Genomic DNA, 55,357 nt, shown 5'->3' with positions numbered 1-55,357 from the left:
TGGTCGACGTCGCGGAATGCCTGCGGATCGTCTTCTGCGGCGGTGACGTACTGGGCCGCGTCGGCTCACAGCGCGCGGCGGCGCTCGTCGGCCGCGAGCCGAACCTGCCGGAGCAGGTCGCGACGGTACGAGCCCTGATCACCCAGTGGCGTCTGGACACCGAAGTACCCCAGCTGGCCCGGATCTGGATCGAGGGCCTGCCGGGTAGCGACGCGATGGCCGGGAGGTTGCTCGACGAGCTGGCCAGACCCTGAGACCTGCGTCCGGACGCCTACAGGGGGGCGGCCGGGCGCATCAATCCGGCGGCGGATCGCCTGACACGGGGTGGGCGATCCGCCGCCTCATGCCGTCAGCAACCGTTCGACGAGCTCGTCGTAGGTGATCCCCGCGCCCGCGGCGGCGACCGGGACCAGGCTGCCCCGGGTGAGCCCGGGCAGCGCGTTGACCTCGAGGCAGTACGGCGTACCGGCGTCGTCGCAGCGGAAGTCGGCCCGGGAGTACGTCGTCCCGAACCCGAGGGCCTGATGCGCGCGGACCGCGAGGTCCTGCAGCCGCTCGGCCAGGTGACCGGGGATGTCGGCGGGACAGATCTCCCGCACCGCGCCCGGCTGGTACTTCGCCGCATAGTCGAACACCGCCGTGGTCAGCTCGATCTCCACCACCGGCAGCGTCGTCGCGCCGATCACCGCGACGGTGAATTCGCGCCCGCCGAGGAACGGCTCGACGAGCAGCTCGCCCTCGCTCGGCAGTGCGTCCGCCGAGTCGACCTTGCGGACGGCGACACTCGATCCGTCGGCCACCGGCTTCACCACCACCGGTCCGCCCGCCAGCAGTTGCTTGACGCCGACCGGCGGCTCACGATGCTCCGCCGGGTTGTACAGCACCCGCGCCGGCACCGGGATCCCGGCGGCCTCGAGGACCGCCTGGCAACGACCCTTGTGCCAGGCAACGGCGCAGACGTCGTGGCCCGCACCGGTGAACGGGATGCCCGCCAGTTCGAGCAGCGCCTGGACATGCCCGTCCTCGCCCCACCCGCCGTGCAGCGCGATGAAGACACGGTCGGCCCGTCGCAGCTGCTCGAGAACAGGTCCACCGGTCAGAGCGGCGTACATCCGCTGCCGCAGCATCCCGCGATCTGCAGCGGCCGGAGGCTCCGTCGGCACCGGTACGACGGCATCGCCCGCCGGCACGTGATCGGCCAGCACCGGCTGCTCCGCGGCAGGGTCGATCAGCGCCACGTCATGACCGCGCCCGGCGAGCGCCCGGGCGACCGCCCAGCCGGACGAGCGGGAGACGTCCCGCTCCGAACTCTCGCCGCCGCACAGCACCGCGACTCGCACGTTGCCTCCTCCTCTACTGCTGGTAGCTGTCCAGGAACCGGCCGATGCGGCGGATCGCCACCTCCAGGTCGCCCGCCTCGGGGAGCGTGACGATCCGGACGTGGTCGGGCCGGGGCCAGTTGAAGCCGGTGCCCTGGACGATGTGGATCTTCTCCCGCAGTAACAGGTCGAGCACGAACTTCTCGTCGTCGTGGATCGGGTGCACCTTCGGGTCGATCCGCGGGAAGGCGTACAGCCCGCCCTTCGGTTTGACGCAGGACACTCCGGGAAGTTCGTTCAGCGTCTGCCAGGCCGTGGTGCGCTGGGCCTCGAGCCGGCCGCCCGGGCGGATCAGTTCGTCCAGGGTGTGATCGGTCAGCGCGGCCTCGATGACGTGCTGGGCGAGCGCGTTCGGGCACAGCCGCATCCCGGCCAGCATGGTCAGGCCCTCGAGGTAGTTGCGGGCCTTCGCGCGCGGGCCCGAGACGACCAGCCAGCCGGCCCGGAACCCGGCGATCCGGTGACTCTTCGACAGCCCGCCGAAGGTCAGGGTCAGGACGTCGGGCGCGAGCGCGCCGAAGTGGTGGTGGGTGGCCCCGTCGTACACGATCCGGTCGTAGATCTCGTCGCTGAACACCATCAGCGCGTGCCGCCGGGCCAGTTCGGCGATCCCTTCGAGAACCTGCGGGGAGTAGACCGCGCCGGTCGGGTTGTTCGGGTTGATCACCACGATCGCCCTGGTCCGGTCGGTGATCTTCGCCTCCAGATCGGCGAGGTCGGGCTGCCACTCGGCGGACTCGTCGCAGAGGTAGTGCACCGGCGTACCCCCGGCGAAGCGGGTCACGGCGGTCCAGAGCGGGTAGTCCGGGCTGGGGATGAGCACCTCGTCGCCGGTGTCCACCAGCGCCTGGATCGCCATCCCGGCCAGCTCGGAGACGCCGTTGCCGAGGTAGACCGCCTGCTCGTCGACGCCTTGGTAGCCGCGCCGGCCGTAGTACTCCGCCAGCGCCTGCCGGGCGGAAAGGATGCCGCGGGCATCGGTGTACCCGTGGGCGGTGGGGAGCCGGGCCACCAGATCGTCGAGCACGGCCTCGGGTGCGGCGAAGCCGAAGGGTGCCGGGTTGCCGATGTTCAGCCGCAGGATGCTGTGGCCGGCCGCCTCCAGGGCGTCGGCCTGCTCGACCACCGGTCCACGGATCTCGTAGCACACCCCGGTCAGCTTGCTGGACTGCCGAAACTCCATCGCCCACCCTTCGTCGTCTGCCGACGGCATGCTACTTGGTTCTTCCAAGTACATACTTGGTGGGTCCAAGCTAGGCTGTCCACATGCCCCGCCGAAGCTATGCGCAGTACGACGCCGCCGCCCGGTCCCTGGATGTGGTCGGCGAGCGGTGGACGTTGCTGATCGTCCGCGAGCTCGCCTTCGGTCCACGGCGGTACACCGATCTGCATGCCGACCTCCCGGGCATCAGCACCGACGTCCTCGCGGCGCGTCTGAAGGAGCTGGAGGCGGACGGGGTCGTCGAGCGGCGGACGTTCGCGCCGTCGGCGCCCGTCCGGGTCTACGACCTGACCGATCGGGGCCGGGAACTCGTCCCGGTGGTGATGGCGCTGGCCGCGTGGGGGAGTCCGCTGCTGGCCGAGCACCTCTCGACGGACGCGGTGCGCCACCACTGGTACCTGCTCCCGCTGGCCGAGCTCCTGCGCCAGACCGCCGGCGACGGCGTCGTGGAGCTCCGCGTCGAGGGGAGTAGTTGCCGGCTGCGGTTCGAGTCGTGGCGCGCGGCCGTCGTACCGGACGCGACGCCGGAGGCGGTCGTCACGGTGTCGCAGAAGGTCGCCGACGAGCTGCTCGCGGGCCGGCTCGCCTGGGGCGACGCGGTCGCCGACGGCCAGGTCGCCGTCGACGGGTCCTCCGCCGTGGCGGCCCGGCTTTCTGTCGGTGCCGCGGCCTAGGCTGGGGTCATGTGCGGTAGGTATGCGTCCAGCCGGGCCCCGTCGGACCTCGTCGAGGAGTTCGAGATCCAGGCGGGCAACGTCCGTGAGTCCGTCGAGGAGCTCGGCGAGAACTACAACGTCGCGCCGACCAACCAGGTGATCGCGGTGGTCGAGCGGAAGAACCGCGAGCAGCCCGACGAGACCGTGCGGAAGCTGACCACGGTCAAGTGGGGGCTGGTGCCGTCCTGGGCCAAGGACACCTCGATCGGCAACCGGCTGATCAACGCGCGGATGGAGACCGTCGCGGAGAAGCCGGCCTTCAAGAAGGCGTTCGCCACCCGCCGCTGCATCCTCCCCGCCGACGGCTACTACGAGTGGTACACCGCCGAGGAGAAGGTGAACGGCAAGCCCGTCAAGCAGCCGTACTTCATCCACCCGCCGGACGGCAGCATCCTCTCGATGGCCGGGCTGTACGAGATCTGGCGGGACAAGTCCGTCGAGGACCCGGACTCCGACGACGCCTGGCTGTGGACCTGCACGGTGCTCACCACGTCGTCCACCGACGACCTCGGCCGGATCCACGACCGGATGCCGCTCCTGGTCGAGCGCGAGCGGTACGACGCGTGGCTCGACCCGCTCTCCTCGGACACCGACGACCTGCTGAAGCTGCTCGTCCCGGCCGCGCCCGGCCGGCTGGAGGCGTACGCGGTGTCGAAGGCCGTCGGCTCGGTGAAGAACAACGGCCGCCACCTCCTCGACCCGCTGCCGCCCGACGGCGAGGACCCGCAGGACAGCCCGACCACGCTCTTCTGAGTTTCTCTTCCGGGTTTCGCGCCCCGCGGTTCCCCGGTCCGGGTGACAGGATGGGGCGGGTGACCGACGAACGGATTGTGGGGACGCCGCACGGTGAGGCCCGGATCGTGGCGCACCGCGCCCGGCGGCCGGTGGCGACGCTGGCTCTGGGTCACGGCGCCGGGGCCGGGATCGAGTCGGGTGACCTGGTCGCGCTGGCCGCCCGGCTGCCGAAACAGGACATCAACGTGTTCCTGATCGAGCAGCCCTGGCGCCGCGCGGGCCGCAAGCTGGCGCCGGCGCCGAAGATCCTCGACGAGGCCTGGATCGCGATCATCGGCCAGCTCCGGGTCCGGACGCCGCTGGTGATCGGCGGCCGCAGCGCGGGCGCCCGCGTCGCCTGCCGGACCGCGAGCAGCCTGGGGGCGTCCGGCGTACTCGCGCTGGCGTTCCCCCTGCACGCGCCGGGGAAGCCGGAGAAGTCGCGGGTCGGTGAGCTCCAGTCCGCCGGGCTGCCGACGCTCGTCGTCCAGGGGGAGCGGGACCCGTTCGGTACCCCGGAGGAGTTCCCGCCGCTGACCGAGATGGCGGTGGTCCCGGACGCCGACCACTCCTTCAAGGTGCCGAAACGGGCCGAGCTGGACCAGCAGGAGGCGTACGACCTGCTGGTCGAAGCCGTGTTCGAATGGGTCAGCCGCGAGGTGTCCGGCTGAGGCCCTTCCGGGCGCCGGGAATGCCCCCGCGCCCGGGCGTGTTGTGACGGACATGATGGCGACGAGAGAGGCTCCCGCGCGGAGTACTGGGAAGACCCCGGTATTCTCGATCCCGATGCCGACTCCCACCACGACCGAGACACCCGAGCAGCGCACCGCGCGGTTCGAGCGCGAAGCGCTGCCCTTCCTGGACCAGATGTACGCCGCGGCGATGCGGATGACCCGCAATCCGTCCGACGCCGAGGACCTCGTGCAGGACACCTTCGCGAAGGCGTACAGCTCGTTCCACCAGTTCACGCCGGGCACCAACCTGAAGGCGTGGCTGTACCGGATCCTGACGAACACGTTCATCAACGGCTACCGGAAGCGGCAGCGTCAGCCGACCCAGTCGCCGACCGAGGAGATCGAGGACTGGCAGCTCACCGCCGCCGAGTCGCACACTCCCGGCGGCCTGAAGTCGGCCGAGGCGGTCGCCCTCGAGCACCTGCCCGACTCCGACATCAAGTCCGCGCTGCAGGCCATCCCGGAGGACTTCCGGCTGGCCGTGTACCTGGCCGATGTCGAGGGCTTTGCGTACAAGGAGATCGCCGAGATCATGGGCACACCGGTCGGCACCGTGATGTCACGGCTGCACCGCGGCCGGCGCCAGCTGCGTGACCTGCTCGGCGACTACGCCCGGGACCGCGGTCTGATCCCGGCGGAAACCGGCACGGACGCGGCCGGCGCGAGCACCGACCGAGCTGCGGAGAAGGAGGAGTCGTGAGCTGCGGCGAGCCCCACGACGTCGACTGCGGAGAGATCCTGCAACGGGTGTACGTCTTCATCGACAACGAACTCGAGGACGCCAGTTCCGACGAGATCCGCCAGCACCTCGAAGAGTGCGCCCCCTGCCTCGACGAGTACGACCTGGAACGCTGCGTCAAGAAACTGGTCCACCGCTCCTGCGGCTCCGACCACGCCCCCGACGCCCTCCGCCAGAAAATCCTCCTCCGCCTCACCCAAATCCAGGTGGAAACCACCATCACCACCACGGATTGATTCGTTCGCCGCTCAGATGGAGTTGGCGTCGAAGTGGTAGCGGTAGCTTTCGCCGGCCTGCAGTTTCTCCAGTAGCTCGCGGGCGTCCGCGAGGTAAACGTCGGACACATTCCGGAGCAACGTCAATGCGGTGTTCAGTTGCCCGGCAGCCGCATCCCGGTCGCCGCGTGCCGCATTGATTTTCGCGAGTTCGACGTACAGCCGTCCTTCCCGGTCGGCGTCGCGGGCAGTTCGAGCCATCAGCAATCCCGTCTCGATGTGCGAAGCCGCCCGGTCGTATTCGCCTTGGGCGGCATAGGCGATCGCGAGGAGATGGTGGCTTTCGCCTTGGAAGGTCGCGTCACCGAGCTCCGCGACGAGGCGCAGACTGCGCAGCGCCATCTCCGCGGCGTCGCGGTGCCGGCCGACGTGCACATGTGCGAAGGCCGCGTTCTGGTATCGCTTGAAGACCGACCGGGTGTCTCCCGACCGCTCGGCCAGCGCGATGCCCTCGGCGAAGGCCTCGTCGGCCCGGTCGAAGTCGCCGGTGCGGTCGTAGAGACCACCGACCGCCGTCAGCGCCACGCCTTCCAGCGTCGTGTCCCGCAGTGTGCGACTCAGGTCGAGAGCGGTCCGGGCATACACCAACGCCTCGTCGATTCGTCCTTGCAGGCCGAGCAGGTAGGCGAGTGACGAGCAGCACCGTGCCTGGCCGAAGAGGCCGTCGATCGCCCGGAACATGTCCAGCGCGATCAGTATGTGGTTGATGGCCGTTGCGGTGGCGCCGACCTCCGCATCGGGGATGGCGACGTCGTGCTGAAGCCACGCAGCGGTTTCGGGCCGCCCGTGACACTGCGCGAGCTCGACCGTTCCCAGTCCGAGCTCACGCATCTCCGGCCAGCGCCGGCGGGACTCGTGGTAGCCGAACAGGGCCAGCGCCAACTCGGGGAACACCACGGAGTCGGCCAGGCTCGACTGCCGCGCCTGCCGGACGCGGTCCATCAGGTTCCGCTGCTCCGCGTCGAGCCAGCGCAGGACGTCGGTCCGGTCACGGAACGCGGGAACGGCGTCGCTGTGGACCGTTGCCAACGGCATCCGAGGGCTGGTCGGGTGGGTGTGCGCCTGGCTCGCCCAGCCGACGGCGACGTAGAAACGAAGGATCCGCTCGACAGCCCGGTCGCGCTCCTCCGGGGTGAAGGTCCGATCGGCGATCTCCCGGCCGTACGCCCGGATCAGGTCGTGGAAGCGATACCGCGAGGGGGCAACGGACTCCAGCAGGTTGAGGTCGACGAGGCGCTCGAGAATCAGATCTGCCTCGCGCAACGAGATCTCGAGGAGAGGGGCGGCGACCGCGGTCAGCAGGTCGGAGCCGTCCGGAACGCTCAACATCGGAAGGGCCTGTGCCGCCCTGCGGTCGAGGTCGCTGTCGCTGGTCTCGAGGAACCGCACCGAGCTCGCGATGCTCGCACGCACTCCGGTTTCGTCGGAACCCAGGCTGTCGAGCCGCCGCTCCTCGTCCTGCAACAGCTCGACGAAGTGCTCGAGAGGCCAGGTCGGCCGGGTCGCCAGCCGGCCGCCGATCAGACGGACCGCCAGTGGCAGGCGACCCGAATAGGCTGCCAGAACCTTGGCTGCCGCCGGCTCGGTGACCACGCGCTCCTGACCGACCACGCCGGCGAGCAGGTCCACGGACTCGGACTCGGACAGCGCGTCGAGACGGATCTGCCGGGCCCCCGGCAGATCCGCCAGCGAACCCCGGCTCGTGACGATCGCGGCGGATCCCGCGCTGCCGGGGAGCAACGGCAGGATCTGGCGGACGTCCGCGGCGTTGTCGAGCAGCATGAGCATGCGCCGCCCCGCCAGCTGGGAGCGCAGCAGAGCGGCGGCTTCCTCGATGTCGCCGGGAACCGATTGCGTCGTCAGGCCGAGAGATCGGAGCAGATGGCCCTGAGCGTCGGAGACGGTCATCGGCGTGCCCGGACCGTAACCGCGGAGATTCAGATAGAGGTGACCGTCCGGGTAGCTGTCGGTCAGCTTGTGTGCCACGTGCACGGCCAAGGTGGTCTTGCCGATCCCGCCCATCCCGGTGAGCGCGACCAGTCCCACCGCGGGGGCGCTGGTCCGGCCGGGGGCGCGCAGAATCGACAGGATGGCGTCGATCTGGGCGCTCCGGCCGGTGAAGTCGGGAGCGGACGGCGGGAGTTGCCACGGTGTCGGAGCCGGTTCGGCCGGCACCGGATCCTTCGGCGCGGCAGGCGCCGGCGACCTGCTCTTGCCGCGGGCAACGGCGAGGAACCGCTGTGCCTCGTCGGTGGTGAGGCCGAGGGCCGCGGTGAGGGAGCGGACGGTGTCGATCCGGGGCCGGCTGCGGGTGCCTCGCTCGAGGACGCTGATGGCCTGTTCGCTGAGGCCTGCTTTCTCGGCCAGGGCGGCCTGGGTGAGGCCGGCGCGGACACGGAAGGTGCGGAGGAGCTCGCTCAGCGTTGGCGCCGCCGACCCGCTCATCTCCCTACCCTCCTCGGATCCAGGCCCGATATCGGTCAGTACCGGAAACTTCCGGGGCCAACTCTAGAGGGATCCGCCGACAGCCGTCGGCCGTTGTCCACAGCCCAGGTGGCGGGGTACCGAATGTCCAACGATCGTTTGAAAGATAGCATTCGGTGCGCAGCTGAGGACTCTCCGAATACAGAACCTCTGTTATAGGTGGTCTGCTGTAAAGCTGTGACCAAATCGCAAAGACCCCGGATTTCTCCGAGGTCCTCGCTGTCTGTAGCCGCCTGAGTTCAGGCGTTCGGGCGCTTGCCGTGGTTCGCGCCCTTCTTCTTGCGTGCGCGACGCTTCCGGCCGGTCTTTCCCATTCCTAAGCCTCCTTGAAACAACTGCAAAGAGTCACAGTCTCTCATATCACGCCGGGTTCCTCACTTCGTCCGGCGGGTCACGTTTGGGCTTACAGTGTTTCGGCGCAGGCCTGATGAGCAAAATTCAGAAGAGTCAGCGAAGTGCTGTCTGCCCCCCTACGTCCGGTGATCACCGCGCGTAAGACTGCGACCGCTGATCGGAGGTGACGTGTCGTGTTCGGTAGTGACGCCTGGGAGTGGTGAAGGTTAGAGTTCACGCGTGAACAGCCGCTGGCCGCTCCGCTTGACGGTGACGTTCAGCGCCGGTATCGCGCTCGTGGCTCTAGTCGTCGCGCTGTTCCATACCAGGCCTGACGCCGCCACGCTGGCGTTGGGTCTGTTGTTGCTGATCGGTGTTCTCCTCCGATCGAAAGTCGGCCCGGTTCGGGCCTCCTTGGACTATGTGGTCGGTATTGCCCTGTTCATGCTGTCGGGTCCGGCCGCGGCGATCGTCGTGTCTGTCCTGCTACCGCTCACGCAGGATCGTCGCCTGCCGCTGATGCGGCGGGTGTTCAACGGGGCGATGGCTGTCCTGTGTGCCACCGCCGCCGGTCTTGTCTTCGTCAAGGTTGGTGGCGTTCGTGGAGCCGCTGTCTTGGACGCACCCGGTCGTGCGTTGGTTGCGGCCACCGCGGCGATTGTCACCTGGCTCGCGGTGAGCGCTGTCCTGATGTGCCTGGTCCTCTGGCTGGACCGTGGCAAGACCTCGCCGCTGGACTTCCTGCGCCACGTCGCCGCGCCGACGGTGCTCCCGATGATGGGGTACGGACTGCTCGGTGTGCTGCTCGCCGTCGTCTGGCTGAGCGGCCTCGGCATCATCGCGGTGTTCCTGGTCGTCGTGCCGCTCCTGGTCGCGCGCTGGACACTGACCCTCTACGAGGCCGAGCGCGATGCGCAGGCCGCGACCATGCGGGCCTTCATCCAGTTCATCGAGACCAAGGACCTCTACACCAGGGGCCACTCGGAGCGGGTCAGCGCGGGGGTCGGCCTGCTCGGACGGCAACTCAGACTCAGCGGCGACCGTCAGCAGGCGCTGGAACATGCCGGCCTGCTGCACGATGTCGGCAAGGTCGGCGTCCCGACCAGCATCATCCAGAAGCCAGGACGGCTGGACGACTCGGAGATGGACGCGATCCGGTTGCATCCGGCGCGTGGCGTCGAGCTGATCGGCAACATCCCGTTCCTCGAGGAAGTGAAGTCGGCGGTCCTGCACCACCACGAGAAGTACGACGGCACCGGCTACCCGGCCGGTCTGAGCGGTACGAACATCCCGTACTTCGCCCGGATCATCGGGATCGTCGACGCGTTCGACTCGCTGACGTCGACCCGGTCGTACCGTCCCGCGCGCGGGGTCGAGGAGACGCTCCAGATTCTCCTGCAGGACCGGTACACCCATTTCGACCCGCTGCTCGTGGACGAGTTCGTCGAGGTGATCCGCAAGGAGGGCTGGAAGGCCGCGGCGGCCGAGCAGCCTGCCCCCGACGGGAGCATCCGCGCCACGATCGATCACGACGACCTCAGCCTCGGCAGCGGCGGCGGCGCGTCCGGTTCGGCGGCTGCACCGGATGCCTAGATGATGACGGACATGCAAGACGGAGTGGAGATCCGCCGGCTGGGCAGCGGGGTCGTCATCGTCGTGGCCGGCTGCATCGTCGGTCTGATCGCCCTGGCGATGACCGTCCGCCGCGGGCTCACCGCGTGGCCGTACGCGCTGACGTTCGGTCTGCTCGTCGCCGTGGGCGAGATGATCCAGTTCCGTGTCGACCGGAGCCGCAACCGGGCTCCGATCGCGACCAGCGCGGCGTTGGGCTACGTGCTGCTGCGTCCGCCCGAGGTCGAGATCCCGCCTGGCGTCGCGCAGGTCATCGCCGTGACCGGAGTCGCGACCCTGGTCGGGGTTCTGCCCCGGATGATCGCGGGCCTGCGCTGGGACATGGTGGTGTCCTCGCGGCGTCTGCTCTCGGTGGCGGCGGCCGCGGCGGTGTTCTCGGCGATCGTTCCCTCCGACCTGTACTGGGACGGTTCACTGACCTCCGCGATCGCGTTGACCGGGGCGATGTTGCTCGCGGTGCTCTGTGCGGTGGTGATGGACGCGCTGGTCGGCGCGGGCCAGGCGACCGAGCAGTACAACCAGCCGTTTCCGGCGGCGTTGCGGGACGAGGCGATGGTGGCCGCGCGGATCGGGATGGCGATGGGCATCAGCGGCATCCTGCTGGCGATCGGGACGTCGCTGCTCGGGCTCTGGGGACCGCCGTTGGTCGTCGTGCCGCTGATCCTGACGCAGTTCGCGTTCCGGCGGTTCGCCTCGGCGCAGCGGACGTACCGGACGACCGTGCGCTCGATGGCCCGCAGTACCGAGATCGCGGGCTTCAGCAGTCCGGGGCAGAACGCGCGGACGGCGAAGCTGGCGGTGGCGCTCGGGTACGACCTGGGCCTGACGCCGCGGCGGATGGAGGCGTTGGAGTACGCGGCGCTGTTGTCGGGGGTGGGGCAGTTGGCGTTGGCGGATCCGAGTCCGGGTGGGGCTTCGTTGTTGCGGACGCGGGAGGAGCGGCAGCGGGCGGCGGAGATCGGGGCTTCGGTGATCGAGCGGTCCGGGGTGCTGGACCATGTCGCGGAGATCGTCCGGCACTCCAACGATCCGTACCGGCACGGGCGGGCGAACAACCCGGCGATCCCGGTCGAGAGCGGGATCGTGAATGTTGCGCTGGCCTACGAACAACTCGTGGGGGAGGGGTCGGGCCAGTCGCCGGACAAGGCGATGGAGTCGATCGGGCTGGGGATCGGCGCGGAGTACGACCCGGTGGTAGTGGATTCACTCCGAAGGATCGTCGGCCGCGGGTTCCGGTTCTGAGAGCTCCCGGCTCGCGTGAGGCGACAGCCGCAGCAACGCGGGTGTGCCGGCGCAGGGCTCCAAGGCGTCCCAGACCGGCGCGGTCGTGGCAGGGACGCGGCCCGCGGCGCCCATCCCGGCGTACAGCAGCAGGCCGGCGCCGGCCGCGATCAGCACGTCGCCGGGGCTGACCGCCTGTCCCAGACCGGGAAGAGCGACGGGTACGACGTCCCCGAGCCACGGCAGCCGGGTGGCGGCATCCGAGACCTCGTGCCGCGGATCGGTCAGCACCGCGTCGCCGACGCCGGCGCGCGCCAAGGCGTCCAGCGACACCGGCATCGCGCCGTTCAGCGCGACGACGACCGCGTTGCCGAAGAAACCCAGCGCCAGCAGGCCGACGCCGGGATGCCGCAGGTTCATCCGCAGGAAGACCGCGATACAGACCGCGGAGCCGAGCAGCCCGACCGGGTACGCCGTCCCGCCGAACAGGGATCCGAGGAGCTGGCCGATCGCGGCCGCGGCCAGCCAGTGCACGCCGGTCAGCGTGTTCGCGGCCAGCCGGCCGAACCGTCCGCCGGTCGCGAGCGCCGCCCCGGCGGCGAGCACCATGACGAGCAGGACCAGCAGCACGGTGTGATTCTGCCGAATCGGCGGCCCGAAACCGGGCAAGCTGATCCCGCAGCGTGTCGACTTAACTGCAAAAGGTGAGGGCGGCCCGGGATCCGGGCCGCCCGCACCCGGGACGTCAGGACTTCGCGGTGGCCGTTCCGCCCTCGTCGACGATCTCCGGCAGGTCGTGCACGCCCGGGTCGCCGCGGTCCGCGGTGAAGTCGCTCGGGTGCGTGCTGTCCTTGCCGTCCGGCACCTTCGCGGCCCGGAAGACGAACGTCAGCACGACCACGACGACCACGTTCAGCACGAACGCGATCAGCGCGATGTACGCCGGGGTGCTGGTGAACGGGATGTTCGCCAGCGAGCCGCCGAAGTGCTTCTTGGTCGCCGGGTTGACCACGTTGTACGCCGTGATCGTGCCGTACAGCATCGCGACCGCCCAGCCGGCCAGCAGCGCGTACCGGTGGAACCAGCGGGTGTACAGACCGACCACGATCGCCGGGAACGTCTGCAGGATCCAGATCCCGCCGAGCAGCTGCAGGTTCAGCGCGACGGTCTTGTCCATCCCGAGCACGAACACCAGCGCGCCGACCTTCACCAGCAGCGACGCCAGCTTGGAGACCTTGGCCTCCTGCGCCGGGGTCGCCGACGGCTTGATGAAGTCGCGGTAGATGTTGCGGGTGAACAGGTTGGCCGCCGCGATCGACATGATTGCCGCCGGCACCAACGCGCCGACCGCGATCGCCGCGAACGCGATCCCGGCGAACCAGGACGGGAACTCCTGGTCGAACAGCCGCGGGATCGCCAGCTGCGGGTTCGCCAGGCCGTCCAGGCCCTTGATGTTCACGTTCGCCTTGATCGCCATGAAGCCGAGCAGGGCGAGCAGACCCAGCAGCAGCGAGTACGCCGGGAGCAGCGTGGCGTTGCGGCGGACGACGTTGCGGGTCTTGGTCGACAGCACCGCCGTCACCGAGTGCGGGTACATGAACAGCGCCATCGCGGAGCCGAGCGCCAGCGTCCAGTACGACACGTAGCCGGCCTCGCCCGGGATGAAGGCCCCGGTGGGCTTGCCGGTCGCCGGGTTCGGCTTGGCCAGCTTCTCCTGCGCCGCACCGAAGATCGAGTCCCAGCCGCCGAGCACGTGCGGCAGGTAGAAGATCGCGACCAGGATCACCAGGTAGATCAGGATGTCCTTGACGAACGCGATCATCGCCGGCGCGCGCAGGCCGGAGGAGTACGTGTACGCCGCGAGGACCGCGAAGGCGATCAGCAGCGGCAGGTCCTTGGCCAGCAGGTTGTCGCCGCCGAGACCCATCGTCTCGAAGACCGCCTGCATACCGACGAGCTGCAGCGCGATGTACGGCATCGTGGCGAGGATGCCCGTCACCGCCACCGCCAGCGACAGCGCCTTGCTGCCGTAGCGTCCGCCGACGAAGTCGGCCGGCGTCACGTACCCGTGCCGGTGCGAGACCGACCACAGCCGGGACATGAAGACGAACACGATCGGGTACGCGACGATCGTGTACGGCACCGCGAAGAAGCCGCTGATCGCCCCGGTCGCGTACATGGCGGCGGGGACCGCGATGAACGTGTACGCCGTGTAGAGGTCGCCGCCGAGCAGGAACCAGGTGATGAACGTGCCGAAGCCGCGTCCGCCCAGGCCCCACTCGTCGAGGTTGTCGAGGTGACCCGCGCTCCGCCACCGGGCCGCCAGGAAGCCCATCGCGGTGACGCCGGCGAAGATCAGGACGACGATGGTCAGCTGGACCCAATCGATATCGGTGTTCACCGGTCGTCCTCCTTCGCGCCGGCGGCGTCGGTGGCGTCGGCGGCCTCAGGGTCACCAAGCCCCTGGGCGGCCCGCCGCTTGCGCTCCTCGGTGCGGATCAGCTTGTAGCTGATGCTGACCAGGATCGCGGACAGGAACACCCACATCAGCTGGTACCAGTAGAAGAAGGGGAAACCCCACAGGTGCGGGTCGACCTTGGCGTACGTCGGCACGAGCAGCGGTAGGACGACCGCTGCGACCAGAAGCACGCCGGAGATCCAGTACGCGGGCTTGACCGCGGACAATCGGGACACTGCAACCTCCTCGGGACACAAACAGGCGCAACGGAGCACGCTACCGTTCGACCGGACCGGCCACTAGACCCTCAGGTTGGTGCATGGATAACACTGCTGTACCTATTGATCGCTCGCTGCGCTCACGAAGGGCATGGTTCGTGCGGCGCGTCGTGCTGTCCGTGCTGTTCCTCGTCGTCGTTGCCGTGCCGCTGTATCCGGAGCTGTTCGGGCTGGACGAGGTGACGCCGTTCGCCCAGCTCGCCGCGTTCCGTCCGCAGGGCCTGGTCGTCGTCCTGGTGCTGTCGCTGCTGATGCTGGTACGCCGGGGCTGGCGGATCGCCGCCGCGCTGGTCGCCGTCCTGGCGCTGGTCGGTGCGGGGCTGACCGCGCCGCGCCGTCTCTCCGACGCGCGCCCGGCGCCGGCCGGGGCCCGGGTGCTGACGATGATGGTCGCCAACGTGCTGGGCGGTGGCGCCCGGGCCGCGGACGTGGCGCAGCTGATCCGGGACCACAAGCCCGACCTGGTGTCGTTGCCGGAGGCCCAGGTCGACGTGCGCGAGGAGATCCGGGCGCAGCTGCAGGACCAGCAGTACAAGGGGTTCACGGCCCAGCCGAGCACCGCCGTCGAGAGCGCGACGAGTGTGCTGGTCGCGTCGTCGCTCGGCGCGGTCACGTTCGGGTCGGAGGACGGGACCGCCTTCGGCAACATCGTCGTCACCGGCGGCACCCTCGGCCCGATCCGGCTGATCGCGTACCACGGGTACCCGCCGCTGCCGGACGCGGTGACGACCTGGAAGAAGGACCTGCAGACGGTCCGCCGGTGGTGCGCGCAGAACCCGCCGACGGTCGTCGCGGGCGATTTCAACGCGACCCTGGACCACGCGGACTTCCGGCAGGCGCTGGGCGGCTACTGCCGCAGCATCGGGCCGACCGTCGGCGGCGGGCTGCGCGGCACCTGGCCGGCCGACCAGCCGGCGCTGCTGCGCACACAGATCGACCATGTCGTGGTGTCGCGCCAGTTCCAGCCGGGCCGGTTCTCGACGTACCCGATCCAGGGGACCGACCACCGGGCCGTGGTTGCGACAGCCGCAATAGAGGGCTAGGACGGATTCGTGGCCGGCCGGTAGATGTACGGCTGGGATGCCTGCACCGCCTCGGTCAGCATCAGCAGCAGGTCGGCCCGGGCCTCGATCGGGCGGCCGAACAGCTCGTCGTCGCCCGGGATCGGGAAGCCCTTCACCCCGATCGCCAGCTGGCTGAGCAGGACGTGCAGGACACCGCGGGCGTTGAACACGTTCGGCGTCGGCCACTCCGGCAGCGTCTCGTGCATCAGCGGCTGCTGCGCCGCGGTCGCCGCGATCGGCTTCAGCCAGCGCTCGAGCTCGTCGCTGGTCAGCATGTTCCGGTGCAGGATCGTCATCACCGCGTGCGCGACCCGGTCGTGCTCCTCGTGCACCCAGCGGTACGGCGTGTCCTTGACGATCCGGTCCGCGAGGACGTCGAGCAGCGCCCGCAGGACGCCGGTGTCGCAGTGCCGGGACCGCGCCAGCGCACCGATCGCGTCGGCCCCGTGCGCGACGGCGTGCGCCCAGCCGCAGTCCTCGACGTACCCGCGCAGGTCGCGTTCGCGCAGCAGCCAGGTCGCCAGCCGGTCGCCCCAGCGCATCACCACCTCGTCGTGCACCAGGAACTCGGCGTTGTCGCGGTGGATCACCTCCGCCAGCGTCAGCGCGGTGAACGACCGCCGGAAGACCGTGTCGGTGCCGTCCTCACCGAGGCCGTAGTTCAGTCCGGCGCAGAGGCCGTCACCGAAGCCCGGCAACAGGTCGTCGTACACCCCACGCTCCAGCCAGGTGGCGAGCGTCGGGTAGGCGAGCGCGTCCCGGACCTGCGGGTTGGTGCTGGCCAGCCCGCGGACGAGCTCCTCGGTGAGTTCGGTCAGCGTACGGTCGTGCGGGACCGCGTAGTCCGCGGCCATCACGTCCTGCCAGTACGTCGACTCCACCCGAGCATCCTTTCATCTGTCGCTGATCAATCAACACCCGCACACGCCCACTTGTCGAGCTGACCCCGAGCGGACCACCCCGGAGGCTGGTATAAGCCCTCGGTAGCATCGGAGCGTGCCGTCTTTGACCGATGTGGCGCGCAACCACACCACGCTCGACCAGGCCGACCTGGACCGCCTGCAACTGCTCGTCTCGGACTGGCAGATGCTGGCCGACCTGTCGTTCGCCGACCTGGTGCTCTGGTTGCCCGACACCGAAGGGCTGGGGTTCTGGGCCGGGGCGCAGATGCGGCCGACGACCGGGCCCACGGCGTACCTCGACGACATCGTCGGCAGCTTCATCCCGCGCGGCCGCCGGCACCTGCTGGACCAGGCGTACGACGGCGGCCGGATCTGCCGCGAGGGCGACCCGGAGTGGCGCGACGACGTCCCGGTGCGGGTCGAGACGATCCCGGTCCGCCGCGGCTCCCGGGTGATCGCGGTGATCGCGCGCAACACCAACCTGCTCGGCGTCCGGACGCCGAGCCGGCTGGAGATCGCGTACCTGCAGAGCGCGACGGACCTGGCCCGGATGATCACCGACGGCATCTTCCCGTACGGCGGGGAGCGGCTGCTGTCCACCACGCCACGGGTCGGCGACGGCTGCATCCGGGTCGATCGGCACGGCATGGTGACGTTCGCGAGCCCGAACGCGTTGTCCGCGTACCGCCGGATGGGGCTCGTCACCGACCTGGTCGGCTCGCGGCTCAAGGACGTCACCGCCGAGCTGCTGCAGGCCGGGCACAAGGTCGACGACGTGCTGGCCTCGGTGGTCACCGGCCGCGCGGCCAAGGAGATCGAGATCGAGAACTCCGACGCCACGCTGTTCCTGCGCGCGATCCCGCTGCGGGCCGAGGGCCAGCACGTCGGGGCGCTGATCCTGCTCCGCGACGTCACGGAGCTGCGCAGCCGGGAGCGGGAGCTGGTCACCAAGGAGGCGACCATCCGGGAGATTCATCATCGCGTCAAGAACAACTTGCAGACGGTCGCCGCGTTACTCCGGATGCAGGCCCGGCGGATCACCGTCCCGGAAGGACAGGCCGCGCTGGCCGAGGCGGTCCGGCGGGTCGGGTCGATCGCGATCGTCCACGAGACGCTGTCGGAGTCGTTCGACGAGCACGTCGACTTCGACGACGTGGCGGACCGGGTCGGCGCGATGGTCGCGGACGTTTCGACGGTCGCGACCGCCGTGGAGACCCGGCGCAGCGGGTCGTTCGGCGTGCTCGACTCGGAGATCGCGACCCCGCTGGCGATGGTGCTGACCGAGCTCATGCAGAACTCGGTCGAGCACGCGTTCGGCGCCCGCGACGGGGCCGAAGCGAGCGGGACGATCGAGCTCACCGCCGAGCGCTCGGTCGGCCGGCTGCACATCGATGTGATCGACGACGGCAAGGGGCTGCCGACCAACTTCGACTCCGAACTGTCCGGCAATCTCGGTCTGTCCATCGTCCGCACGCTGGTGCTCGGCGAACTCGACGGCACGCTGGCGTTCGGGGACCGCCACGACGGCCGCCCCGGCACCCAGGTCACCCTGGACATCCCGGTCAAGGACTGATCCGGCCCGGCGTTGCGCCGGCCGCCGTGGCAGAGCGATCGCTTGATTGTCGCCGACTTGCTACACAGTGTGTCCACACGTCCGTGCGTACCCCTACGATGACCCCAAGACTCCCCGACCAAGAAGGCTTTGCCGATGGCGACCTCAGACGCTCCGGATGCCACTCCGAGCTTCGACACTTCCCAACCGACCATCGCTCGCGTCTACGACGCTCTGCTCGGTGGCAAGGACAACTTCGCCGCCGACCGCGAAGGGGCGGCGATGTACCTGAAGTACGTGCCGGATGCCGGCCGCTGCGCGATCGAGAACCGTGAGGCCCTGGTGAAGGGCGTCCACTATCTCGCCCGCGCCGCGGGGATCGACCAGTTCCTCGACATCGGCAGCGGTCTGCCGACCCAGAAGAACACCCACGAGGCGGCGCAGGAGATCAATCCGTCCGCCCGGGTGGTGTACGTCGACATCGACCCGATCGTGCTCGCGCACGGCCAGGCACTGCTGGCCACCAATGCCAGCACCATCGTGGTCACCGCCGACCTTCGTGAGCCGCAGGCGATCCTCGACAACGAGGAGATCAGGGCGCACCTGGACTTCAGCCGTCCGGTCGCGCTGATGATCGTCGGCATCCACATGCACTTCCACGACGACGAGAAGCCGGACGAGTGGGTGCGCACCCTGATGGACGCGCTCGCGCCGGGCAGCTACCTGTTCATCACCGACTTCGTCGACACCGGTGAGCAGCTGCAGAAGAACATGGAGCGTGCCGGTCTGGAGAGCCTCGGCAACGGCTGGATCCGGACCCCGGAGCGGATCGAGCAGCACTTCCTCGGCCTGCCGCTGGTGCCCCCGGGCCTGGACTTCCTCGCCCGCTGGTTCCCGGAGGAGCCCGACGCCGACGTTCCGGACGCGGCGGAGCTGCAGCCCTGGCAGCGGATCCTGATGGCCGGAATCGCCAAGAAGGAGTGATCGTCTTACCGCGCCGTGCGTGCGCGCACCGACGCAGCGTGACGCGTGCGCACGGCGTTGTGAGATTCTGTCGGTGGCTGGGGAGGTGGGTGTGACCGAGTCGGGCGCGCAGAGCGGGCCGACCGCACTGCGCATCATCCTCGGATCACACCTGCGCCGGATGCGGGAGGCCGCGGGTGTCAGCCGGTCCGAGGCAGGCTGGGAGATCCGCTCCTCGGAGTCCAAGGTCAGCCGGATGGAGCTCGGCCGCGTCGGCTTCAAGGAGCGCGACGTCAAAGACCTCCTCGCGTTCTACGGCTTGGACGACGCCGAGGAACGGGAGCGACTGCTCGCCCTCGCCCGGGAGGCCAACAACCCCGGCTGGTGGCACCGGTACGGCGACGTGCTGCCGAGCTGGTTCCACTCGTACCTGGACCTCGAGGCCGCGGCGCAGCTGATCCGTACCTACGAGCTGCAGTTCGTCCCCGGGCTGCTGCAGACGGAGGACTACATCCGCGCCACCGTCCAGCTCGGTCGTGGCGTGATTCCCGCCGACGAGGTCGACCGGCGGGTCGCGCTCCGCGTCCGTCGGCAGACCGTCCTGACCCGTCCGAACCCGGTGCGGCTCTGGGCCGTGCTCGACGAGTCGGCGCTGCGCCGGCCGATCGGCGGGGAGAAGGCGCTGGTGCGGCAGATCGAGCACCTGATCGACATGACCGAGCTGCCCCATGTCACGCTGCAGGTGATGCCGTTCACGATCAGCAGCAACTCCGGGTCCGCCGGGGCGTACACGATCCTTCGGTTCGAGGAGCAGGACCTGCCCGACATCGTGTACATCGAGCACCTCACCAGCGCGCTCTACCTGGACAAGGTCGAGGACCTCGATCAGTACACGGAGACGATGGAAGCCCTCTGTATCGCCGCACCGCGGCCGAACAAGACCCGTGACTTCCTGGCCGGCGTGCTCAAGACGATGGGCGCCGCCCCTCGGTCCTTCGCCGTCCCGTGACGGCCCCGGGAAACACAAAGGCCCCGCGGTACTTTCCGCGGGGCCTCGAAGGAGGACTTGCTCAGGCGGTGCGGATGCGTTGACGGGCGTTGCGGCGCTTCAGCGCGCGGCGCTCGTCCTCGCTCAGGCCGCCCCAGACACCGTGGTCCTGGCCGGCTTCCAGCGCCCACGCGAGGCACTGCTCACGCACGTCGCAGCGTCGGCACACCTGCTTGGCCTCCTCGATCTGCATGATCGCGGGCCCGGTGTTGCCGATGGGGAAGAACAGTTCCGGGTCCTCGTCGAGGCATACGGCCCGGTGGCGCCAATCCATGGCGGATCCCATCTCTCTCAGTAGTTGACGTAGGCTGACGGGTAGGTCTGTGCCCAATCAGCAGTGCTGTACTCGTCGGTTCGTGAGGCACGGGGGTCGGTGCCGCGTCTTGTTGTGAACGCTTTCACGAACGAGACCATGTTCCCAATCTTGGGGGATCGAAACAAGGGTTATGGAGTTGTCGATCCGATCACAACGCTTCCTTAACACTCCGAACTGGCACACGGCGGTTCTCCCCATCCGGTAATCGGACGGAGCGGCCCTTCCGCAAGCACCCGTTCACTGCAAGTAACCGCTGCAACCTTCTTTTGGTTACGCACAACCTCAAATCCCTGTAGGGCCGAGGTTCACGGACCCACTCGGGCACCGGGCACTAAGCTGGCGAAGTGCCGACCGACTCCCCAGCTGCCGCAGTCCCGAGACCGCTCAAATTAGCCGCGGCAGTGGTCGCTGTGGAAGGGCTCGTGCTCATCGTTCTCGGAATTGCCGAAGCCTTGACGATTCACAGCGCCCGGCTGGTGCTCGGACTGACCACGGCCGGCTTCTTCCTGGTGTACGGCGTGGCGCTGGTCCTGGTCGCCGTCCGTGGCCTCTGGCGGGCCGCCCGGTGGAGCCGCGGGCCGACGGTGTTCACGCAGCTGATCCAGCTCCTGATCGCGTACAGCGTCTGGAACGGCGGCGCCCGGGCGATCGCCGGCGCGCTCGCGGTCCTGGCCCTGACGGTCCTGGTCTGCGTTTTCCAGAAGGTCTCCACCGACGCCCTGATCGGTGGTGGGTCCAACGACCACCCGGTCCTCTAGGGCCGGCTACTCCTTCAGCAGGCCGGTGCGCAGCTCGGTCAGAGTGCGGGCCAGCAGGCGCGAGACGTGCATCTGCGAGATGCCGATCTCCTCGGCGATCTGCGACTGCGTCATCCCGCGGAAGAACCGCAGCGTGAGGATCCGCTTCTCCCGGGTGTCCAGCTGCGCCAGCAGCGGTTTCAGCGACTCCCGGTACTCCACGCTCTCCAGCGCCTCGTCCTCGCCGCCGAGGCCGTCCAGGACCGTCGTCGCGTCGGTCTCGTTCTGATCGGGAGCGTCCAAGGACAAGGTGTTGTACGCGTTCGCGGACTCCAGGCCCTCGATCACCAGATCCGGCGAGAGCCCCAGGCGCTCCGACAACTCCGCCACCGTCGGCGCCCGGCCGAGCTCCTGGGTCAGCTCGGCGGTCGCGGCGGTCAGCGACAACCGCAGCTCCTGCAGCCGCCGCGGCACCCGGATCGCCCAGCCCTTGTCCCGGAAGTAGCGCTTGATCTCGCCCAGGATCGTCGGCGTCGCGTAGGTGGAGAACTCGACGCCGCGATCGGAGTCGAACCGGTCGATCGCCTTGATCAGGCCGATCGTGGCCACCTGGACGAGGTCGTCGTACGGCTCGCCGCGGTTGCGGAACCGGCGGGCCAGGTGCTCCACCAGCGGCATGTGCAGCGCGACCAGACCCTCGCGGGCGGCGGCGGACGCCGGATCGCGCCGGCCGGACGCCATCTGCTGGAACAGTGCGGCGGTCCGGGTCCGCAGATCGGGGGAGTCCTGGGACTCGCCCAGGGGCTCGTCGGTCACGCGGTCTCCGTCGCGGTCGCGGTCGCCGTCACGGTGATGGTCAGCCGGCCCTCGACGGTCTCGGCGGCGGCCGACTCCACGAGGGCGGTCAGCACGGTCCAGCCGAACGAGGTGGTGTCCGGGCGCCAGCCGTTCGGGACGACGGTACTCGTCCGCACCGTGAGCTGCGGCGGCGCGATCTCGAACACGCACTCCAGCACGCCGTCGGCCGACTGCGGCAGCAGCAGCGAGCACGCCTCGTCGACGGCGATCCGCAGGTCGTCGATCGCGTCCAGCGTGAAGTCGTTGCGGGCCGCGAGGTTCCCGACCACCGACCGGGGTACGGCGATGTAGGCGCCGTCCGCCGGGATACTCAGGCGGACCTCGGCGGCTCGTCCCGTGCTGCTCACATCGTCTCCCTCGGATCGACCTCCCACGCCGTACATCATCCAACCTCAACGCGTTCGATGCACGGCGGGCGGGGCCGACCGGGGCGAGAAAAATCCGGCTACGGGTGTTCGTGCTCCGACCGGAGGCGGGACAGGAAGGCCTGCGTGCGGGAATGCTGCGGGTTCCCGATCACGTCCTTCGGCGGGCCGGCCTCGACCACGACGCCGCCGTCCATGAACACGACCGTGTCGGCGACGTCGCGGGCGAACGACATCTCGTGGGTCACCACGATCATCGTCATCCCGTCCAGGGCGAGCTCCCGCATCACCGCGAGCACCTCGCCGACCAGCTCCGGGTCGAGCGCCGACGTCGGCTCGTCGAACAGCATCAGCTTGGGCTGCATCGCCAGCGCCCGGGCGATCGCGACCCGCTGCTGCTGGCCGCCCGACAGCTGCGCCGGGTAGGCGTTGCACCGGTCCGCGAGACCGACCCGGTCGAGCAGTTTCATCGCCCGCTCGCGGGCCGTCTTCTTCGACTCGCCCTTGACCTGCGTGGGCGCCTCGACGATGTTCTCCAGCGCGGTCTTGTGCGGGAACAGGTTGAACCGCTGGAAGACCATCCCGATCTCCCGCCGCTGGGCCGCGATCTCCTTGTTCTTCAGGCGGTACAGCTTGCCTTCGCGTTCGGAGTACCCCATCAGCTCGTCGTCGACCCAGATCCGGCCGCCGTCGATCGTCTCGAGCTGGTTGATGCAGCGCAGGAAGGTCGTCTTGCCGGAGCCGGACGGACCGAGCAGGCACACCACCTGCCCGCGTTCGACATCCAGGTCGATGCCCTTCAGCACCTCGTTGTGGTGGAAGGACTTGGTCACGTTGACCGCGTGCACCAGCGGCATCAGGCGCCTCCTGCCCCGGCCGGCCGGGCGGCCCGCGGCGCCTTGCCGGTCCCGAATCCCCGACCGAAGTGCCGCTCGAGGAAGTACTGCCCGACCATCAGCACGCTGGTCGCGGCCAGGTAGTACAGCGTCGCGGCGACCGCGATCGGGAACGTCTTGTAGAACGTGCTGCCGATCGACTGCAGCTGGTAGAACAGCTCGCCGATCACCGGGACCGCGAGCAGCAGCGAGGTGTCCTTCAGCATCGCGATGGTCTCGTTGCCGGTCGGCGGCACGATCACCCGCATCGCCTGCGGCAGCACCACCCGGCGCATCACCTTGCCGTTGCTCATCCCGAGCGCTTCCGCGGCCTCGGCCTGGCCCCTGTCGACACTGAGGATGCCGGCCCGGGCGATCTCGGCCATGTACGCCGCCTCGGACAGCCCGAGACCGATGACACCGGCAACGATCCCGGTGAACACCTGGTTGGCGTCCAGGGTGAAGAACCGCCAGTCGCCGGACATCCCGAGCCAATCGATGATCTTCCAGTCGAACGGGATCCCGAACTGGATGCCGTCGGTGAACAGGATCCCCAGGGTGCCCATCGTGAACAGCAGGATGTAGCGCGGGATGCTGCGGAAGAACCAGGTGAAGACCCAGGCCGTCCCGGACAGGATCGGGTTGTCCGACAGCCGCATCACGGCCAGCAGTACACCGCCGCCGACACCGAGGATCATCGACAGCACGGTGACCAGCAGCGTGCCCTTGAGGAACCCGTTGATCACCGGCTGCTGGTTCATCGCCTCGAAGACGAAGTTCCAGTCGAACGCTTTGTTGGTGACCAGCAGATGCACCAGCATCGCGACCAGCACCACGATCACCGCGATCGCGACCCAGCGGCCCGGGTGCCGGACCGGTACGGCGTCGATCGCGCCCGGCCGCTCGGGAGCGTCCTGCGGCCGGGCTTCAGTTTCCGTGCTCATGACAACGAACTCACGGGTTGACGGCGAAGTCGGTGATCGCGCCCGAGTCGTTGTTCCACTTCTGCAGCGTGCTCTTGTACGTGCCCTCGCTGTCCAGCGACTTCAGTGCCTCGGTGATGGCCTGCGCGAACGCGGTCTCCTTCTTCGGGACCACGTAGCCGTACGGCGCGGCGTCGTAGATGTCGCCGAGCTGCTCGAGCTGTCCGTTGGTCTGCTTGATCGCGTACAGCACGACCGGGGAGTCGGCCAGCATCGCGTCGGCCTTACCGGCCACCAGGTCCGCGGTCGCCTGGTCCTGCTTCTCCCGGACGACCAGCTTGATCTCGGGCTTGCCGGCCGTCTTGCACGCCGCCTGCCGCTTCGGGATGTCGTCCTCGAGCTGCGTCGTGCCCTTCTGCACCGCGACCGTCTTGCCGCACGCGTCGTCGGCGTTGACGCCCTTCGGGTTGCCCTTCGCGGTCGCCCACAGGGTGCCGGCGTTGAAGTAGCTGACCATGTTGACCTGCTGCTTGCGCTTGTCGTTGATCGTGAACGACGAGACGCCGACGTCGTACTTGCCGCCCTGGACACCGGTGATGATGGTGTCGAACCCGGCGGGCTGCCACTCGACCGTGACGCCGAACTTCTGCGCGACGGCGTTGAACAGGTCGACGTCCATGCCGACCACGGTCTTGCCGCCCTGCAGGAACTCGTTCGGCGGGTAGCTGGCGTCGACGCCGACGACGATCTTGCCGGCCGACTTGATCTTGGCCGGCAACGAGCCGCTCAGGTCGGGCCCGCTCGCCGGAGCGCTGGAGGGGGCGCTCGACGAAGAGGTGGACGAACCACCTTCGAGAGAGTTCGAGCCGCACCCGGCGGCCGCGAGAACCAGGACGCCGGACAGCACCAGCGTCCTCCGCAGGACAGACATCTAGTCCTCCAAAACCGGGCACCGGTCGGCCCGGTGCCATGTGTCCGCATCTTGACACAGCGACCCGCGGACAGCGCACGGAGGAACCCCGAACAGAGACCTATTCGTAGCATCGACCCCTGTCACGCTGCGTGCCCGGTCATCACCCGGGCACACAGCGTGATGGCGTCAGCCGGTCGGCTCGACGTGGGTCGGGTCGAGCACCCGGCGGAGGAAGGTCCGGGTGCGTTCCTCCTTCGGGTCGCCGATCACGTCGGCGGGCGGGCCCTGCTCGACGATCACGCCGCCGTCCATGAACACCACCCGGTCCGCGACCTCGCGCGCGAAGGCCATCTCGTGGGTGACGACCAGCATCGTCATCCCGTCCAGCGCGAGCTTGCGCATCACCGTGAGCACGTCGCCGACCAGCTCCGGGTCGAGCGCCGACGTCGGCTCGTCGAACAGCATCAGCGCCGGGTCCATCGACAGCGCGCGGGCGATCGCGACCCGCTGCTGCTGGCCGCCGGACAGCTGCGCCGGGTAGGCGTCGATCTTCTCGCTCAGCCCGACCCGCTCCAGGTTGGCGCGGGCGATCCGGTCCGCCTCCTCCTGACCGCGCTTGAGAACGGTGCGCTGGGCAACGGTGCAGTTGCCCAGCGCGGACAGGTGCGGGAACAGGTTGAACTGCTGGAACACCATGCCGATCTGCTGCCGGGCCGCGTCCAGGTGGCAGTCCGGATCGGTGATGTCCTCGCCGCGGACGATCACCTGCCCCTCCTGCGGTTGCTCCAGCAGGTTGACGCAGCGCAGCAGCGTCGACTTGCCGGACCCGGACGGGCCGATCACGCAGACGACCTCGCCCTGCTCGACGGCGAAGTCGATACCGCGCAGGACGTGGTTGCTGCCGAAGGACTTGTGCAGGTTCTTGATCTCGACCAGTGCCATTTAGCGCGTCCTCGCCGTCCGTGCCTCGAGCCGGCGGGCCAGGATGCCCAGCGGCAGGGTGATGAGCAGGTAGCAGAACCCGCAGACCACGATCGGCGTCAGGTTCGAGTACGTGTTGGCCAGGTCCCGGCCGAAGCCGGTCAACTCGTACCCGTCCGCGGCGACACCGATCATGAACACCAGCGAGGAGTCCTTCACCAGCAGGATCAGGTCGTTGGTGAGCGGCGGCAGCACGATCCGGAACGCCTGCGGCAGCACGATCTTCCGCATCGCCAGGCCGGCCGGCATGCCGAGCGACCGGGCCGCCTCGACCTGTCCCTTCGGCACCGCCTGGATACCGGCCCGGATCACCTCGGCCATGTACGCCGACGCCACGATGCCGAGCGCCAGCCACACCACGCCGTACGGGTCCCAGGGAATCGTCATCCCGGGGAACGCCAGCGGCAGCAGGCTGAACGCGATGAACACCACGATCGCCGGCAGGCCGCGGAAGAACTCGATGTACGCCGTCGCGATCCACCGGTACGGACCGACCTGGCTGAGCTTCATCAGCGCCAGCAGCGTGCCGCCCGCGAGGCCGATCACGAACGCGCCGGCGGTGTACTCGAGCGTCTTCACCAGCGCCTGCAGGACGCCGTCCTGGAACGTCGACTTGATGAACTCCGGCTTGAAGAAGACGCTGACGATCTGGCCCCAGTTCGCGCTGAACGCGGCGACCAGGACCAGGACGACGAGCACGCCGTACTGGATCCAGCGGGAGCGCTGGGCCCGCTGCCGCGGGCTCAGCCCCTTCCGCTCAACAGGAGCGGTCGTCCCTGAGGTTGGCACGGTACTCACTTCGTCGGCTCAACCCCGAACCACTTCTTGTAGATCTCGTTGTACTTGCCGTCCGACTTGGCCTTGGTCAGCAGTTCGTTGAACTTGGACACCAGCTTCGGGCCGCTGCCGTCCTTGAGCGCGCCGAACCCGTACTGCTCGCCGGTGTTGAACTCGGCGACGACCGCCATGTCCGGGTTCTCCTTGACGAAGTCGTACAGCACGCCGTTGTCGTTGATCGCGGCGTCGACCCGGCCGGACTTCACGTTGTTCTCCTGCAGGGCGAGGTCGTTGAACGGGATCACCGTGTAGCCGTTCGCCTTGGCGTTGTCGTCGGCGTACTTCTTGCCGGTGGTGTCGGCCTGCGCGCCGAGCTTCTTGCCCCGCAGGTCGGCCAGCGACTTGATGCCGGAGTCCTTCTTGGTCATCAGCACCTGCGTGGCGTCCATGTACGGCTCGGTGATGCTGATCGCGGCCTGACGCTCCTTGGTGATCGTCATCGCGCCCATGCCCATGTCGCACTTCTTCGCCTGGAACGCGGCGCCGGAGGTGACCTGGGCCCATTCGATGTTGACCACGTCCTGCTCCAGGCCGAGATCCTTGGCGACCAGGTCGAGCAGGTCCACGTCGAAGCCGACGACCTTGGTGCCGTCCTTGTACTGGAACGGCTTGTACGGCAGGTGCGTGCAGACGGTCAGCTTGCCGGGCTTGACCAGCGTGATGCCGGCCGCCTGCGCCTTGTCCTCGGAGCCACCGCTGCCTGAGTCGCTGCCACAGGCGGAGAGCGTGAGCGCGAGGACGGCGGCTGCTGCGGCCGCCTGCACACGGCGCTTGCGGAGAGTGGGGACGATGTTCATCGCGGATTCTCCTCGACAGGGGTTGTGATTCCGAGAATCCTGGCACATCCGGGGGGATGTGGGACCCCTCACAGCAGACCAGTTGTCCCTGTGGTTTACTCGTGACCGACGGGTGACCCCCTGGCAACGGCGCCGTTCGACGCACCCTCATCGAACGCCCACCATCACAGTTCCGCTCGAATTCCCCCGAAGGGTCCCCGCATGGTCGCCCAACCTGTTGAGTCGTCCGTTCCCACTGATCCCTACGCCGGTGACGCCGTCTTCGAACTGCACCGCGGCGGCAAGATCGAGGTCACGTCCGCCGTCCACGTCCGCGACGCCGACGACCTGTCGAAGGCGTACACGCCCGGCGTCGCCCGGGTCTGCACCGCGATCGCCGAGGACCCGTCGCTGGTCCGGCGCTACACCTGGAAGTCGAACGTCGTCGCGGTCGTCACCGACGGCACCGCCGTCCTCGGCCTCGGCGACATCGGCCCGGCCGCGTCGCTGCCGGTGATGGAGGGCAAGGCCCTGCTGTTCAAGGAGTTCGGCGGCGTCGACTCGGTGCCGATCGCGCTGGACTGCACCGACGTGGACGAGTTCGTCGAGACGGTCGCGCGGATGGCGCCGACCTTCGGCGGGATCAACCTGGAGGACATCTCGGCGCCGCGCTGCTTCGAGATCGAGCGCCGGCTGAAGGAGCGGCTGGACATCCCGGTCTTCCACGACGACCAGCACGGTACGGCGGTCGTCGTCCTCGCTGCTCTTCGCAACGCTTTGAAGGTCACCGGGAAGTCGATCGCGGACATCCGGGTGGTGATCTCCGGTGCGGGCGCGGCCGGCGTCGCGTGTGCGCGGATCCTGCTGCAGGCGGGCGTGGGTGATCTCGCGGTCGTGGACAGCAAGGGCGTGCTGCACGAGGACCGCGCCGATCTGAACCCGGTGAAGCTGTCGCTCGCGCGGGACACCAACACCGGCGGTCTGTCCGGCCGGCTGGTCGACGCGCTCGCGGGCGCGGACCTGTTCCTCGGCGTCTCCGGCGGCACGGTCCCGGAGGAGGCCGTCGCGCAGATGGCCGACGACGCGATGATCTTCGCCCTCGCGAACCCGAACCCCGAGGTCCACCCCGACATCGCCCACCGCCACGCCGCCGTCGTGGCCACCGGCCGCTCCGACTTCCCCAACCAGATCAACAACGTCCTGGCCTTCCCCGGCATCTTCCGCGGCGCCTTCGACGCGAACGCCAGCCGCATCACCGAGGGAATGAAACTGGCCGCCGCCGACGCCCTCGCCGGCCTGATCACCCCCGACGACCTCCGCCCCGACTACATCATCCCGTCCCCCTTCGACCCCCGAGTAGCCCCCGCCGTCGCGGCGGCCGTTGCCACCGCCGCCGAATCTGAAGGTGTCGCGCGCCTGTAGAGGGGCCGACCGAGGCTAAGTGCGACTCGAGGTCCGCGATCAGCGGACCGAGGCCAGATCGCCGACCTGCTGCCATTCTTCGTCGAAGTCGGCGAGGAATCGCAGCAGCCGGTCGTGGCGGATATCACCTAGTCGACGCCCGGTGGATGTGGTGAGCCGGTCTTTCAGCAGCAGCAACTTCTCGTGGAAATGGTTGATCGTCGTGCCGGTGCTGTTGAGATAGGTGTCAAGACTGTCGTGGAGAACGGGGTCGCAGTCGGGATCATGAATAGGCCGACCGACGTGGCCGCCATAGGCAAAGGTTCGGGCGATCCCGATCGCTCCCATGGCGTCGAGCCGGTCAGCATCGCGAACGCATCGACCCTCCAGTGACAATACGACCTCTGTGACGTTGGCACCCTTGAAGGAGACGCCGCGCACTATCGCCTCCACCGCTGTGATGACGCGTTCGTCCACGCCGTTCGACGTCAGCCAGGATCTGGCCAGCTTGGGTCCTTCGTCGAAATTCCCGACGAACTTGAAGTCCTTGACATCGTGGAGCAGCGCCGCCAGCCGGACGATCCGGAGATCCGCTCGCTCCTCTTGGGCGATCATGGTGGCAAGGTGCATCACCCGCTGTGCGTGCCACCAATCGTGTCCGGTCTGCTCGCCGTGGAGCTGATCGCGGACGAACTCGGAGGTAGCGGCGACGACTGGATCGTCGTCGAAAGTGTTGTTCACAGGCCGACCCATAATGTTAGATTTTACTCACCGTAGCGGTGAACGCGATTCTGCCGCTCCGCTGCGTCTGCGGAGCCGATAGGCGCGTCCTCGGGCGTAGTCACGCAGTGCAACTCCAGGTGGAACTATATAGAGATCGGCCGCCGCAAGCTCGGCGGGTCGGTGCCATTGTGTGCACCGGGACGCGAGAAGCCGGCGGCCACGCCAGGTGAAGAGGTAGGAGCGTTTCGGGCCTTCGCGCGTCTCGGCTGCGTCAGGCAGACCCAGCAAGGTATTCGCGATCTGCTGCTGGATCGCTGCCGGATCAGGTGCCCAGTCGTCAGCCACGATTGCGAGCGCGTCCCAGCTGTCGCGGTGCCGGTCAGCGAGCGATAACTCGGCGGCGACAGTGTCGCTGACCACTGTCGACGAATCCGGCCCCGTCACGACCAGATTGAACTGGACCTCGAAACCGAGGCCGCGGGCCGCCTCCGCGTTTGCGAGCACGGTCTCCACGTCCCACCTGGTCTGGTCTGTACGTGCCGCAAAGCCGGACCGATCGAATGACGGCAGATTGGCGTGGAGTTTCGTTACGCCGGCTTCGTGCAGCGTGGCCAATTTCGCCGGGCCCAGCAGGGTCAGGTTGGAGAAGAGAGTCAAATCTGTGGCGCCCGCTGAGTGGCTCGACTCGACCAGTTGCAGCAAGGCCTGCCAATGGAGGGTCGGCTCACCGCCCGAGAACTTCGCTCGCAGGCGTCCGCGGCGGGCAGCTTGCAGGAGCAGTTCGTGGACCAGCGCGAAGTCCCAGTCCTGGCTCCGTCTCGCACCCGCGTCGCCCTGGAACTCGTTGTGGCAGAACATGCACCGCAGATTGCATTTGTCGGTGAGCAGGAATCGCAGCGTGGATCGGCCGGTCGTGTGCGGATCGTACATGTCGATCAACCTCCGGGGCGGACAACAAGTGAACAGCGCGGTTGTTCAGGGCGAATCCTGGCGAAGCTTCCGTACGACGAGGTCGGCGAACTCGGTCGGTGCGCACTGTTGCTGCGACACGTACCCGACGGTGGGATTGAGTCCTGGGACTTCGATGTCCTCGAGCAGGTACGGAAGCACGTACGCCGTACTTTGACGCTGCATCCGCGCCAGGACTGCTCGCCACTCCCAATTGCCTGCCCAGCGTGAGTCCAGGAACGCCTGGGACACCACGATGATTGCGTATCTGCTGCGATTGGCGTACGTGTCTTGCAGATATTGAGTCAGGTCTTCACCCAGCAGTGCGTACTGGAAGTCGTGGTCGTAGAAAACACGGTATCCCGCTGTCTTCAGGCGATGGCTGATCTCGAGCGCGATCTGGCGATCGGCCCCCGCGAACGAGATCGCGACGTCGAACTCGTAGCGCTCGGCGGCGATCTCATCGCAGCGTGACTTCCAGGCTCGGGCGCTCAGACCGGTTGCGGCGATATCGGTCGCGAGACGATAGGTGGCCTCCAGCGCGAGTGCAGACGCCCATGAGGCTCCTGTGCCGGTGCGTACTCCCACCGACGGACCTGTCCAGGCCATGAGGTCACGAGAGAAGCCTTCGACGAGTTCCCTGCCGAGGAGTGAGCCGAGCGGTGCGGTTGGCGGCGCGTGGTGCCGCGCGATCAGGTAGAAAAGCGGTCGCCAAACCACTGCGTGCCACGTGGGTTGTGCGTAGACGACGATCGATCTGTCTTCGAGCAGCAATCGACCGGAGGTGTGACTGTCGGCGAGCGCGGAATCGAGCAACTCGCGAGAGTGCGGAACGTGGCGAAAACAGTCCGGCGATGTGGTGGTCAGTTGATGTAGCGCATGCGCAAGCAGGAGCCGCTCTTCTCGAGACACGCCTCGGGTTTCGAGAAGAGCGGCAATGTACTTCGCGGTTCCCAGGACTGCGAGATTCACTGTCGCTGTGTCGAGCAAGCCGGCGGCTCGCGCGCGAGTCAAGGCGAAGCTCGGGTAGAAGGCAAACAGCGGCTGAGGAGCCTCGCCTTCCCGGAACGCCCAGCCACCCGACTCTTGGTCCTGGAAGGACAGCAGTCTCCGGCAGAGAGTGGCGACCACTGACGAATGGAAAGCTGCAGTCCCTGATCGACGGAGTAGCGCCAGCGCGATCTGAGCGAGCGCCCATGATGTGGAAGCCATGTTCGGGTCGGAGTCATGGCCACGGAGATCCCCGGTCGGCCGGACCAGCGCGGCGACGTCGGCTGCGACCGTTCGCAGTTCGCTCGTCGGGATCGCCTGGACGCCGGCGAGCCCGAGCAGTACGGCGCCCGCCGTACCTGAGGCATGCTCGTCCCTCCCGAACTCATGCGCCTCGAAGCGGCCCTCGGACAGCAGCATTCGCGTTCGCAGCGAACTGATGAGTCTGTCGAACGACTCGATGCCCAGCAACGCCTCAGCTGTGCTGACGGCGCGAGATACGTCTGTCGGCCGCGAATCCATTTGCGCTACTCGGGCTCGAGCATCTCGGCTATCTGGCGCTCATGCTTCTCGCGGAAGCCCGGCTCGGTCTCGAGCCGCATGAGCAGGAGCTCTCCGTACGGGCGAGCCGAAGGATGATTCTGCAGACCGAGCAACTCGCGCTCGTGGGCGATTTCAGCCGCCGCGCTCTCGTCCTCGGCTCGGTCGACCTCCGCTTCGATCTCCAGAAATCGGCCCAGCCCACGGACATCGTCCAGCGACAAGGTCAGATGTCCGTGGCGAGCGGTCCGCCGGGTTCTGTCGAGCACCAACCCGGCTTGCAGCCCCAGGGCTTTCAGGATCTTGACCGTTTCACTGAAGCTACCGACCTCGGTCCCGTATTCGGTCCACGCGGACCAGTCTGCATTCTGGGGCTTCTTATACTCCATCCGCACGTTGCCGGCAGTGCGGCGCAGTCGCACGACGAAGCCGTCTGTCTGCATAGAGGTCGCGCCGGTTGGTCCGAGGGTCAGGTCGCACACCTGCTCCGCCGGCGACCAGTCGCGCTCCTGCTCGAGTCGATGGTAGAGCTCGGCAGATATCTCGAAGCGAAGTTCCAGTTCCATCATGCGTGCCGTTCTTGCTCGTAGTGGACGTGGTGGGGCGGTGCCGTGGCGGACCGGAAACGGGTGGTGGCGACGACAGTCGCCGAGATGAAGTCGACGCGTCGATCGAGATCGCTGTCTTCGACGGTGACAAGGGGTACTCGCCAATCCTCGGCGAGGCTGCGAATGCGGTTGTCGATCCGCTGGTGAAAGCGCTGCTCGCTGGATCGGCGTCCGTCTTCGACGAAGGGGATCAGGCCGGTCGGAAAGTAGAAATGCAGGTCGTACTCGCGAGTGAGCCGGCGGCAAGGTTCGACAAGCAACTGCTGCACGTACTCACTCCGGCCTATCGTGTCCCGTTCCAGCCAGAAGGCTGCGACATCGAGATAGGAGCGATCCGACAGGAAGGATGGAGACTGCTGCTCGCGGTCGAGCTTGCGGATGAAATATGCCAGCTCGTAGAAGGCGGTCTCGTGACTGTCCATCGCATCGAGTCCGTCGAAGCCGAGCCCGTCGAGAAGCTCGCGTCCGCCGCTTTGGTGGAAGACGTCGACGTGGCTGCGGAACGCCGGCATCGCCATGAGTTGCGTGGCGGCGGTCGTCTTTCCGGTCGAGCTTGCGCCGGTGAATGCGATCTTCACGCTCGATCAGTTCCCCGACTGGACAAAGTGCTGATCAAGGGCGGCCGGCGTCGAGTGCGGCCGCTCCAGTTGTGGCAAACCGCTGTCTTCGAGGGAGTGCGGGAAGCGCCGTTGCAGCGCGCGCAGCCGAGTTATGACCCGACGGCGGAACTCGGTTCGCCCGGGCCAGACGCTGCTCCCCCAGTAGGTTCCGGTTTCGGACCATTGTCGCTGTGTCCAGCCACTGAACTGTTGGCTCGCCGCAGCCAGTTCCTCGAACAGAGGCGTCGCAGGATAAGGAACGAAGAAGTGATGTCGCTGGTTGTTGAGCTCGAGCGGTCCCAATCTCTCCAGTAAGGCGAATGTCTTGTCGCTGTCATCAGGCGTCTCGCCCGGGATGTCGTGCATGAAGCTGGTCAGCGTGGTCACTCCTGCCTCGTCCAACGCGGCACAGGCTGCCCATGCTTCCTGCGCGGTCGATCCCTTTCTGAGAACTTTCAGGAGTCGATCGGAGCCGGACTCGAGCCCGATGAAGATCGAGGTGAAGCCGGCCTTTGGCAGCTCACTCAAGGACATGAGCTCGGCTAGTCGGATGACGTCCTTGGCACGCATGTCGCAGCGGAGCTCGACACCCGTGTCGGCTTCTATCAGAAGCTCGGTGATCTCCATGACCCGGCGCGGGTCTGACGAGAAATTTGGATCCTGGATGCTGATCAAGGCAGGACGATGCGTGCTCGCCAGCTCAACGATGCGGTCGACCACCAGTTCGGCATCGAGGCCCCGCCAGCGACGCAGACTTTGGCTCGGCTCGACGCAGAAGGTGCAGGCGTGCGGGCACCCATAACTCGTGATTGTGTGGAGCTCACGTCCGTTAGCAGCTAGATAGGTTTCGACGTCGACGAGCGAATAATCCAGCGGCGGGATGACATCCATCGTTCCGACTTTGCGGCGCTGTGTGACTGCGATGGATCCGTCCGCACGCTGCCAAGCGAGGTTCGGCACTTGCTCCAGCAAGCGATCTAGGCTCGTACGATTCTCGGTTCGAAGAGCCTTCACCAAACCAGGAACAGCCAACTCGCCAGCGCCTCTCACCACGTAGTCCGCAAGCTTCTCGGCAAAGAGCGCCGGGTAGCTGTGAGTCGCATGGTATCCACCCCAGACCACGGGGGTATCGGGGGTGAGTTGCCGCAAGAGCTGGACGGCATCGAGCGCGCTTCCCAGCGAGGGGCCGGTGAGCGCGGAGACACCGAAGAAGAGGAGATCGGCCGCGGTTGAACGAACTATCTCTTCCCAGTCAGGAGATACTTGGGCGTCGATGATGGTGACGTCGAGCCCGAGACCTTTGAGCGTCGCGCCCACTGCCATCGTTGACAGCGGAAAGAAGACACTGGCGTAACCATCTCGTCCTTTGATGTCGGAGAAGAGGACCACTCTTTTACCGGGCATCGATCGTCCTGTCGTGTCCAAGGCAGGTCTGGCGGCGTGCTTATGACTATCCACGGTAGTAGCGAGCGCTACGCTCCGTCGGGCTGCCTGGCGCGCCGTGACGCACTCCCGTGGCCGCTGTTGGTTGAGAGCATGGACGGCATGGCGAGTGAAGCTCATCTTCAGTTGATTCAAGGTGTGATCAATCGGCTGTCGTCGCAATCGACCACCGTCAAGGGGTGGTGCGTCACCGTGACCGCTGCCCTGCTCGGGTTCGGCGCCACTTCGGCGACGCCAATCATCGCTCTCGTCGCTGCGTACGTGATTGCGGCATTCGCACTGATCGACGCCAAGTTTCTTTCCTTGGAGCGCGGGTTCCGGCGACTCTATCGGCAGGCCGTCGATGGGAACCTCGCAGAATGGTCGCTGGAAACCGAGCGGCCGCGCGCTACAGACATCCTGCGCGCGCTGTTCGGCCTGCACAACATGCTGCTCTATGGAAGTTCGCTCGTAGTCACTGCTGCGGTTGGGATTTACCTCACGGTCAACAGGACCTGACCAGCCCGTAAGGTGGTTTGCATGCTTGCTGCCTACGCTGCCAAGTTCGACGCCGAGAACCCGACCGCCGCGTTGGAGGTGGGGGAGCGGCCTGAGCCGGTGGTGCCTGAGGGGTGGGTGACTGTCGACGTCAAGGCGACTGCGCTCAACCATCACGACCTGTGGTCGCTGAAGGGGGTCGGGCTGGCCGAGCAGAGTCTGCCGATGATCCTCGGATGTGACGCGGCGGGTGTGGACCCGGACGGGAACGAGGTCGTCGTGCACGCGGTCGTGTCGGATCCGGCGTGGAAGGGTGACGAGACGCTCGACCCGAAGCGTTCGCTGCTCAGTGAGCGGTACCAGGGCACCCTCGCCCAGAAGGTCGCCGTACCGGCCCGCAACGTCGTACCCAAGCCGGCCGGGATGAGCTTCGAGCAGGCCGCGTGCCTCCCGACGGCGTGGCTGACGGCGTACCGGATGCTGTTCACGCAGTCGGGCCTGAAGCCGGGTGACACGGTGCTCGTCCAAGGCGCCGGCGGTGGTGTCGCGACCGCGCTGATCACGCTGGCGCGGGCGGCCGGGATCCGGGTCTGGGCGACCAGCCGGGACGAGGGCAAGCGGGCGAAGGCGCTGGAGATCGGCGCGCACGACGCGTACGAGTCCGGCGCGCGGCTGCCAGAACGGGTCGACGCCGTCATGGAGACGGTCGGGCAGGCCACCTGGTCGCACTCGCTGAAGTCGCTGAAGCAGGGCGGCACGCTGGTGATCTCCGGCGCGACCAGCGGCCAGGCGCCGAAGTCGGCCGAGCTGAACCGCATCTTCTTCCTGCAACTGCGGGTCCAGGGCTCCACGATGGGCACCCGCACCGAACTCGCCGAACTGGTCCGGTTCATGGCGAACGCCGGCATCGCCCCGCACATCGACTCGATCCTGCCACTCGCCGAAGCCCGCACCGGCTTCGAGAAGATGAATGCGGGCGACGTGTTCGGCAAGATCGTCTTTACTGTCTGAATGCAGCCCGAGATCCGCCCGGCCACGGTCGAGGACGCCGAGGCCGGCGCGTGGTGCCATCTGCTGTGCTGGCGGGAGGCGTACGCCGGTCTCGTACCGGCCGGCCTCCTGCTCGAGCGCACGTCGGACATCGCACGCCGGATCGAGCGCTGGTCGTCGAGGCTCGCCGACGGCGCCGAACGCTGGATCGCCCTGAACCCGGACCCGGCGGCGCCGACCGAGGAGCGTGTGGTCGGCTTCATCGGCACCGGTCCCGGGCGAGACGAGGATGCGCCGGTGCCGTTCGAGTTGGAGGCGATCTACACCCGGCAGGCGTTCTGGGGGACCGGCCTCGGTGGGCGGCTGCTCGACGTTGCTGTGGGCAAGCAGCCGGCGTTCCTCTGGGTGTTCGAGGGCAACAAGCGGGCCCGGGCGTTCTACCAGCGGCACGGGTTCGAGCCGGACGGTGTCGGCAAGCACGACCCGTATTTCGACCTCTGGGAGATCCGGCTGGTACGCCGTTAGTGCCACCGGCACTCATGTGACAGCTGAAGGCTGTGACGTTTCATGGCTGAAACATTGGCGTCGCACCAGGGCAACGCGACGGGGTCAATCTGTTCTTACCGATCCGCCCGATCGATGAGGAGCAGGGGAGCCCATGAGGCCTACTTTGACGGTGATCGTTGACCCGGCCGACAACTGGATGACGAAGGCCGCGTGTGTCGGACAGGCGCCGTCGTACGACGAGAACGCCAGCCAGTGGGAGCAGCGCAAGGCGCAGGCGCTCTGCCTGACGTCGTGCCCGGTGATCGAGGAATGCCGGGAATGGGCCCGCCGGACGAAGTTCACCGGCACCGCCGCCGGCGAGAAGTTCCTGTCCGGCCGCCGCCGCGGCCGCCCCGGCCCCCAGGAACGCCGCAGCCGCCCGACCATCATCACCGAACAGCAGGCGAGCTGACCCGCAGGCCCAGCCACTGCTCGGCACCCCACGCCTCGAACCGCTCCACCTCGGCGAACCCGAGCTTGGCGGCGAGGCGCATCGAGCCGGTGTTGGCGGACTGCGTGGTGAGCACCACCGGTTCCCCGGGAAGCACGCCGCCGAGCCAGCCGAGCGCAGCCGCGCAGGCCTCGGCGGCGTACCCACGTCCCCAGGTGTGCGGCAGGAAGAGATAGCCGAGGTCGGCCTTCCCGGTGGCAGCCGGCCGCCGGTGCCCGGTCGCCCTCCTGAGCAGGACCTGGCCGATCATCGCTCCGTCGAGTTCGACGACGAAACTCCCGGCCCACTGCTCTGGCACCTCAGGCGTCTCGCGCTCGAGCTCGGCGCGCGGCCGGGGACCACCGACGTACGCGGTCACCTCGGGTGAGGCGAGCAACTCGATGAAGGCCGTACGGTCCCGGGCCTCAGGTTCGCGGAGCAGGAGCCGCTCGGTCTTGATCGGCTCAGGCGGCCACGGCACGTGCTCCAGGGGTTCCATCCGGGCACGCTAACAAAGCGGGTCAGACCTTGATGAGCTCGTTGCCTCGTTCGGCGTCGGCGAGTTCGTCGGCGGTGCGGAACGGGGCCATGATCGTCCGGACCAGGTGCTCGCGGTGGTGGATCGTCGCGCCGATCGCGAGCAGCAGGTAGATCGCGCTGATCACGTACCGGCCGCTCTGGCCGGGGACGGCGAACTGGACGGCGAACAAGCCCAGCAGCGTCAGCGCGGCCCAGCGCGGGAAGCGCAGGTTCAAAAGGATCGCGAGGCCGAGCAGGGTCTGTGTGGCGGTGAGCAGGAATTCCTCGATCTGCCGCCCGTCGAGGTGCAGCGCGACACCGCCGCCACCGAGCCCGTACGCGATCGGCAGGCTCCCGATCAGCAAGGTCCACTGGTTCACCTTGGCCGAGATCAGCAAGCCCAGCGCCGCGGCGCCCTTGCCCCGCCAGGCGAACAGCAGCGCGACGATGAACTCGGGCGCCTCGGACGCCAGCGGCGCCAGCCACTGGACCAGCAGGAACTGGTCGATGCCGAGCGCGTGCCCGCCCGCGACGAGCGAGTCCGCGAACGGCTCGGCCGCGGCCAGGATCACGCCGGCCGAGACCACGAACATGCTCGCCACGACGATCCGCCGCGCCGTCGTCGGCAGTGCGCCGATGGTCGCCGCCGGCCCGATCAGGTCCGGCTCGTCGTCGTGCTCGGACGTCGCCGCCCGGTAGAGGTAGTAGGCGAAGAAGGCGAGCAGCAGGAGCCCGAGTACCAGGTGGATCTCGCCGGTCACCGGGATCACGAACGCGACCACACCGGCGACCGCCAGGAAGCCCAGCTCACGCCGGTAGCCGGTCTCGAGGACGAGCGCCTTCACCGAGCGCCCGCTCCGCCGCGAAGCGACGTACAGGCTGATCAGGACGACGCTGGACCAGCCGAGGCCGAGCAGCAGCCGGTTCGAGCCGGTCATGTTGGCGGCGGCGTACTGCACGTACTCAGGGTTCGAGCCGGCGGTGTGTGCGAAGTACAGGTCCACCGCATACTCCGGCAGGACGGCGATGACCGCGAGCAGCGCGATCGCGAGCCCGCCCGAGATGTCCATCTCCGCCGCCTCCGCCGCCCAGGCCAGCACGAACGAGGCGGCGACCACGGCGAGGCCGAAGATCAGGATCGACGCGAGCGCCGGGGGATGGGTGCCGGTGACCCGGAGGACGACCGCGGGGATCGCCACCAGGAGCAGCAACAGGACGGGGCGGAGGGCTCGGAACACGCTTCAAGCGTGCCACCGTTTCGATACTTTCGCAATTGCGAAAGTATGAGACCGTGGTCACCACGGCACGCCGGACTGCCGGGAGACCGCTCCAGCGGTCACAATGACTGCGCGATGACCAACCCTGAACCGACGAAGGCGCAGCTCGAATCCGCCGCGGGCACCTTCGCCATGCTCTCCGCTCCGGTCCGGCTGCACCTGGTGTCGCTGGCCGCGCAGGGGGAGTACGACGTCGGCACCCTGGCGGAACGCGTCGGCGTCAGCATCGCCACCGCGAGCCAGCACCTCGGCAAGCTCCGCCTGGCCGGCATCATCACCGCCCGCCGCGAGGGCCGCCGGCACATCTACACGGTCGACGACCCGCACGTCCTCAACCTGGTCGACCAGATCTTCGAACACATCGCCCCCGACGGCACCCTGGCCCCCGACCCACCCCGCCGCACCCGGCCCCCACACACGGACTAGAGCACGTGCCGCAGGTACCGCTCCGGCGCCTGCAGGTACGCCTTCCAGTTCTGGACGAGCTCCAGCTCGGACCACGTCGTACGCCGGATGCCCCAGTCGCCGACCTCGAGGATCGTCGCGCCGGGCAGGGCTGCGATGACAGGTGAATGGGTCGCGCACAGGACCTGGGAGCCGGACTGGGCGAGGCGGTTGAGTACGCCGACCACGGCCAGGCTGCTGGAGAACGACAGGGCGGACTCGGGCTCGTCGAGGCAGTAGAAGCCCTGACGGGCGAAGCGGTCGTTGATCAGGCTCAGGAAGCTCTCGCCGTGGCTGAGCTCGTGGAACACCGGCTCGGGAGGCCCGGAGGTCTTGGGGTTGCGCTCCAGGTAGGTGCTGAGGCGGGCGCCTGTCGAGCCGCCCTCGGGGGACAGGCCGAAGGCCACGGCGATCGCCTCGACCAGCGTGGACTTGCCGGCTCCGTTCTCGCCGACCAGGAACGTGACGCCGGGGTCGAGGTCCAGCCCGTCGGTCAGGAGTTGGCGGACCGCGGGGATGGTGTGCGGCCAGTGGCCGGACAGGCGAATGCCCTCCGCCGCCGCGACCCGTCGTACGGGCTGGGTGGCGAAGGGCATTCACTCAGGTTAGTCGTCCTCGTCGTCGAGGCGGGCCAGCCAGGTGGCGAAGCGTTCGATCGGGGTTTCGAACTCGGGGTTCAGGTCGACGAACTCGCGGAGTCGTTCGGCGACGAAGGCGAGGGAGACTTCTTCCTCGCCGCGTCGCTTCTCGAGTTCCTCGATCCCGCGGTCGGTGAAGTACATGTCAGCTGAAGGCCTGCTTGAGCAGTGTCGCCTGCTCGGCGCCGTGGACGCCGTGCGAGCCGACCGCCGGAGCGGACATGGCCGGCCGGGACACCCGGTAGAACGGCTTGCCGCCCAGGTGCTCGGTCAGGTTCAACGCCATGAACGGCCAGGGGCCCTGGTTCGCCGGCTCGTCCTGCACCCAGCGGATCTCGGTAGCGTTCGGGTACTTCGCCAGCTCGGCGACGACCTCCTCGTGCGGCAGCGGGTAGAGCTGCTCGACGCGCAGGATCGCGGTGCTGATCTTGTCCGGCTCGACCTTCTTCCGCTCGGCGAGCAGGTCGTACACGATCCGGCCCGAGGCCAGGATGACCCGCTCGACGGCGGCCGCGTTCGCCTCCGCCTCGGCGTCGCCGATGACCGGCCGGAAGGTGCCGTGGGTCAGCTCCTCCGGCTGCGACACCGCCTCCTTGCGCCGCAGCAGCTGCTTCGGCGTGAAGACGATCATCGGGACGTGCTCCTCGCCGAGCGTGTGCCGGCGGAGCAGGTGGAAGTACGACGCCGGCGTCGACGGCTGCGCGACGGTCATCGCGTCCTCGGCGCACAGCTGCAGGAACCGCTCGATCCGGGCCGAGGTGTGGTCCGGGCCCTGGCCCTCGTACCCGTGCGGCAGCAGCAGCACGACACCGGACTTCTGGCCCCACTTCGCCTCACCGGACGAGATGTACTCGTCGATGACGGACTGGGCGCCGTTCACGAAGTCGCCGAACTGCGCCTCCCACAGCACCAGCGCGTCCGGCCGCGCCACGGAGTACCCGTACTCGAAGCCGAGCGCGGCGTACTCGCTGAGCAGCGAGTCGTACACGAAGAAGCTGGCCTGCTCCTCGTCCAGGTGCTGCAGCGGGACGTGGTCCTGCCCGTTGACCCGGTCGATGACGGCGGCGAAGCGCTGGACGAACGTGCCGCGGCGGCTGTCCTGGCCGGCGAGCCGGACCGGGCGACCGTCGAGCAGCAGCGAGCCGAAGGCCGTGATCTCCGCCGACGCCCAGTCCAGCGGGCCCTCGGTGATCGCGTGCGCCCGGCGCTGCAGCTGCGGCTGCACCTTCGGGTGCACGGTGAAGCCCTCGGGCAGCGTGGTGTACGCGTCGGCGATCTTCTTCAGCGTCTCGACGCTGATCGCGGTCGCGTCCGGGCCCTCCGGCTTGTCCGGGTACACCGGCACGGTGACGTACGGCGCCGGTGTGTCGGGCTCGTTCTTCGCGTCCCGGACCTCGGCGAACACCCGCTCCAGGCGCTGCTGGAAGTCCTGCATCGCCTGCTCGGCCTCTTCGATCGTGATGTCGCCACGACCGATCAGGGCCTCGGTGTACAGCTTGCGGACCGAGCGCTTCTGCTCGATCAGGTCGTACATCAGCGGCTGGGTGAAGCTCGGGTCGTCGCCCTCGTTGTGACCGCGGCGGCGGTAGCAGACCAGGTCGATGACGACGTCCTTGTTGAACGCCTGGCGGTACTCGAAGGCCAGGTCCGCGACCCGGATGCAGGCCTCGGGGTCGTCGCCGTTCACGTGGAAGATCGGCGCCTGCACCATCCGCGCGACGTCGGTGGAGTACATCGACGAGCGGGACGAGGCCGGCGAGGTGGTGAAGCCGACCTGGTTGTTCACGATCACGTGGATCGTGCCGCCGGTGCGGTAGCCGCGCAGCTGGGACAGGTTCAGCGTCTCCGCCACCACGCCCTGGCCGGCGAAGGCCGCGTCACCGTGCACCAGCACCGGCAGCACCGGGAACGCGGCGCCGCGGTCCAGGATGTCCTGCTTGGCCCGGACGATGCCCTCGAGCACCGGGTCGACGGTCTCCAGGTGCGACGGGTTGGCCGCCACCGAGACCTTGATCTTGTCGCCGAACTCGGACACGAACTCGCCCTCGGCGCCCAGGTGGTACTTGACGTCACCGGAGCCCTGCACGGTCCGCGGGTCGATGTTGCCCTCGAACTCGCGGAAGATCTGGCCGTACGACTTGCCGACGATGTTGGCCAGCACGTTCAGCCGGCCGCGGTGCGCCATCCCGATCGCGACCTCGTCCAGCCCGGCGCCGGCCGCCTCCTCGCACAGCTCGTCGAGCAGCGGGATGGTGGTCTCGGCGCCCTCGAGCGAGAACCGGCGCTGACCGACGTACTTGGTCTGCAGGAAGGTCTCGAACGCCTCGGCCTCGTTCAGCTTGGCCAGGATCCGCAGCTGCTCCTCGCGGGGCGGCTTGGTGTGCGGGCGCTCGACCCGCTCCTGGATCCACTTGCGCTGCTCGGGGTCCTGGATGTGCATGTACTCGATACCGGTGGTCCGGCAGTACGAGTCGCGCAGGATGCCGAGGATCTCGCGGAGCTTCATGAACCGCCGGTCGCTGCCGCCGAACGATCCGGTGGCGAACTCGCGGTCCAGGTCCCACAGCGTCAGGCCGTGGGTGGCGACGTCCAGGTCCGGGTGGCTGCGCTGCTTGTACTCCAGCGGGTCGGTGTCGGCCATGATGTGGCCGCGGACCCGGAAGGCGTGGATCAGCTCCAGGATGCGGGCCTGCTTGCTGATGTCCTCCTCGTGGCTGTGCGGGAGGTCGGCGGCCCAGCGGATCGGCTCGTAGGGGATCCGCAGGCTCTGGAAGATCTCGTCGTAGAAACCCTCGCCGCCGAGCAGCAGCTGGTGGATCCGGCGCAGGAACTCACCCGACTGGGCGCCCTGGATGATCCGGTGGTCGTACGTCGAGGTCAGCGTCATCACCTTGCTGACCGCGAGCTTGGCCATCGTCTCGTCGGCGGCGCCCTGGTACTCCGGCGGGTACTCCATCGCGCCGACGCCGATGATGCAGCCCTGGCCGGTCATCAGCCGCGGCACCGAGTGCTGGGTGCCGATCGTGCCCGGGTTCGTCAGGCTGATCGTGGTGCCCTGGAAGTCCGGCAGCGCGAGCTTGTTGTCGCGGGCGCGGCGGACGATGTCCTCGTAGGCCATCCAGAAGTCGGCGAAGGTCATCTCCTCGGCGCCCTTGATGGACGGCACCAGCAGCTGCCGGGTGCCGTCCGGCTTCTGCATGTCGATGGCCAGGCCGAGGTTGATGTGCGTCGGGTGGACCAGGGTCGGCTTGCCCTCGGTCTCGTCGTACGACGCGTTCATGTCCGGCAGCGTCTTCAGCGCCTTGACCAGCGCCCAGCCGATCAGGTGCGTGAAGGACACCTTGCCGCCGCGGGCACGCTTCAGGTGGTTGTTGATGACGATCCGGTTGTCGATCAGCAGCTTGACCGGGACCGCGCGGACGCTGGTCGCCGTGGGGACCGTGAGGCTGGTCTCCATGTTCTGGGCGGTCCGCGCCGGGGCGCCGCGCAGGATCAGCCGCTCGGCGTCCGAGCTGGTCGCGGGGGCGGGCTTGGCCTGGGCCTTGGGCGGCTGGTTCACCGTGCCTCCGGTCGGGGCGCCGGACTGGGCCGGTGCTTGCTTCGCGGCCGGCTGGGTCTGCGGTGCGGCGGCCTGGGCAGCGGCCGGAGTGGGCTGCGTCGCCGCGGTCGTGGCCGCGGGCGCGCTCGAGGCCGGCGCGGACGTCGCCGTACCGCGGCTCGGCGCCTCGGGCGTCTTGTTGTCGGACACGGCATCGGGCCGGGGAGCGTCGGCCGGGGTGGTCGTCACCGGCGCCGCGTCACCTGGCTTGTACGTCTTGAAGAAGTCCAACCACGCCGGATCCACCGACTTCGGGTCCTGCAGGTACTTCTCGTACAACTCGTCGACCAGCCATTCGTTCGCACCGAAGGCTGCTAGGGGATTGGTGTCTGATGGCTCGGTGGCCACTTGGCAGTTCGCCTCTTCCGATTTCGGGTCCGGTACCACGGGTTGGTTACTGCTGATGTTATGGGTGGTGCCCCAAGCAAAGGCTAATAGCACGCGGACCACTTCCACAGCCGGGGACCACCGGACCAGTGTGTCGAGTGGTCGGCCCCCGGCGGGACGATCCGCCGGTGCCTGAAACACTGCTCACAAAGGTGTTTCAGGCCACACGCCGTCCTCTCATCCGCCGCCGGTGCGGAGAGCAACGACGATCGCTGCGGGACGCCTTGCAGAGGTGGATTTCCAGCGGTCTGTGCCGGTTGGTCCGGACAAGGTTCTGAGCGTGGTTGCCCACTGTATGCAGTTGTCCACTCGCGCCCGGTGATGATCAGGACCGCGCAGAAGTGTGGTCAACGTCACGTGCGAAATCAGTCCAGTCGGGGATGATTGGCCTTCATCGGTTCACGACCCGCCGGACGAGCTTGAGCCCGGACCAGGTCGCGTCGATCGCGCAGACCTTGACGTCGACGACGCCGAGCGGCAGCGCGAGCTCGCGGATCCCGTTCTCGTCGAGGTCGGTGGGGACGCCGGACGCCCGCTTCGGCCACGCCGCCCAGATCATCCCGGCGGTGGTCGTGCGCTCGAGCAGGACCGGGAGGCGCCTGGTCAGCCGGGCCCGGTCGGGGCAGAACATCAGCACGACGTCGTACGGCGCCCGGCCCGGCCGGCGCGCGACCGGCGTACCGGCCGGCAGCCCGTCGAGGACGAAACCGGCCGGGGCGTTGTCGAGCAGAACCAGATGCTCCGGCTTGATCCCGAGCTTGGCAGCCAGCGGCTTGCCGGAGTAACCGGGTGTCGCGGTCATGCCGGGATGGTAGCCAGGAACCCGCGCCCGGACGCCGGGACCGGGTGAACCACCCTCTGCGAGGGCATACTGACGAAATGGCGTTGACGGATGAGGCGATCGTCAAGATCAAGGGGATGATCACCTCGGGGGAACTGGGGCCCGGCGACCGGCTGCCGAAGGAGGCGGATCTCGCCGCCCGGCTGGGGTTGTCGCGGAACTCGCTGCGGGAAGCGGTCAAGGCACTCACGCTGGTCAACGTGCTGGACGTCCGGCACGGCGACGGCACGTACGTGACGAGTCTCGACTCGGCGCATCTGCTGGACGCGCTGAACTTCATGGTCGACCTGCACCGCGACGACTCGGTGCTGCAGTTCTTCGAGGTCCGGCGGTTGCTCGAGCCCGGCGTCGCCGCGCTGGCCGCGACCCGGATCACCCCGGAGCAGGTCACCGAGCTGCGGCTGCTGACCAGCGACCTGGCGCCGGACGCCTCGGTCGAGGAGTTGGTCGCGAACGACCTGCGCTTCCACCGCGGGATCGCCGAGGCGACCGGGAACCAGGTGGTCTGCTCGCTGCTGGACGGCATCTCCGGCGCGACCCAGCGGGCCCGGATCTGGCGCGGTGTCACCCAGGCCGGCGCGGTCGAGCGCACGCTGGCCGAGCACGCCGCGATCCTGGACGCGATCGAGATCCGCGACGCCGAGGCCGCCCGCGCCTGGATGACCGCCCACATCGCCGGCGTCGAGACCTGGCTCCGCAAGGCGCCATGACCGGCGAGCCGCCTCCGCCGCGGAGCGCCTTGGCGTTGCGCATCGTGCTGTCGGCGTTCGGGGTGGCGTTGTTCGTGGCGTCGACGGTGCTGGCAGTGGTCTACGACCTGCCGGCGGGCTGGGTGATCACCTTCGGGGTGCTCGCCGTGGTCGCGCTCGCCGACCTGGTGGTCGTTGCCTGGCGCAAGCGCTCGGAAAACGGTTGAGGAAACCCCGCCGGGGTCCGTAAGCTGGGCACGTCACATTCCCGGCGACAGGGGTTCGAGTTGTCGAACTGAGGTCTTTCTCCGCAACCGATTGATCGCCGCCGTTCTGGCGCGCGGTCTCGTTCGAGACCTCAGCAGGAGCGACACTCATGAGCTTTTCCCTGTCCTGTACCGACCTTTTCTTCGCCTGGCCCGACGGCGAGGTGCTGTTCGACGGCCTGACGTTCGTCGCCGGTCCGGTCCGCTCCGGCCTGGTCGGCCGCAACGGCGCCGGCAAGTCGACGCTGCTCCGGCTGATCGCCGGCCGGCTCACCCCGCAGCGCGGGGCGATCCGGGTCAGCGGTGAACTCGGGTACCTGCCGCAGGACCTGACCCTCGACACCGCGTTGCGGGTCGACCAGGCGCTCGGTATCGACGCCGTCCGGCGGGCGATCACCGCGATCGAGTCGGGCGACGCGTCCGAGGAGAACTTCGCGGCCGTCGGCGACGAGTGGGACGTCGACGAGCGCGCCGAGGCGTTGCTCGGCAAGCTCGGCCTCGGCGCGATCGGCCTCGACCGCAGCGTCGGTGAGCTGTCCGGCGGCGAGACGATCCTGCTCGGGCTCGCGGCCGAGCTGCTGCGGCGTCCCGACGTACTGCTGCTGGACGAGCCGACCAACAACCTCGACCTGCGGGCGCGGCGGCACCTGTACGACGCGGTCGACCAGTTCCGCGGCGCGCTGGTGATCGTCAGCCACGACCGCGAGTTGCTGGACCGCGTCGACCAGATCGGCGACCTGCGGAAGGGTGAGGTCACCTGGTACGGCGGGAACCTGACCGCGTACGAGGAGGCCGTCGCCGTCGAGCAGGAGGCGGCCGAGCGGATGCTCCGGGCCGCGGAGGCCGACGTACGGAAGCAGAAGAAGGATCTGGTCGACGCGCGGATGAAGATGGACCAGCGCCGGGCCCGGGGGCAGCGCGCCTTCGAGCAGGGCGGGATCCCGAAGATCGTCGCGGGCGGGCTGAAACGGTCCGCGCAGGTGTCGGCGGGCAAGCATCTCGGGATGCAGTCCGAGCGGCTCGAGTCGGCGCAGGAAGCGCTCGCCGACGCCGAGGACAAGGTGCACGACGACGACACGATCCGCGTCGACCTGCCGAAGACCGCCGTTCCCGCAGGGCGCGTGGTGCTGCGGCTGGAGGACCACGTCCTGCGGACCGGGGCGCACGTCGACCTGGAGATCCGCGGTCCGGAGCGGATCGCGCTGACCGGACCGAACGGCGCCGGGAAGACCACGCTGCTGCAGTCGATCGTGGCGGGGGAGTTGCCGGCGGTCCCGTTCCGGTACCTGCCGCAGCGGCTCGACCTGCTGCGCGACGACCTGTCGATCGTGGACAACCTGGCGCTGCTGGCTCCGAGCACGGAGAACCAGGAGCGGCGGGCGCGGCTGGCGCGGTTCCTGTTCCGCGGGCGGGCCGCCGACCAGCTGGTCAGGACGCTGTCCGGTGGTGAGCGGTTCCGGGCGACGCTGGCGGCGCTGCTGCTGGCGGAGCCGCCGCCGCAACTGCTGATGCTGGACGAGCCGACGAACAACCTGGACCTGTCCAGTGTGGGGCAGTTGCGCGATGCGCTCGCGTCGTACAACGGAGCGTTGATCATCGCCAGCCACGACGTGCCGTTCCTGCGGGAGATCGGCGTCACCCGGTGGGTGGAGCTGACGCCGGAGACGCTGACGGACATCGACCCGCTGTAGCCGGATGGCGGTGAGCCCCGTCACCTTCGGGTGGCGGGGCTTCGGCATGCCCTTGATTCCCATACCCCCTAGGGGTATGGTCTGGGGCATGGACGAGCACGAGCACCACGAACACGGCGGGCACGCCGACCACGCCGCCCACACGGCGCAGGCCGACCACGGGGGTCACGGTGGGCACGGTGGGCACGGTGGACATGAGGGGCATGGCGGGCACGGGGATCATGCGGCGCAGTTCAAGGACCGGTTCTGGATCAGCCTCGCGCTGGCGGTGCCGGTGGTGTTCTTCAGCGAGATGTTCGCCGACCTGCTCGGGTACATGCCGCCGGAGTTCCCCGGATCGGGGCTGATCGCGCCGGTGCTCGGCACGGTGATCTTCGCCTACGGCGGGCGCCCGTTCCTGACCGGCGGCTGGAGTGAGCTGAAGTCGCGGCAGCCGGGGATGATGCTGCTGATCTCGATGGCGATCACGGTCGCGTTCGTGGCCTCGTGGGTGACGACGCTGGAGCTCGGCGGGTTCGACCTGGACTTCTGGTGGGAGCTCGCGCTGCTGATCGTGATCATGCTGCTCGGGCACTGGCTGGAGATGCGCGCCCTCGGGGCGGCGTCGGGTGCGCTGGACGCGTTGGCCGCGCTGTTGCCGGACTCGGCGGAGAAGGTGACCGACGACGGTGTCGTCGAAGTCGCGCTGCACGAGTTGCAGGCCGGCGATGTCGTGCTGGTGCGTTCCGGTGGACGCGTGCCGGCCGACGGGATCGTGGTCGAGGGGCAGGCCGAGGTCGACGAGTCGATGATCACCGGGGAGTCGCGCCCGGTGTCGAGGGCGGTCGGTGACTCGGTGGTGGCCGGAACCGTTGCCACGGACAACGCCTTGCGGGTCGAGATCACCGCGGTCGGCGACGACACCGCGCTGGCCGGCATCCAGCGGCTGGTGGCCGAGGCGCAGGCCTCGTCGTCGCGTGCGCAGGCGCTCGCGGACCGTGCCGCGGCGTTCCTGTTCTACTTCGCGTCGATCGCCGGCGTGATCACGTTCGTGGTCTGGGCCCTGCTGGGCAAGCTCGACGAGGCCGTGACGCGGACGGTGACCGTGCTGGTCATCGCCTGCCCGCACGCCCTCGGGCTGGCCATCCCGCTGGTGATCGCGATCTCCACGGAGCGCGCCGCGAAGGCCGGCGTCCTGGTCAAGAACCGGCTGGCGCTGGAGCGGATGCGGACGATCGACGCGGTGCTGTTCGACAAGACCGGCACGTTGACGAAGGGCGAGCCGGCTGTCACCGGCGTGGCGACCGTCGAGGGGTTCTCGGCGTCCGAGCTGCTGGACCTGGCCGCCGCGGTCGAGGCCGACAGCGAGCATCCGCTGGCCAAGGCGATCGTCAGGGCTCAGGCAGCCCAGGCCGCCGGTGCGCGAGCCGGCGGAGTCGCCGCGGGTGGAATTGCCGGAGGCAACGGAAAGCTGGTGGCCACCGACTTCCGGTCGCTGACCGGTCGCGGCGTCCAGGCGGTCGTGGACGGCTCCGAGGTCGCGGTCGGCGGCCCGGCGTACCTGCGGGAGAACGGCCTGGCCGAGCCGGACGGGCTGGAGACCGAGGTCGCCCGATGGAAGGACCGCGGGGCCGCGGTGCTGCACGTGGTGCGGGACGGCGAGGTGCTGGGAGCGATCGCGCTCGAGGACGAGGTGCGGGACGAGTCCCGGCAGGCAGTCGCCGCGCTGCACCGGCGGGGTGTGAAGGTCGCGATGATCACCGGCGACGCGCATCAGGTCGCCGAGGCGGTCGCTCGCGAGCTGGGGATCGACGAGGTGTTCGCCGAGGTCCTGCCACAGGACAAGGACGCCAAGGTCGCCGAGCTGCAGGCCCGCGGGCTGAAGGTCGCGATGGTCGGTGACGGGGTGAACGACGCCCCGGCCCTGGCCCGCGCCGAGGTCGGCATCGCGATCGGCGCCGGCACCGACGTCGCGATCGAGTCCGCCGGCGTCGTCCTCGCCGCCGACGACCCGCGCGCCGTGCTGTCGGTGATCGAGCTGTCCCGCGCCAGCTACCGCAAGATGTGGCAGAACCTGATCTGGGCGACCGGCTACAACGTGATCACCGTCCCACTCGCCGCGGGAGTCCTCGCCTTCGCCGGCATCGTCGTCTCCCCGGCCGCGGGCGCCCTCCTGATGTCGATCTCCACGATCGTCGTCGCCCTCAACGCCCAGCTCCTCCGCCGCCTCGACCTGTCGCCGGAGCACCTAACCCGTCAAGGGTGACCTTCACCAGGCGCCGTACCGCCGCTTTCGACGGTACGGCGCCGGCCGCCTGCAGGGCATGAATGCAGTAGGTCGCCAGCTCCTTCGGGGGTACGTCGTCACGCACGGTGACCAGCCGATCCGCGATGAACGAGACGAGATGCTGGCGCGCGTGGTCGACGTGCGCCGATCGGTGAAGTGAGGCGGCGGCCTCGGACGGCGGGTGCTCGTGGCAGATGAACGCGTACGCCTCCAGCACGTCCTCGATGCGATGCGTGCGCTCCCAGATCTCGCTGAGCTGTCGAAGATGCTCCGCAACCTGACGTTGGTGCCAGGCGGTCAGGATCGACTCGACGTCCGCGAAGTACTTGTACAGCGTCGCCCGCCCGATCCCGGACCGCTGCGCGACCTCCGCCATCGTCACCCCGGTCAGCCCACGCTCGGCCACCACCGCGCCGGTCGCGTCGAGCACCACCGTACGCACGGCCGCCCGGTGGCTCGCGATCGTGTCGTTCCACAACTTCGGCATGACGTGATTCTAACTGGGCAATCTGCCTATGATCGAGACACTCTGTCTCGAAAAAGGAGGTTGTGATGCCTGCTCTCGAAGCGCGGGTCGATACCGAGCGAGCCGAGCGGTACCTCGGTCAGCTGGCCAGTCATCTGTCGCACGGGCCCGGTGGGTTGACGGTGGTCTCGGCGTCGGCGGAGGAGCTCGTGATCGACCTCGGTACGGCGACGTGGACGATCCGCTCCACGCCGCGGCAACTGCTCCTGCACCTCCAGGCCGACGACGCCGCCGTCCTCGAGCAGCAGAGCGCACGCGTTGCGCACCGCGTCGAACAGATCGGCCGTCGCGACGAACTACGGCTCCACTGGAATCCTGCTCGCTGACGGCAGCCGGGCCGCAGACTGCTGCGGCCCGGCTGCGTCGAGGGTCAGCTGACGGGGAGGCGGCCGAGCAGGCGTTGCATGGTGGCGATCTCGGTGGTTTGGGCCGTCTGGATCGTCTTGGCCAGTGCCACCGAGGCTGCGTCCTTGCCTGACGTCTGTTCGGTCTTGGCCATCGCGACCGCACCTTGATGGTGCTTGATCATCATGTCGGTCCACATCCGGTCGAACATGCTCCCGGACGCCTTCGTCAGATCGTCCATCTCCTGTGGGTTCATCATGCCGGCCATGGTGTGACCGTCGTGCTCACCCGGCGTCGGGACCGGTTTGCCCCAGGCCTTCAGCCAGCCGGACAACTGCTCGATCTCCGGTGCCTGCGCGGCCTTGATCGCGGTCGCGAGCGTCTTGACCTCCGCGGTCGTCGCCTTCTGCAACGCCAGATCGGCCATCGTCACGGCCTGCTGGTGGTGCGGGATCATCCGCGTCGCGAACTCGACGTCCGCGTCGTTGAACGCGGCCGCCGGAGCGGTCGCGCTGGTCTGCTCTGTTGCCTTGTCGGAGTCGCCACAGCCGGCCAGGCCGAACACTGCGGCGAGCAGCGCGGCCGACGCCGCGGTCGTACGGTAGACGTGCGTCATCGCATTCCTTGTCGAGAGTTGGGTTCAGAGCGGGAGGAGGCGCACGTCGGCCTATATCCGCAGTACACCCAACGACGACGGAGTCACTCGGGGCGAGGACCGTTCACCCACCACCCGCCGCGCCTTCGCGAACAGCGGGCGGATCGCCCGCCAGACCAGCAGGGTCCGTAGACCCAGCAGCAGCGCGAGCAGGAGCACCAGCCCGGTGAGCACAGCCATGCACGCCCCGCTCATGCCATGCCCCTCGTCCGCCGGAGCCACGTGGAGCGAAGGCGCGCCGGTGTCCGGCGCAGTGTGCGCCATCACCGGTGCGGCCATCGCCGTCATCGGGTCGTGGTGAGAGGTCAGGCCGTGCATGGCGAAGACGCCGGCGACTACCGTGAGTACGCCGAGCAACCGCAGCATGCGACCGGCCATCGCGACAAGGGTACAGAGCTGGGCCGGTTGCACAGTCAGCGGCCGTGGGGTGTGCACTCTCCACGGTGAGTACCAGGGACGACCGTCGTACGTTCGATGAAATCCCAGGGCTGGAGGTTTCGATGGCCGGTACATCTGTAGGTGCGGACGACTACGCGCTCGCCCGCGTCCCCGAGCACGCGCGGTACTCCTGGTGGTCGGTCGCGACCCAGCGGTTCGGGCAGATCTCGGCGCTCAGTCAGTTCCTGCTCGGCGCGACGCTCGGGTTCGGGATGAGTTTCCGGGACGCGTTCTGGGCGCTCACGCTCGGCGCGGTGATCCTCGAGCTGGTCGCGATCCTGATCGGCGTCATCGGCGTCCGCGAAGGGCTGCAGACGTCGGTGATCGCGCGCTGGACCGGCTTCGGCCAGGCCGGCTCGTCGCTGATCGGGCTGGCGATCGGGATCAGCCTGATCGGCTGGTTCGGGATCCAGTCCGCGGTGTCCGCGGCCGGGCTGAGCCAGCTGATCGGCATCCTCCCGACGTGGGGCTGGTCGCTCGTCTTCGGTCTCGCGGTGACGCTGGTCGTGCTGCGGGGCTTCCACTCGATGGCCTGGGTCGCGTACGTGACCGTCCCGGCCTTCCTGCTGCTGGTCGGCTGGTCGATCATCAGCGAGCTGTCCGACCACAGCCTCGGCTCGCTGGTCGACGCCGCGCCGGCCGGTCCGCACCTGAGTCTGCTGGAGGGTACGACGCTGGTCGCCGGCGGATTCATCGTCGGAGCGGTGATCACGCCGGACATGACCCGCTTCAACCGGACGGTCGGTGACGTGGTCAAGCAGACCGTGCTCGGCATCACCCTCGGCGAGTACGTGATCGGCCTGGTCGGCGTCCTGCTGGCGCACGCGATCGGCTCGGCGAACGTGGTCACGATCGTCACCTCGTCGGTCGGCTGGGTCGGCACGCTGGTGATCATCCTCGGCACGATCAAGATCAACGACTGGAACCTGTACAGCTCCGGCCTCGGCGTCGTGAACTTCATCGGCACCGTCTTCGGGCGGCACGTCAACCGGGCCGCCGTCACGCTCGTCGTCGGTGTGCTCGGCAGTGTGCTCGCGGCCGGCGGGATCCTGGACAAGTTCACCGAGTTCCTGATCCTGCTCGGGGTGGCGTTCCCGCCGATCGCCGGGATCATGGTCGCGGAGTACTTCGTGGTGAAGCGCTGGCGGCCCGACCTGGACGCGTCCCGCGCGCACGGCGTACTGCCCGCGACCGCGCCGACCTGGGTGCCGGCCACGATCGTGATCTGGATCGGCGCCGCGCTGATCGGCAAGTACGTGGCGTGGGGCCTGCCGAGCATCAACTCGCTCGTGGTCGGCTTCCTGGCGTACGTCGTGGCGGGCAGGCTCGGCCTGATCCGCGGCGTCGGGACCAGCCGCACGATGGACAGTGAGACCGCCGGCGTCACCGCCGTACCCGCGACAAGCTGAGAGGAACCGCAGATGCGAATCGGCATCGATGTCGGTGGTACCAACACCGACGCCGTGCTGCTGGACGGCACCACCGTGCTGGCGGCGAACAAGTCCGCCACCAGTGCGGACGTGACCGCCGGCATCATCGACACGCTGGACCGGCTGCAGGCGGAGCGATCCTTCGACCCCGCACAGGTGCAGGCCGTGATGATCGGCACCACCCACTTCATCAACGCGCTGGTGGAGGCCCGGCGGCTGGCGCCGACCGCGGCGCTGCGGCTGGGGCTGCCCGCCACCGTGTCGCTGCCGCCGCTCGTCGACTGGCCGCAGCGGCTGGTCGACGCGATCAGCGGCCGCAGCTACCTGGCGCACGGCGGTCACGAGTTCGACGGCCGGCACATCGCCGAGCTGGACGAGGACGAGCTGCGCCGGCACGCGGGCGACATGGTGGACCACGGCGTCCGGTCGGTGGCGATCTCGTCGGTGTTCTCGCCGGTCAGCAACGAGTTCGAGCTGCGCGCGGCCGAGATCCTGCGGTCCGAGCTCGGCGACGACGTGGCGATCTCGCTGTCGCACGAGATCGGCCGGATCGGCCTGCTGGAGCGGGAGAACGCGACCATCATCAACGCGGCGCTGCGCGAGCTGGCCGCGAGCATCGTCGACGGCCTGTCGGGTGCGGTCGCGGGCCATGGCATCTCGGCGCCGCTGTACCTGAGCCAGAACGACGGCACGCTGATGGACGTCGACTTCGCCCGCCGGTACCCGGTGGCCACGTTCGCGTCCGGGCCGACGAACTCGATGCGCGGCGCCGCGCTGCTGTCCGGTCTCGACACCTGCGCGGTCGTCGACGTCGGCGGTACGACGAGCGACGTCGGCGTCCTGACGCACGGCTTCCCGCGGGAGGCGACGACCGAGGTCGACGTGGCCGGCGTCCGGACCAACTTCCGGATGCCCGACGTGCTCAGCATCGGGATCGGCGGCGGCAGTCTGGTGGCCGACAGCTTCGACCAGGTGAGCGTCGGGCCGCGGTCGGTGGGGTACCGCCTGACCGAGGAGGCGCTGGTCTTCGGCGGCAGGACGTTGACCGCCACGGACATCGCGGTCGCGGCCGGGCGGGCCGAGGTCGGGGACCCGAGCGCGGTCGCCGATCTCGACCCGACGCTGGTGAAGGCCGCGCTCGCCCGGGTCGCCGCGGACATCGCGGACGCGGTCGAGCGGATGCGTACGTCGCCGGACCCGCTGCCGGTGGTGGCGGTCGGCGGCGGCTCGATCCTGCTGCCCGACGACCTGCCCGGCAGCCTCGCCGTGCACCGGCCGGACAACTTCGCGGTCGCGAACGCGATCGGCGCCGCGATCGCGCAGGTCGGCGGCGAGGTCGACCGGGTGTACGCGATCGACCCGGGCCGCCGGGACGCGGTGGTGGACGAGGCGCGGCAGGAGGCCGTCGACCGCGCGGTCGCGGCCGGCGCCGACCCCGCGGCCGTGCGGATCGTGGACTTCGACGAGGTCCCGATCCCGTACCTGCCCGGTAACGCCACCCGGATCCGCTGCAAGGCGGTCGGCGATCTCCGGCTGGGGGCCGCGTCATGACGACCCCGGGAGTGGAGTGGTTGCGATGAAGCTGCGTGCTGAGGACCTCGGTGCGCTCGCCCGCGGCGCCGCCGTGCTGGGGACCGGCGGCGGTGGGGATCCGCACATCGGGCGGCTGCTGGCGGAGCAGGCGCTGAAGGAGCACGGGCCGGTCGAGGTCGTTGCCGTCGGCGACCTTCCGGACGACGCCTGCGTGCTGCCGGTGGCGATGATGGGCGCGCCGACGGTGATGGTGGAGAAGCTGCCGTCGGCGGACCAGATCTCGGTCGCCGTGCAGACCCTGGCGAAGTACGTCGGGAAGACGCCGACCCACCTGGCCTGTATCGAGGCCGGCGGGGTGAACTCGACCGTCCCGGTGATCGCCGCCGCGCAGCTCGGGCTGCCGCTGGTGGACGGCGACGGTATGGGCCGCGCGTTCCCCGAGCTGCAGATGGTGCTGCCGACGCTGGCCGGTATCGAGGCGACGCCGATGTCGATCGTGGACGAGAAGGGCAACCGCGGCGTCTTCGACACGATCAGCAACGAGTGGGCCGAACGACTGGCGCGCTCGGCGACCGTCGACATGGGCTGCTCCGCGATCGTGTCCCTGTACGCGATGACCGGTGCGGACGTCCGCGGCTCGTTCGTCGCCGGCACGCTGAGCAAGTGCGTGACGATCGGGCGGGCGATCGAGCAGGCGCGGCGCGCCCACACCGATCCGGTCGCGGCCGTGGTGGACGAGCTGGGCGGTCGCCTGCTGCACGTGG

At 68.6% G+C, this 55,357-nt stretch carries 58 protein-coding genes (2 of these 58 cut by a window edge); 27 read left to right on the top strand and 31 right to left on the bottom strand.

What is annotated here, in order from left to right; translation table 11 throughout:
- Positions 1-254, top strand: partial view of a hypothetical protein gene (locus tag ABZW60_RS12690; protein WP_355476203.1) — the final stretch only. The gene continues 571 nt to the left of window position 1, outside the view; 254 of the gene's 825 nt are visible here — the last part of the coding sequence; its start codon lies off the left edge, out of view; its stop codon occupies positions 252-254.
- An 87-nt stretch (positions 255-341) separates the two neighbouring features.
- Here ABZW60_RS12690 and ABZW60_RS12685 read toward each other — a convergent pair whose 3' ends face one another.
- Complete coding sequence (locus ABZW60_RS12685) at positions 342-1,340, bottom strand: ATP-grasp domain-containing protein (RefSeq protein ID WP_355476202.1); 999 nt, start codon at positions 1,338-1,340, stop codon at positions 342-344.
- Between the two features lie 13 nt (positions 1,341-1,353).
- On the bottom strand, positions 1,354-2,562 hold the full coding sequence (locus ABZW60_RS12680; protein WP_355476200.1) for a pyridoxal phosphate-dependent aminotransferase: 1,209 nt from the start codon (positions 2,560-2,562) through the stop codon (positions 1,354-1,356).
- 83 nt (positions 2,563-2,645) lie between these two features.
- Between ABZW60_RS12680 and ABZW60_RS12675 the strand changes: the two genes are divergently transcribed.
- The 5 genes from ABZW60_RS12675 (at position 2,646) to rsrA (ending at position 5,800) form a co-directional block, all read left to right on the top strand.
- A complete protein-coding gene (locus ABZW60_RS12675) occupies positions 2,646-3,275 on the top strand; it encodes a helix-turn-helix domain-containing protein (RefSeq protein WP_355476198.1) in 630 nt (209 codons plus the stop codon).
- Positions 3,276-3,284: 9 nt separating this feature from the next.
- Positions 3,285-4,070, top strand: a complete 786-nt coding sequence (locus ABZW60_RS12670; protein WP_355476196.1) for an SOS response-associated peptidase — start codon at positions 3,285-3,287, stop codon at positions 4,068-4,070.
- A gap of 50 nt (positions 4,071-4,120) precedes the next feature.
- On the top strand, positions 4,121-4,762 hold the full coding sequence (locus ABZW60_RS12665) for an alpha/beta family hydrolase (RefSeq protein WP_355476194.1): 642 nt from the start codon (positions 4,121-4,123) through the stop codon (positions 4,760-4,762).
- Between the two features lie 115 nt (positions 4,763-4,877).
- Complete coding sequence (locus tag ABZW60_RS12660; RefSeq protein WP_355476192.1) at positions 4,878-5,525, top strand: sigma-70 family RNA polymerase sigma factor; 648 nt, start codon at positions 4,878-4,880, stop codon at positions 5,523-5,525.
- Complete coding sequence (gene rsrA / locus ABZW60_RS12655; RefSeq protein WP_355476190.1) at positions 5,522-5,800, top strand: mycothiol system anti-sigma-R factor; 279 nt, start codon at positions 5,522-5,524, stop codon at positions 5,798-5,800. The genes ABZW60_RS12660 and rsrA overlap by 4 nt, the downstream gene beginning before the upstream one ends.
- A gap of 12 nt (positions 5,801-5,812) precedes the next feature.
- Here the strand turns inward: rsrA and ABZW60_RS12650 are convergent, their stop codons facing one another.
- Entirely contained in the window at positions 5,813-8,284 is a 2,472-nt protein-coding gene (locus ABZW60_RS12650; RefSeq protein WP_355476188.1) for an NB-ARC domain-containing protein, read from the bottom strand.
- Positions 8,285-8,896: 612 nt separating this feature from the next.
- Between ABZW60_RS12650 and ABZW60_RS12645 the strand changes: the two genes are divergently transcribed.
- Positions 8,897-10,249, top strand: coding sequence for an HD-GYP domain-containing protein (locus ABZW60_RS12645; RefSeq protein WP_355476186.1), 1,353 nt, complete (start codon positions 8,897-8,899; stop codon positions 10,247-10,249).
- A gap of 12 nt (positions 10,250-10,261) precedes the next feature.
- Positions 10,262-11,530, top strand: a complete 1,269-nt coding sequence (locus tag ABZW60_RS12640) for an HD domain-containing phosphohydrolase (protein ID WP_355476185.1) — start codon at positions 10,262-10,264, stop codon at positions 11,528-11,530.
- On the opposite strand, the gene ABZW60_RS12635 is transcribed toward ABZW60_RS12640, so the two are convergent.
- The 3 genes from ABZW60_RS12635 to ABZW60_RS12625 all read right to left on the bottom strand — a co-directional run bounded on the left by ABZW60_RS12635 (position 11,492) and on the right by ABZW60_RS12625 (position 14,203).
- Positions 11,492-12,139 (bottom strand): DUF5317 domain-containing protein, encoded by a 648-nt coding sequence (locus ABZW60_RS12635; protein ID WP_355476183.1) that lies wholly within the window; start codon positions 12,137-12,139, stop codon positions 11,492-11,494. The genes ABZW60_RS12640 and ABZW60_RS12635 overlap by 39 nt on opposite strands.
- Before the next feature lie 115 nt (positions 12,140-12,254).
- Complete coding sequence (gene mctP, locus ABZW60_RS12630; protein ID WP_355476181.1) at positions 12,255-13,910, bottom strand: monocarboxylate uptake permease MctP; 1,656 nt, start codon at positions 13,908-13,910, stop codon at positions 12,255-12,257.
- Positions 13,907-14,203 carry a DUF3311 domain-containing protein gene (locus ABZW60_RS12625; protein WP_355476179.1) on the bottom strand — a complete coding sequence of 99 codons (297 nt, stop codon included), beginning with the start codon at positions 14,201-14,203 and terminating at the stop codon, positions 13,907-13,909. Before ABZW60_RS12625 ends, mctP begins: the two co-directional genes overlap by 4 nt.
- 83 nt (positions 14,204-14,286) lie before the next feature.
- Here ABZW60_RS12625 and ABZW60_RS12620 point away from each other — a divergent pair, with 83 nt between their 5' ends.
- On the top strand, positions 14,287-15,288 hold the full coding sequence (locus tag ABZW60_RS12620; RefSeq protein ID WP_355476178.1) for an endonuclease/exonuclease/phosphatase family protein: 1,002 nt from the start codon (positions 14,287-14,289) through the stop codon (positions 15,286-15,288).
- Here the strand turns inward: ABZW60_RS12620 and ABZW60_RS12615 are convergent.
- Complete coding sequence (locus ABZW60_RS12615) at positions 15,285-16,190, bottom strand: DUF2785 domain-containing protein (protein WP_355476176.1); 906 nt, start codon at positions 16,188-16,190, stop codon at positions 15,285-15,287. The two genes, ABZW60_RS12620 and ABZW60_RS12615, sit on opposite strands and share 4 nt — an antisense overlap.
- Before the next feature lie 115 nt (positions 16,191-16,305).
- Here ABZW60_RS12615 and ABZW60_RS12610 point away from each other — a divergent pair, with 115 nt between their 5' ends.
- The 3 genes from ABZW60_RS12610 to ABZW60_RS12600 all read left to right on the top strand — a co-directional run bounded on the left by ABZW60_RS12610 (position 16,306) and on the right by ABZW60_RS12600 (position 19,735).
- Positions 16,306-17,784: a histidine kinase N-terminal domain-containing protein gene (locus ABZW60_RS12610; RefSeq protein WP_355476174.1), complete on the top strand. Its 1,479-nt coding sequence runs from the start codon at positions 16,306-16,308 to the stop codon at positions 17,782-17,784.
- Between the two features lie 135 nt (positions 17,785-17,919).
- Positions 17,920-18,747: an SAM-dependent methyltransferase gene (locus tag ABZW60_RS12605; protein ID WP_355476172.1), complete on the top strand. Its 828-nt coding sequence runs from the start codon at positions 17,920-17,922 to the stop codon at positions 18,745-18,747.
- A 91-nt stretch (positions 18,748-18,838) separates the two neighbouring features.
- Positions 18,839-19,735 carry a helix-turn-helix transcriptional regulator gene (locus ABZW60_RS12600; RefSeq protein WP_355476170.1) on the top strand — a complete coding sequence of 299 codons (897 nt, stop codon included), beginning with the start codon at positions 18,839-18,841 and terminating at the stop codon, positions 19,733-19,735.
- A gap of 61 nt (positions 19,736-19,796) precedes the next feature.
- Here the strand turns inward: ABZW60_RS12600 and ABZW60_RS12595 are convergent, their stop codons facing one another.
- Complete coding sequence (locus ABZW60_RS12595; protein ID WP_130383822.1) at positions 19,797-20,048, bottom strand: WhiB family transcriptional regulator; 252 nt, start codon at positions 20,046-20,048, stop codon at positions 19,797-19,799.
- A gap of 464 nt (positions 20,049-20,512) precedes the next feature.
- On the opposite strand from ABZW60_RS12595, the gene ABZW60_RS12590 reads away from it, so the two are divergent.
- Positions 20,513-20,848 carry a hypothetical protein gene (locus tag ABZW60_RS12590; protein ID WP_355476168.1) on the top strand — a complete coding sequence of 112 codons (336 nt, stop codon included), beginning with the start codon at positions 20,513-20,515 and terminating at the stop codon, positions 20,846-20,848.
- A gap of 6 nt (positions 20,849-20,854) precedes the next feature.
- Here the strand turns inward: ABZW60_RS12590 and ABZW60_RS12585 are convergent, their stop codons facing one another.
- The 8 genes from ABZW60_RS12585 to ABZW60_RS12550 form a co-directional block, all read right to left on the bottom strand.
- A complete protein-coding gene (locus tag ABZW60_RS12585) occupies positions 20,855-21,643 on the bottom strand; it encodes an RNA polymerase sigma factor SigF (RefSeq protein WP_355476166.1) in 789 nt (262 codons plus the stop codon).
- The gene (locus ABZW60_RS12580) at positions 21,640-22,032 is read right to left on the bottom strand and encodes an anti-sigma regulatory factor (RefSeq protein WP_355476164.1); all 393 of its coding nucleotides are present in this window, start codon (positions 22,030-22,032) and stop codon (positions 21,640-21,642) included. The genes ABZW60_RS12585 and ABZW60_RS12580 overlap by 4 nt, the downstream gene beginning before the upstream one ends.
- Before the next feature lie 98 nt (positions 22,033-22,130).
- Positions 22,131-22,907 (bottom strand): amino acid ABC transporter ATP-binding protein, encoded by a 777-nt coding sequence (locus ABZW60_RS12575; protein WP_355476162.1) that lies wholly within the window; start codon positions 22,905-22,907, stop codon positions 22,131-22,133.
- Entirely contained in the window at positions 22,907-23,869 is a 963-nt protein-coding gene (locus ABZW60_RS12570) for an amino acid ABC transporter permease (protein WP_355476160.1), read from the bottom strand. The genes ABZW60_RS12575 and ABZW60_RS12570 overlap by 1 nt, the downstream gene beginning before the upstream one ends.
- 10 nt (positions 23,870-23,879) lie before the next feature.
- Positions 23,880-24,779 carry an ABC transporter substrate-binding protein gene (locus ABZW60_RS12565; protein ID WP_355476158.1) on the bottom strand — a complete coding sequence of 300 codons (900 nt, stop codon included), beginning with the start codon at positions 24,777-24,779 and terminating at the stop codon, positions 23,880-23,882.
- A 168-nt stretch (positions 24,780-24,947) separates the two neighbouring features.
- Entirely contained in the window at positions 24,948-25,703 is a 756-nt protein-coding gene (locus ABZW60_RS12560) for an amino acid ABC transporter ATP-binding protein (protein ID WP_355476156.1), read from the bottom strand.
- Positions 25,704-26,531, bottom strand: a complete 828-nt coding sequence (locus ABZW60_RS12555) for an amino acid ABC transporter permease (RefSeq protein WP_355476154.1) — start codon at positions 26,529-26,531, stop codon at positions 25,704-25,706.
- Between the two features lie 5 nt (positions 26,532-26,536).
- Positions 26,537-27,376: an ABC transporter substrate-binding protein gene (locus tag ABZW60_RS12550; protein ID WP_355476152.1), complete on the bottom strand. Its 840-nt coding sequence runs from the start codon at positions 27,374-27,376 to the stop codon at positions 26,537-26,539.
- Positions 27,377-27,577: 201 nt separating this feature from the next.
- On the opposite strand from ABZW60_RS12550, the gene ABZW60_RS12545 reads away from it, so the two are divergent.
- Complete coding sequence (locus tag ABZW60_RS12545) at positions 27,578-28,777, top strand: NADP-dependent malic enzyme (protein ID WP_355476150.1); 1,200 nt, start codon at positions 27,578-27,580, stop codon at positions 28,775-28,777.
- Positions 28,778-28,816: 39 nt separating this feature from the next.
- Here ABZW60_RS12545 and ABZW60_RS12540 read toward each other — a convergent pair whose 3' ends face one another.
- The 6 genes from ABZW60_RS12540 to ABZW60_RS12515 are packed head-to-tail and all read right to left on the bottom strand — an operon-like array spanning position 28,817 to position 34,568.
- Positions 28,817-29,497 carry an HD domain-containing protein gene (locus tag ABZW60_RS12540; RefSeq protein WP_355476149.1) on the bottom strand — a complete coding sequence of 227 codons (681 nt, stop codon included), beginning with the start codon at positions 29,495-29,497 and terminating at the stop codon, positions 28,817-28,819.
- 27 nt (positions 29,498-29,524) lie between these two features.
- A complete protein-coding gene (locus ABZW60_RS12535; RefSeq protein WP_355476147.1) occupies positions 29,525-30,409 on the bottom strand; it encodes a radical SAM protein in 885 nt (294 codons plus the stop codon).
- 45 nt (positions 30,410-30,454) lie between these two features.
- Positions 30,455-31,888: a TIR domain-containing protein gene (locus ABZW60_RS12530; protein WP_355476145.1), complete on the bottom strand. Its 1,434-nt coding sequence runs from the start codon at positions 31,886-31,888 to the stop codon at positions 30,455-30,457.
- Between the two features lie 56 nt (positions 31,889-31,944).
- Positions 31,945-32,526 carry a CYTH domain-containing protein gene (locus ABZW60_RS12525; protein WP_355476143.1) on the bottom strand — a complete coding sequence of 194 codons (582 nt, stop codon included), beginning with the start codon at positions 32,524-32,526 and terminating at the stop codon, positions 31,945-31,947.
- Entirely contained in the window at positions 32,523-33,143 is a 621-nt protein-coding gene (locus ABZW60_RS12520) for an ATP-binding protein (protein WP_355476141.1), read from the bottom strand. Before ABZW60_RS12520 ends, ABZW60_RS12525 begins: the two co-directional genes overlap by 4 nt.
- Positions 33,144-33,149: 6 nt before the next feature.
- Positions 33,150-34,568 (bottom strand): radical SAM protein, encoded by a 1,419-nt coding sequence (locus tag ABZW60_RS12515; protein ID WP_355476139.1) that lies wholly within the window; start codon positions 34,566-34,568, stop codon positions 33,150-33,152.
- Between the two features lie 132 nt (positions 34,569-34,700).
- Between ABZW60_RS12515 and ABZW60_RS12510 the strand changes: the two genes are divergently transcribed.
- From ABZW60_RS12510 to ABZW60_RS12495, 4 genes are all read left to right on the top strand, one after another.
- Complete coding sequence (locus ABZW60_RS12510; RefSeq protein ID WP_355476137.1) at positions 34,701-35,105, top strand: hypothetical protein; 405 nt, start codon at positions 34,701-34,703, stop codon at positions 35,103-35,105.
- Between the two features lie 21 nt (positions 35,106-35,126).
- The gene (locus tag ABZW60_RS12505; RefSeq protein ID WP_355476136.1) at positions 35,127-36,095 is read left to right on the top strand and encodes a zinc-binding dehydrogenase; all 969 of its coding nucleotides are present in this window, start codon (positions 35,127-35,129) and stop codon (positions 36,093-36,095) included.
- Complete coding sequence (locus ABZW60_RS12500) at positions 36,096-36,599, top strand: GNAT family N-acetyltransferase (protein ID WP_355476134.1); 504 nt, start codon at positions 36,096-36,098, stop codon at positions 36,597-36,599.
- A gap of 133 nt (positions 36,600-36,732) precedes the next feature.
- Entirely contained in the window at positions 36,733-37,032 is a 300-nt protein-coding gene (locus ABZW60_RS12495) for a WhiB family transcriptional regulator (RefSeq protein ID WP_355476133.1), read from the top strand.
- Here ABZW60_RS12495 and ABZW60_RS12490 read toward each other — a convergent pair.
- On the bottom strand, positions 37,010-37,549 hold the full coding sequence (locus ABZW60_RS12490; protein WP_355476132.1) for a GNAT family N-acetyltransferase: 540 nt from the start codon (positions 37,547-37,549) through the stop codon (positions 37,010-37,012). The genes ABZW60_RS12495 and ABZW60_RS12490 overlap by 23 nt on opposite strands.
- A gap of 22 nt (positions 37,550-37,571) precedes the next feature.
- Complete coding sequence (locus ABZW60_RS12485) at positions 37,572-38,807, bottom strand: sodium:proton exchanger (protein ID WP_355476130.1); 1,236 nt, start codon at positions 38,805-38,807, stop codon at positions 37,572-37,574.
- Between the two features lie 114 nt (positions 38,808-38,921).
- On the opposite strand from ABZW60_RS12485, the gene ABZW60_RS12480 reads away from it, so the two are divergent.
- Positions 38,922-39,272 (top strand): metalloregulator ArsR/SmtB family transcription factor, encoded by a 351-nt coding sequence (locus tag ABZW60_RS12480; protein ID WP_131285169.1) that lies wholly within the window; start codon positions 38,922-38,924, stop codon positions 39,270-39,272.
- Here ABZW60_RS12480 and ABZW60_RS12475 read toward each other — a convergent pair.
- The 4 genes from ABZW60_RS12475 to ABZW60_RS12460 form a co-directional block, all read right to left on the bottom strand.
- Entirely contained in the window at positions 39,269-39,886 is a 618-nt protein-coding gene (locus tag ABZW60_RS12475; RefSeq protein ID WP_355476128.1) for an AAA family ATPase, read from the bottom strand. The genes ABZW60_RS12480 and ABZW60_RS12475 overlap by 4 nt on opposite strands.
- Positions 39,887-39,895: 9 nt before the next feature.
- The gene (locus tag ABZW60_RS12470; RefSeq protein ID WP_355476126.1) at positions 39,896-40,072 is read right to left on the bottom strand and encodes a DUF6104 family protein; all 177 of its coding nucleotides are present in this window, start codon (positions 40,070-40,072) and stop codon (positions 39,896-39,898) included.
- 1 nt (position 40,073) lies between these two features.
- Positions 40,074-43,874 (bottom strand): multifunctional oxoglutarate decarboxylase/oxoglutarate dehydrogenase thiamine pyrophosphate-binding subunit/dihydrolipoyllysine-residue succinyltransferase subunit, encoded by a 3,801-nt coding sequence (locus ABZW60_RS12465; RefSeq protein ID WP_355476125.1) that lies wholly within the window; start codon positions 43,872-43,874, stop codon positions 40,074-40,076.
- Between the two features lie 430 nt (positions 43,875-44,304).
- Positions 44,305-44,715 carry a DUF3052 domain-containing protein gene (locus tag ABZW60_RS12460; RefSeq protein WP_355476123.1) on the bottom strand — a complete coding sequence of 137 codons (411 nt, stop codon included), beginning with the start codon at positions 44,713-44,715 and terminating at the stop codon, positions 44,305-44,307.
- A 77-nt stretch (positions 44,716-44,792) separates the two neighbouring features.
- On the opposite strand from ABZW60_RS12460, the gene ABZW60_RS12455 reads away from it, so the two are divergent.
- The 4 genes from ABZW60_RS12455 (at position 44,793) to ABZW60_RS12440 (ending at position 49,645) form a co-directional block, all read left to right on the top strand.
- Complete coding sequence (locus ABZW60_RS12455; RefSeq protein WP_355476121.1) at positions 44,793-45,464, top strand: FadR/GntR family transcriptional regulator; 672 nt, start codon at positions 44,793-44,795, stop codon at positions 45,462-45,464.
- Positions 45,461-45,670: a DUF6343 family protein gene (locus ABZW60_RS12450; RefSeq protein WP_355476120.1), complete on the top strand. Its 210-nt coding sequence runs from the start codon at positions 45,461-45,463 to the stop codon at positions 45,668-45,670. Before ABZW60_RS12455 ends, ABZW60_RS12450 begins: the two co-directional genes overlap by 4 nt.
- A 149-nt stretch (positions 45,671-45,819) precedes the next feature.
- The gene (locus ABZW60_RS12445; protein WP_355476118.1) at positions 45,820-47,400 is read left to right on the top strand and encodes an ATP-binding cassette domain-containing protein; all 1,581 of its coding nucleotides are present in this window, start codon (positions 45,820-45,822) and stop codon (positions 47,398-47,400) included.
- Between the two features lie 88 nt (positions 47,401-47,488).
- Complete coding sequence (locus ABZW60_RS12440) at positions 47,489-49,645, top strand: heavy metal translocating P-type ATPase (protein ID WP_355476117.1); 2,157 nt, start codon at positions 47,489-47,491, stop codon at positions 49,643-49,645.
- On the opposite strand, the gene ABZW60_RS12435 is transcribed toward ABZW60_RS12440, so the two are convergent.
- Complete coding sequence (locus tag ABZW60_RS12435) at positions 49,584-50,153, bottom strand: TetR/AcrR family transcriptional regulator (protein WP_355476115.1); 570 nt, start codon at positions 50,151-50,153, stop codon at positions 49,584-49,586. The genes ABZW60_RS12440 and ABZW60_RS12435 overlap by 62 nt on opposite strands.
- A gap of 65 nt (positions 50,154-50,218) precedes the next feature.
- On the opposite strand from ABZW60_RS12435, the gene ABZW60_RS12430 reads away from it, so the two are divergent.
- A complete protein-coding gene (locus ABZW60_RS12430) occupies positions 50,219-50,518 on the top strand; it encodes a DUF2218 domain-containing protein (protein ID WP_355476113.1) in 300 nt (99 codons plus the stop codon).
- Positions 50,519-50,562: 44 nt separating this feature from the next.
- Here the strand turns inward: ABZW60_RS12430 and ABZW60_RS12425 are convergent, their stop codons facing one another.
- Both ABZW60_RS12425 and ABZW60_RS12420 read right to left on the bottom strand, forming a co-directional pair.
- Positions 50,563-51,153, bottom strand: a complete 591-nt coding sequence (locus ABZW60_RS12425) for a DUF305 domain-containing protein (protein ID WP_355476111.1) — start codon at positions 51,151-51,153, stop codon at positions 50,563-50,565.
- A gap of 51 nt (positions 51,154-51,204) precedes the next feature.
- Complete coding sequence (locus ABZW60_RS12420) at positions 51,205-51,570, bottom strand: DUF6153 family protein (protein WP_355476110.1); 366 nt, start codon at positions 51,568-51,570, stop codon at positions 51,205-51,207.
- A gap of 122 nt (positions 51,571-51,692) precedes the next feature.
- Between ABZW60_RS12420 and ABZW60_RS12415 the strand changes: the two genes are divergently transcribed.
- The 3 genes in view from ABZW60_RS12415 to ABZW60_RS12405 are tightly spaced (at most 25 nt apart) and all read left to right on the top strand, a layout consistent with a single transcriptional unit that may run on beyond the window.
- Positions 51,693-53,039, top strand: coding sequence for a cytosine permease (locus tag ABZW60_RS12415; RefSeq protein ID WP_355476108.1), 1,347 nt, complete (start codon positions 51,693-51,695; stop codon positions 53,037-53,039).
- A 12-nt stretch (positions 53,040-53,051) separates the two neighbouring features.
- Positions 53,052-54,611 carry a hydantoinase/oxoprolinase family protein gene (locus ABZW60_RS12410; protein WP_355476106.1) on the top strand — a complete coding sequence of 520 codons (1,560 nt, stop codon included), beginning with the start codon at positions 53,052-53,054 and terminating at the stop codon, positions 54,609-54,611.
- 25 nt (positions 54,612-54,636) lie between these two features.
- Positions 54,637-55,357, top strand: the 5' portion of a protein-coding gene (locus ABZW60_RS12405) for a DUF917 domain-containing protein (protein WP_355476104.1). 353 nt of this gene lie beyond the right edge of the window; the window shows 721 of its 1,074 coding nt (coding positions 1-721); it begins with the start codon at positions 54,637-54,639; its stop codon lies off the right edge, out of view.

The sequence above is a fragment of the Kribbella sp. NPDC003557 genome (genome assembly GCF_040610805.1).
Taxonomy (GTDB): domain Bacteria; phylum Actinomycetota; class Actinomycetes; order Propionibacteriales; family Kribbellaceae; genus Kribbella.
This window is presented reverse-complemented; position numbering and strand designations above follow the sequence as displayed.

Excerpts from the sequence above, each read along its gene's own strand:
- ABZW60_RS12680 (WP_355476200.1), bottom strand. The coding sequence starts at position 2,562 with ATGGAGTTTCGGCAGTCCAGCAAGCTGACCGGGGTGTGCTACGAGATC.
- ABZW60_RS12675 (WP_355476198.1), top strand. The coding sequence starts at position 2,646 with ATGCCCCGCCGAAGCTATGCGCAGTACGACGCCGCCGCCCGGTCCCTG.
- ABZW60_RS12670 (WP_355476196.1), top strand. The coding sequence starts at position 3,285 with ATGTGCGGTAGGTATGCGTCCAGCCGGGCCCCGTCGGACCTCGTCGAG.
- ABZW60_RS12665 (WP_355476194.1), top strand. The coding sequence starts at position 4,121 with ATGGGGCGGGTGACCGACGAACGGATTGTGGGGACGCCGCACGGTGAG.
- ABZW60_RS12660 (WP_355476192.1), top strand. The coding sequence starts at position 4,878 with ATGCCGACTCCCACCACGACCGAGACACCCGAGCAGCGCACCGCGCGG.
- ABZW60_RS12650 (WP_355476188.1), bottom strand. The coding sequence starts at position 8,284 with ATGAGCGGGTCGGCGGCGCCAACGCTGAGCGAGCTCCTCCGCACCTTC.
- ABZW60_RS12640 (WP_355476185.1), top strand. The coding sequence starts at position 10,262 with ATGCAAGACGGAGTGGAGATCCGCCGGCTGGGCAGCGGGGTCGTCATC.
- ABZW60_RS12620 (WP_355476178.1), top strand. The coding sequence starts at position 14,287 with ATGGATAACACTGCTGTACCTATTGATCGCTCGCTGCGCTCACGAAGG.
- ABZW60_RS12605 (WP_355476172.1), top strand. The coding sequence starts at position 17,920 with ATGGCGACCTCAGACGCTCCGGATGCCACTCCGAGCTTCGACACTTCC.
- ABZW60_RS12595 (WP_130383822.1), bottom strand. The coding sequence starts at position 20,048 with ATGGATTGGCGCCACCGGGCCGTATGCCTCGACGAGGACCCGGAACTG.
- ABZW60_RS12575 (WP_355476162.1), bottom strand. The coding sequence starts at position 22,907 with ATGCCGCTGGTGCACGCGGTCAACGTGACCAAGTCCTTCCACCACAAC.
- ABZW60_RS12570 (WP_355476160.1), bottom strand. The coding sequence starts at position 23,869 with ATGAGCACGGAAACTGAAGCCCGGCCGCAGGACGCTCCCGAGCGGCCG.
- ABZW60_RS12565 (WP_355476158.1), bottom strand. The coding sequence starts at position 24,779 with ATGTCTGTCCTGCGGAGGACGCTGGTGCTGTCCGGCGTCCTGGTTCTC.
- ABZW60_RS12560 (WP_355476156.1), bottom strand. The coding sequence starts at position 25,703 with ATGGCACTGGTCGAGATCAAGAACCTGCACAAGTCCTTCGGCAGCAAC.
- ABZW60_RS12550 (WP_355476152.1), bottom strand. The coding sequence starts at position 27,376 with ATGAACATCGTCCCCACTCTCCGCAAGCGCCGTGTGCAGGCGGCCGCA.
- ABZW60_RS12545 (WP_355476150.1), top strand. The coding sequence starts at position 27,578 with ATGGTCGCCCAACCTGTTGAGTCGTCCGTTCCCACTGATCCCTACGCC.
- ABZW60_RS12535 (WP_355476147.1), bottom strand. The coding sequence starts at position 30,409 with ATGTACGATCCGCACACGACCGGCCGATCCACGCTGCGATTCCTGCTC.
- ABZW60_RS12525 (WP_355476143.1), bottom strand. The coding sequence starts at position 32,526 with ATGATGGAACTGGAACTTCGCTTCGAGATATCTGCCGAGCTCTACCAT.
- ABZW60_RS12515 (WP_355476139.1), bottom strand. The coding sequence starts at position 34,568 with ATGCCCGGTAAAAGAGTGGTCCTCTTCTCCGACATCAAAGGACGAGAT.
- ABZW60_RS12510 (WP_355476137.1), top strand. The coding sequence starts at position 34,701 with ATGGACGGCATGGCGAGTGAAGCTCATCTTCAGTTGATTCAAGGTGTG.
- ABZW60_RS12505 (WP_355476136.1), top strand. The coding sequence starts at position 35,127 with ATGCTTGCTGCCTACGCTGCCAAGTTCGACGCCGAGAACCCGACCGCC.
- ABZW60_RS12500 (WP_355476134.1), top strand. The coding sequence starts at position 36,096 with ATGCAGCCCGAGATCCGCCCGGCCACGGTCGAGGACGCCGAGGCCGGC.
- ABZW60_RS12495 (WP_355476133.1), top strand. The coding sequence starts at position 36,733 with ATGAGGCCTACTTTGACGGTGATCGTTGACCCGGCCGACAACTGGATG.
- ABZW60_RS12490 (WP_355476132.1), bottom strand. The coding sequence starts at position 37,549 with ATGGAACCCCTGGAGCACGTGCCGTGGCCGCCTGAGCCGATCAAGACC.
- ABZW60_RS12480 (WP_131285169.1), top strand. The coding sequence starts at position 38,922 with ATGACCAACCCTGAACCGACGAAGGCGCAGCTCGAATCCGCCGCGGGC.
- ABZW60_RS12475 (WP_355476128.1), bottom strand. The coding sequence starts at position 39,886 with ATGCCCTTCGCCACCCAGCCCGTACGACGGGTCGCGGCGGCGGAGGGC.
- ABZW60_RS12470 (WP_355476126.1), bottom strand. The coding sequence starts at position 40,072 with ATGTACTTCACCGACCGCGGGATCGAGGAACTCGAGAAGCGACGCGGC.
- ABZW60_RS12460 (WP_355476123.1), bottom strand. The coding sequence starts at position 44,715 with ATGACCGCGACACCCGGTTACTCCGGCAAGCCGCTGGCTGCCAAGCTC.
- ABZW60_RS12455 (WP_355476121.1), top strand. The coding sequence starts at position 44,793 with ATGGCGTTGACGGATGAGGCGATCGTCAAGATCAAGGGGATGATCACC.
- ABZW60_RS12450 (WP_355476120.1), top strand. The coding sequence starts at position 45,461 with ATGACCGGCGAGCCGCCTCCGCCGCGGAGCGCCTTGGCGTTGCGCATC.
- ABZW60_RS12445 (WP_355476118.1), top strand. The coding sequence starts at position 45,820 with ATGAGCTTTTCCCTGTCCTGTACCGACCTTTTCTTCGCCTGGCCCGAC.
- ABZW60_RS12440 (WP_355476117.1), top strand. The coding sequence starts at position 47,489 with ATGGACGAGCACGAGCACCACGAACACGGCGGGCACGCCGACCACGCC.
- ABZW60_RS12435 (WP_355476115.1), bottom strand. The coding sequence starts at position 50,153 with ATGCCGAAGTTGTGGAACGACACGATCGCGAGCCACCGGGCGGCCGTG.
- ABZW60_RS12430 (WP_355476113.1), top strand. The coding sequence starts at position 50,219 with ATGCCTGCTCTCGAAGCGCGGGTCGATACCGAGCGAGCCGAGCGGTAC.
- ABZW60_RS12425 (WP_355476111.1), bottom strand. The coding sequence starts at position 51,153 with ATGACGCACGTCTACCGTACGACCGCGGCGTCGGCCGCGCTGCTCGCC.
- ABZW60_RS12420 (WP_355476110.1), bottom strand. The coding sequence starts at position 51,570 with ATGGCCGGTCGCATGCTGCGGTTGCTCGGCGTACTCACGGTAGTCGCC.
- ABZW60_RS12415 (WP_355476108.1), top strand. The coding sequence starts at position 51,693 with ATGGCCGGTACATCTGTAGGTGCGGACGACTACGCGCTCGCCCGCGTC.
- ABZW60_RS12410 (WP_355476106.1), top strand. The coding sequence starts at position 53,052 with ATGCGAATCGGCATCGATGTCGGTGGTACCAACACCGACGCCGTGCTG.